The 57671-nt window shown below is 70.7% G+C and carries 48 protein-coding genes, 1 tRNA gene and 1 riboswitch (2 of these 50 cut by a window edge); of the genes, 22 read left to right on the top strand and 27 right to left on the bottom strand.

What is annotated here, in order from left to right; genetic code table 11:
* Positions 1–574, top strand: partial view of a sulfurtransferase gene (locus Ate02nite_RS34290; RefSeq protein ID WP_203812038.1) — the 3' portion only. It extends 275 nt beyond the left edge of the window; 574 of the gene's 849 nt are visible here — the last part of the coding sequence; its start codon lies off the left edge, out of view; the stop codon is at positions 572–574.
* Positions 575–576: 2 nt separating this feature from the next.
* A complete protein-coding gene (locus Ate02nite_RS34285) occupies positions 577–906 on the top strand; it encodes a DUF1416 domain-containing protein (RefSeq protein ID WP_203812037.1) in 330 nt (109 codons plus the stop codon).
* 19 nt (positions 907–925) lie between these two features.
* Here the strand turns inward: Ate02nite_RS34285 and Ate02nite_RS34280 are convergent, their stop codons facing one another.
* On the bottom strand, positions 926–2191 hold the full coding sequence (locus Ate02nite_RS34280) for an AI-2E family transporter (RefSeq protein WP_203812052.1): 1266 nt from the start codon (positions 2189–2191) through the stop codon (positions 926–928).
* 201 nt (positions 2192–2392) lie between these two features.
* On the opposite strand from Ate02nite_RS34280, the gene Ate02nite_RS34275 reads away from it, so the two are divergent.
* Positions 2393–2689 (top strand): GroES family chaperonin, encoded by a 297-nt coding sequence (locus tag Ate02nite_RS34275; protein WP_203812051.1) that lies wholly within the window; start codon positions 2393–2395, stop codon positions 2687–2689.
* Here the strand turns inward: Ate02nite_RS34275 and Ate02nite_RS34270 are convergent.
* Both Ate02nite_RS34270 and Ate02nite_RS34265 read right to left on the bottom strand, forming a co-directional pair.
* Positions 2680–4095 carry a PrsW family intramembrane metalloprotease gene (locus Ate02nite_RS34270; RefSeq protein WP_203812036.1) on the bottom strand — a complete coding sequence of 472 codons (1416 nt, stop codon included), beginning with the start codon at positions 4093–4095 and terminating at the stop codon, positions 2680–2682. The genes Ate02nite_RS34275 and Ate02nite_RS34270 overlap by 10 nt on opposite strands.
* A 29-nt stretch (positions 4096–4124) precedes the next feature.
* The gene (locus Ate02nite_RS34265) at positions 4125–5291 is read right to left on the bottom strand and encodes an FUSC family protein (RefSeq protein ID WP_203812035.1); all 1167 of its coding nucleotides are present in this window, start codon (positions 5289–5291) and stop codon (positions 4125–4127) included.
* A 27-nt stretch (positions 5292–5318) separates the two neighbouring features.
* Between Ate02nite_RS34265 and Ate02nite_RS34260 the strand changes: the two genes are divergently transcribed.
* A complete protein-coding gene (locus Ate02nite_RS34260) occupies positions 5319–5951 on the top strand; it encodes an HD domain-containing protein (protein WP_203812034.1) in 633 nt (210 codons plus the stop codon).
* On the opposite strand, the gene Ate02nite_RS34255 is transcribed toward Ate02nite_RS34260, so the two are convergent.
* On the bottom strand, positions 5848–6204 hold the full coding sequence (locus tag Ate02nite_RS34255) for a DUF4031 domain-containing protein (protein WP_239147924.1): 357 nt from the start codon (positions 6202–6204) through the stop codon (positions 5848–5850). The genes Ate02nite_RS34260 and Ate02nite_RS34255 overlap by 104 nt on opposite strands.
* Complete coding sequence (locus tag Ate02nite_RS34250) at positions 6201–8000, bottom strand: glycerol-3-phosphate dehydrogenase/oxidase (protein WP_203812033.1); 1800 nt, start codon at positions 7998–8000, stop codon at positions 6201–6203. Before Ate02nite_RS34250 ends, Ate02nite_RS34255 begins: the two co-directional genes overlap by 4 nt.
* 45 nt (positions 8001–8045) lie before the next feature.
* Here Ate02nite_RS34250 and Ate02nite_RS34245 point away from each other — a divergent pair, with 45 nt between their 5' ends.
* The 3 genes from Ate02nite_RS34245 to Ate02nite_RS34235 are packed head-to-tail and all read left to right on the top strand — an operon-like array spanning position 8046 to position 19531.
* A complete protein-coding gene (locus Ate02nite_RS34245; RefSeq protein WP_203812032.1) occupies positions 8046–8951 on the top strand; it encodes a GNAT family N-acetyltransferase in 906 nt (301 codons plus the stop codon).
* 23 nt (positions 8952–8974) lie between these two features.
* Positions 8975–14203 (top strand): Ig-like domain-containing protein, encoded by a 5229-nt coding sequence (locus tag Ate02nite_RS34240; RefSeq protein ID WP_203812031.1) that lies wholly within the window; start codon positions 8975–8977, stop codon positions 14201–14203.
* 18 nt (positions 14204–14221) lie between these two features.
* Positions 14222–19531: a beta strand repeat-containing protein gene (locus tag Ate02nite_RS34235; protein ID WP_203812030.1), complete on the top strand. Its 5310-nt coding sequence runs from the start codon at positions 14222–14224 to the stop codon at positions 19529–19531.
* 72 nt (positions 19532–19603) lie between these two features.
* Here Ate02nite_RS34235 and groL read toward each other — a convergent pair whose 3' ends face one another.
* Positions 19604–21226: a chaperonin GroEL gene (gene groL / locus Ate02nite_RS34230; RefSeq protein ID WP_203812029.1), complete on the bottom strand. Its 1623-nt coding sequence runs from the start codon at positions 21224–21226 to the stop codon at positions 19604–19606.
* A gap of 288 nt (positions 21227–21514) precedes the next feature.
* Positions 21515–22438: a hypothetical protein gene (locus Ate02nite_RS34225; RefSeq protein WP_203812028.1), complete on the bottom strand. Its 924-nt coding sequence runs from the start codon at positions 22436–22438 to the stop codon at positions 21515–21517.
* 146 nt (positions 22439–22584) lie between these two features.
* On the opposite strand from Ate02nite_RS34225, the gene Ate02nite_RS34220 reads away from it, so the two are divergent.
* Positions 22585–23046, top strand: a complete 462-nt coding sequence (locus Ate02nite_RS34220; RefSeq protein ID WP_203812050.1) for a GNAT family N-acetyltransferase — start codon at positions 22585–22587, stop codon at positions 23044–23046.
* Complete coding sequence (locus tag Ate02nite_RS34215) at positions 23046–23531, top strand: hypothetical protein (protein ID WP_203812027.1); 486 nt, start codon at positions 23046–23048, stop codon at positions 23529–23531. The genes Ate02nite_RS34220 and Ate02nite_RS34215 overlap by 1 nt, the downstream gene beginning before the upstream one ends.
* Here the strand turns inward: Ate02nite_RS34215 and Ate02nite_RS34210 are convergent.
* The 4 genes from Ate02nite_RS34210 to Ate02nite_RS34195 form a co-directional block, all read right to left on the bottom strand.
* Positions 23470–24441, bottom strand: a complete 972-nt coding sequence (locus Ate02nite_RS34210; protein WP_203812026.1) for a GNAT family N-acetyltransferase — start codon at positions 24439–24441, stop codon at positions 23470–23472. The genes Ate02nite_RS34215 and Ate02nite_RS34210 overlap by 62 nt on opposite strands.
* 243 nt (positions 24442–24684) lie before the next feature.
* A complete protein-coding gene (thrC, locus tag Ate02nite_RS34205) occupies positions 24685–25965 on the bottom strand; it encodes a threonine synthase (RefSeq protein ID WP_203812025.1) in 1281 nt (426 codons plus the stop codon).
* An 11-nt stretch (positions 25966–25976) separates the two neighbouring features.
* Positions 25977–26110: riboswitch (SAM riboswitch) on the bottom strand.
* Between the two features lie 81 nt (positions 26111–26191).
* Positions 26192–27046 carry an ABC transporter permease gene (locus Ate02nite_RS34200; protein WP_203812024.1) on the bottom strand — a complete coding sequence of 285 codons (855 nt, stop codon included), beginning with the start codon at positions 27044–27046 and terminating at the stop codon, positions 26192–26194.
* Positions 27043–29781, bottom strand: a complete 2739-nt coding sequence (locus Ate02nite_RS34195; RefSeq protein ID WP_203812023.1) for an alpha/beta fold hydrolase — start codon at positions 29779–29781, stop codon at positions 27043–27045. Before Ate02nite_RS34195 ends, Ate02nite_RS34200 begins: the two co-directional genes overlap by 4 nt.
* Before the next feature lie 108 nt (positions 29782–29889).
* On the opposite strand from Ate02nite_RS34195, the gene Ate02nite_RS34190 reads away from it, so the two are divergent.
* Positions 29890–32100: an AAA family ATPase gene (locus Ate02nite_RS34190; protein ID WP_203812022.1), complete on the top strand. Its 2211-nt coding sequence runs from the start codon at positions 29890–29892 to the stop codon at positions 32098–32100.
* A gap of 4 nt (positions 32101–32104) precedes the next feature.
* Here the strand turns inward: Ate02nite_RS34190 and Ate02nite_RS34185 are convergent, their stop codons facing one another.
* The 3 genes from Ate02nite_RS34185 to Ate02nite_RS34175 all read right to left on the bottom strand — a co-directional run bounded on the left by Ate02nite_RS34185 (position 32105) and on the right by Ate02nite_RS34175 (position 34464).
* The gene (locus tag Ate02nite_RS34185; protein WP_203812021.1) at positions 32105–32407 is read right to left on the bottom strand and encodes a DUF3263 domain-containing protein; all 303 of its coding nucleotides are present in this window, start codon (positions 32405–32407) and stop codon (positions 32105–32107) included.
* An 81-nt stretch (positions 32408–32488) separates the two neighbouring features.
* Positions 32489–33496 (bottom strand): ABC transporter permease subunit, encoded by a 1008-nt coding sequence (locus tag Ate02nite_RS34180; protein ID WP_203812020.1) that lies wholly within the window; start codon positions 33494–33496, stop codon positions 32489–32491.
* Positions 33493–34464, bottom strand: coding sequence for an ABC transporter ATP-binding protein (locus Ate02nite_RS34175; protein ID WP_203812019.1), 972 nt, complete (start codon positions 34462–34464; stop codon positions 33493–33495). Before Ate02nite_RS34175 ends, Ate02nite_RS34180 begins: the two co-directional genes overlap by 4 nt.
* Before the next feature lie 148 nt (positions 34465–34612).
* On the opposite strand from Ate02nite_RS34175, the gene Ate02nite_RS34170 reads away from it, so the two are divergent.
* Positions 34613–35413, top strand: a complete 801-nt coding sequence (locus Ate02nite_RS34170) for a calcium-binding protein (protein WP_203812018.1) — start codon at positions 34613–34615, stop codon at positions 35411–35413.
* Here the strand turns inward: Ate02nite_RS34170 and Ate02nite_RS34165 are convergent.
* Positions 35410–36195 (bottom strand): DeoR/GlpR family DNA-binding transcription regulator, encoded by a 786-nt coding sequence (locus Ate02nite_RS34165; protein ID WP_203812017.1) that lies wholly within the window; start codon positions 36193–36195, stop codon positions 35410–35412. The two genes, Ate02nite_RS34170 and Ate02nite_RS34165, sit on opposite strands and share 4 nt — an antisense overlap.
* Positions 36196–36404: 209 nt before the next feature.
* Between Ate02nite_RS34165 and Ate02nite_RS34160 the strand changes: the two genes are divergently transcribed.
* From Ate02nite_RS34160 to nagA, 3 genes are read left to right on the top strand one after another with little or no spacing between them, the layout of a single operon-like run.
* A complete protein-coding gene (locus Ate02nite_RS34160; RefSeq protein ID WP_203812016.1) occupies positions 36405–37319 on the top strand; it encodes an SIS domain-containing protein in 915 nt (304 codons plus the stop codon).
* Entirely contained in the window at positions 37316–38224 is a 909-nt protein-coding gene (locus Ate02nite_RS34155; RefSeq protein ID WP_203812015.1) for an ROK family protein, read from the top strand. Before Ate02nite_RS34160 ends, Ate02nite_RS34155 begins: the two co-directional genes overlap by 4 nt.
* Positions 38224–39321: an N-acetylglucosamine-6-phosphate deacetylase gene (gene nagA, locus Ate02nite_RS34150; protein ID WP_438871284.1), complete on the top strand. Its 1098-nt coding sequence runs from the start codon at positions 38224–38226 to the stop codon at positions 39319–39321. Before Ate02nite_RS34155 ends, nagA begins: the two co-directional genes overlap by 1 nt.
* On the opposite strand, the gene Ate02nite_RS34145 is transcribed toward nagA, so the two are convergent.
* Positions 39272–39955 carry a phosphatase PAP2 family protein gene (locus Ate02nite_RS34145; protein WP_203812013.1) on the bottom strand — a complete coding sequence of 228 codons (684 nt, stop codon included), beginning with the start codon at positions 39953–39955 and terminating at the stop codon, positions 39272–39274. The two genes, nagA and Ate02nite_RS34145, sit on opposite strands and share 50 nt — an antisense overlap.
* Positions 39956–39965: 10 nt before the next feature.
* A complete protein-coding gene (locus tag Ate02nite_RS34140; RefSeq protein WP_203812012.1) occupies positions 39966–41384 on the bottom strand; it encodes a S1 family peptidase in 1419 nt (472 codons plus the stop codon).
* 115 nt (positions 41385–41499) lie between these two features.
* Between Ate02nite_RS34140 and Ate02nite_RS34135 the strand changes: the two genes are divergently transcribed.
* The gene (locus Ate02nite_RS34135) at positions 41500–42720 is read left to right on the top strand and encodes a DUF4032 domain-containing protein (protein WP_203812011.1); all 1221 of its coding nucleotides are present in this window, start codon (positions 41500–41502) and stop codon (positions 42718–42720) included.
* Here the strand turns inward: Ate02nite_RS34135 and Ate02nite_RS34130 are convergent.
* Positions 42703–44445, bottom strand: coding sequence for a potassium channel family protein (locus Ate02nite_RS34130; protein WP_239147923.1), 1743 nt, complete (start codon positions 44443–44445; stop codon positions 42703–42705). The genes Ate02nite_RS34135 and Ate02nite_RS34130 overlap by 18 nt on opposite strands.
* Before the next feature lie 96 nt (positions 44446–44541).
* Here Ate02nite_RS34130 and Ate02nite_RS34125 point away from each other — a divergent pair, with 96 nt between their 5' ends.
* Positions 44542–45402, top strand: coding sequence for a hypothetical protein (locus tag Ate02nite_RS34125; RefSeq protein ID WP_203812010.1), 861 nt, complete (start codon positions 44542–44544; stop codon positions 45400–45402).
* 14 nt (positions 45403–45416) lie between these two features.
* Here the strand turns inward: Ate02nite_RS34125 and Ate02nite_RS34120 are convergent, their stop codons facing one another.
* Positions 45417–45968 (bottom strand): peroxiredoxin-like family protein, encoded by a 552-nt coding sequence (locus Ate02nite_RS34120; RefSeq protein ID WP_239147922.1) that lies wholly within the window; start codon positions 45966–45968, stop codon positions 45417–45419.
* A 69-nt stretch (positions 45969–46037) separates the two neighbouring features.
* Between Ate02nite_RS34120 and Ate02nite_RS34115 the strand changes: the two genes are divergently transcribed.
* Complete coding sequence (locus tag Ate02nite_RS34115; RefSeq protein WP_203812008.1) at positions 46038–46658, top strand: TetR/AcrR family transcriptional regulator; 621 nt, start codon at positions 46038–46040, stop codon at positions 46656–46658.
* Here Ate02nite_RS34115 and Ate02nite_RS34110 read toward each other — a convergent pair.
* From Ate02nite_RS34110 to Ate02nite_RS34100, 3 genes are read right to left on the bottom strand one after another with little or no spacing between them, the layout of a single operon-like run.
* Positions 46651–47829, bottom strand: coding sequence for a low temperature requirement protein A (locus Ate02nite_RS34110; protein ID WP_203812007.1), 1179 nt, complete (start codon positions 47827–47829; stop codon positions 46651–46653). The genes Ate02nite_RS34115 and Ate02nite_RS34110 overlap by 8 nt on opposite strands.
* The gene (locus Ate02nite_RS34105; RefSeq protein ID WP_203812006.1) at positions 47826–48254 is read right to left on the bottom strand and encodes a GNAT family N-acetyltransferase; all 429 of its coding nucleotides are present in this window, start codon (positions 48252–48254) and stop codon (positions 47826–47828) included. Before Ate02nite_RS34105 ends, Ate02nite_RS34110 begins: the two co-directional genes overlap by 4 nt.
* Before the next feature lie 23 nt (positions 48255–48277).
* The gene (locus tag Ate02nite_RS34100; RefSeq protein ID WP_203812005.1) at positions 48278–48664 is read right to left on the bottom strand and encodes a nuclear transport factor 2 family protein; all 387 of its coding nucleotides are present in this window, start codon (positions 48662–48664) and stop codon (positions 48278–48280) included.
* Positions 48665–48742: 78 nt separating this feature from the next.
* Between Ate02nite_RS34100 and Ate02nite_RS34095 the strand changes: the two genes are divergently transcribed.
* Positions 48743–49282 carry an SbtR family transcriptional regulator gene (locus Ate02nite_RS34095; RefSeq protein ID WP_203812004.1) on the top strand — a complete coding sequence of 180 codons (540 nt, stop codon included), beginning with the start codon at positions 48743–48745 and terminating at the stop codon, positions 49280–49282.
* Between the two features lie 29 nt (positions 49283–49311).
* Positions 49312–52281 (top strand): Hsp70 family protein, encoded by a 2970-nt coding sequence (locus tag Ate02nite_RS34090; protein WP_203812003.1) that lies wholly within the window; start codon positions 49312–49314, stop codon positions 52279–52281.
* Between the two features lie 48 nt (positions 52282–52329).
* Here Ate02nite_RS34090 and Ate02nite_RS34085 read toward each other — a convergent pair whose 3' ends face one another.
* Positions 52330–53415, bottom strand: coding sequence for an ABC transporter ATP-binding protein (locus tag Ate02nite_RS34085; RefSeq protein WP_203812048.1), 1086 nt, complete (start codon positions 53413–53415; stop codon positions 52330–52332).
* Positions 53416–53552: 137 nt separating this feature from the next.
* On the opposite strand from Ate02nite_RS34085, the gene Ate02nite_RS34080 reads away from it, so the two are divergent.
* Positions 53553–53629 (top strand) — tRNA-Thr (locus Ate02nite_RS34080).
* Positions 53630–53703: 74 nt separating this feature from the next.
* Here Ate02nite_RS34080 and Ate02nite_RS34075 read toward each other — a convergent pair.
* The 4 genes from Ate02nite_RS34075 to Ate02nite_RS34060 all read right to left on the bottom strand — a co-directional run bounded on the left by Ate02nite_RS34075 (position 53704) and on the right by Ate02nite_RS34060 (position 55763).
* The gene (locus tag Ate02nite_RS34075; protein ID WP_203812002.1) at positions 53704–54132 is read right to left on the bottom strand and encodes a hypothetical protein; all 429 of its coding nucleotides are present in this window, start codon (positions 54130–54132) and stop codon (positions 53704–53706) included.
* Between the two features lie 200 nt (positions 54133–54332).
* Positions 54333–54581 carry a hypothetical protein gene (locus tag Ate02nite_RS34070; protein WP_203812001.1) on the bottom strand — a complete coding sequence of 83 codons (249 nt, stop codon included), beginning with the start codon at positions 54579–54581 and terminating at the stop codon, positions 54333–54335.
* A gap of 156 nt (positions 54582–54737) precedes the next feature.
* Positions 54738–55046, bottom strand: a complete 309-nt coding sequence (locus Ate02nite_RS34065; RefSeq protein WP_203812000.1) for a hypothetical protein — start codon at positions 55044–55046, stop codon at positions 54738–54740.
* A 282-nt stretch (positions 55047–55328) separates the two neighbouring features.
* A complete protein-coding gene (locus Ate02nite_RS34060) occupies positions 55329–55763 on the bottom strand; it encodes a hypothetical protein (RefSeq protein ID WP_203811999.1) in 435 nt (144 codons plus the stop codon).
* 470 nt (positions 55764–56233) lie between these two features.
* Here Ate02nite_RS34060 and Ate02nite_RS34055 point away from each other — a divergent pair, with 470 nt between their 5' ends.
* Positions 56234–57592 carry a glycosyltransferase family 2 protein gene (locus tag Ate02nite_RS34055; protein ID WP_203811998.1) on the top strand — a complete coding sequence of 453 codons (1359 nt, stop codon included), beginning with the start codon at positions 56234–56236 and terminating at the stop codon, positions 57590–57592.
* Positions 57592–57671, top strand: partial view of a hypothetical protein gene (locus Ate02nite_RS34050; RefSeq protein ID WP_203811997.1) — the 5' portion only. It continues 637 nt past the right edge of the window; the window shows 80 of its 717 coding nt (coding positions 1–80); it begins with the start codon at positions 57592–57594; its stop codon lies off the right edge, out of view. The genes Ate02nite_RS34055 and Ate02nite_RS34050 overlap by 1 nt, the downstream gene beginning before the upstream one ends.

Raw genomic sequence — 57671 nt, 5'->3', positions numbered from 1 at the left:
GTACGCGTACTGGTACTTCAAGCTGTACGGCCACGAGCAGGTCAAGCTGATCGACGGCGGCCGCAAGAAGTGGGAACTCGACGCCCGTCCGTACTCGAAGGACGTGCCGAGCCGCGCCGCCACCAGCTACACGGCCAAGGCGCCCGACCTGTCGATCCGCGCGTTCCGCGACGAGGTCGTCGAGGCCATCGGCGTGAAGAACCTGGTCGACGTGCGCAGCCCCGACGAGTTCGCGGGTCGCCTGCTCGCCCCGGCGCACCTGCCGCAGGAGCAGTCGCAGCGGGCCGGCCACATCCCCACGGCGCTCAGCGTGCCGTGGAGCAAGGCCGCCAACGAGGACGGCACGTTCAAGTCGGACGACGAGCTCGCCAAGATCTACGGTGAGGCCGGCCTGGACGGCAGCAAGGACACCATCGCGTACTGCCGGATCGGCGAGCGCTCCTCGCACACCTGGTTCGTGCTCAAGGAGCTGCTCGGCCAGCAGAACGTGAAGAACTACGACGGCTCGTGGACCGAGTACGGCTCGCTCATCGGTGTGCCGATCGCCCTCGGCGACGAACCCGGAAAGGCGTGACCATGACGTCTCCCAACATCGCGGCCGGTTGCGCCGCCCCCGACCAGTCGGCGCCCCTCCCCGCGAGCGTCGACCTGGAGAAGGAAACCGTCATCACCGGCTTCGTGAACAACGCCGACGGCGAGGCGGTGGGCGGCGCGTACGTCCGCCTGCTCGACTCGTCCGGCGAGTTCACCGCCGAGGTCGTCACCTCGCCCGAGGGCGTGTTCCGCTTCTTCGCCGCGCCGGGTTCGTGGACCCTGCGGGCGCTGAGCCGGGCCGGCAACGGTGAGCTGACGGTCGACGTCACCCGTGGCGTCAACGAGGTCGCGCTCAGCGTGGCCGCTGCCTGACCCACGCTCTGTTGCAGTTTCAGGAGGCGGGATCCGTTCGGGTCCCGCCTCCTACTACGACCGCGGTCAGCGGCACCTCGGGGCGGGTGCGGGACAACCGCCGGATGCCGGTGTTGAGCACCGCGATCAGCGGCACCGCCACCAGCGCGCCGATGATGCCGGCCAGGGTGGCGCCGCAGGCGATGCCGATGATCACCACGAGCGGATGGATGGCCACCGCCCGGCCCATGATCAGCGGCTGGAGCAGGTGTCCCTCGACCTGCTGCACCAGGATCACCGCGCCCAGCACCACCAGCGAGATCACCCAGCCCTGATCGACCAGCGCGACAAGCACCGCTACCGCGCCGGACACGCCCGCGCCGACGATCGGGATGAACGCGCCCAGGAAGACCAGCGCGGCCAGTGGGAACGGGAACGGCACCTTGAGGATCACCAGGGCGATGCCGACGCCGAGTGCGTCTATGAACGCGACGAGCACCGTGGCCCGCACGTAGGAGCTCAGCGTCGCCCAGGACGCGTCCCCGGCGTCGGCCAGCGACCAGCGGGCGTTCAGCGGGAACAGCCGGACGATGAACCGCCAGATCTTCCGGCCGTCGCGCAGGAAGAAGAACGTCGAGAACAGCACCAGCAGCATCCCGGTGACCACCTCGAACAGGGTCGCCGCGGTGGCGATGCCGGTCGAGGTCAACTGCGAGGTGTGCGAGTTGACCCATTCCTGGGCGTTGTTGATCGCCTGGTTCACCTGCTCGTCGGAGAGGTGCAGCGGGCCGGTCCGGGCCCAGTCCTGGATCTGCCGCACCCCGGCGCTGGTCTTGTCGGTCAGCTCCGGCACGCCGTCGATGAACTGGCTGATCACCAGGGTGAGGGTGCCGGCCACCGCACCCATGCCGCAGATCAGCACCAGGAAGGTGGCCAGTGACCGGGGCAGCCGCAACCGCAGCAACCAGCCCACCGCCGGGGCCAGCAACGCGGACAGCAGCAGGGCGATCGCCAGCGGGACCACCACGATGCTGACGATGCCGATCAGGTGCAGCAGCGCCCAGCCGATCACGCCGACCACGATCAGGCGCCAGCTCCAGGCCGCGGCGAGGCGCAGCGAATGCGGCACCTCCGCGTCGTCCCGGCTGTTCGTCGAGTCGTGCACCTGCTCGGGCTCGCGTGGCGGCGGCACGTAATCGTCGTCGATGGTGGGCCCCTCAGCTGCCAACTCGTCGGCTCTGGACGAGCGCACCGACTGCCGACCGGAGTCGTAAGCCCTGCGCAAGTTGTCCCGGACACGCTGCAAGCGGCTCAACCGGCCGACCCCCTCGCGGTAGCGGCACCATCACGGCACGCGGTAACCACCGTAGTGGCCGGGCACCCCGGCAGCCCCTCCGGCACCACGGGCAAAACCATCCGGACCGGAGCGCAAGGGTCTCGGATCACCGGCGTACCGTCTGCAATCGTGAGCGCGGACACCCGTACCGAGGCCGGACTGCCGATCCGGATGTTGCATGATCGAGTGTTGGTTCGCCAGGACGGCGCCGAGGGCGAGAGGCGATCCATGTCCGGCATCGTCATCCCGGCGACCGCGTCCGTCGGTCGCCGGCTCTCCTGGGCCACCGCCGTGGGCATCGGGCCCAACGTGCGGTCGATAGTGGTCGGCGACCGGGTCCTGTTCGACCCGGAGGAGCGTTCCGAGGTGGAACTGCACGGCCGCGAATATGTTCTGCTGCGCGAGCGGGACGTGCACGCGGTGGCGGCGAGTCGCGTCGAGTCGGACGGCACCGGCCTCTACCTCTGAGGCCAGTTCCCCCAGGGGCCGTACGGCGGGGGCGGCGGCGGGTAGTAGGGATGGGCCGGGGCCAGCCGGACCGGGACCGGCACCACCGGGCTCTCCGGCGCGCTGACCGTGCGGGCCACGCCGTCCGGGAACAGCAGCTGGTAGTTGACGCCGTCCCAGAAGGCCTGCGGAGCCGTCGGGTCTTTCCCGTTGAACGCGACGCGGTGATTCTGCAGCTCGACGAGCAGGCGGTGTTCCTCGGCCGTGTCGACCTGCTGCTCGAACGGCCGCGCGCGCAGGCCACGCTGCATACCGTCGCGGAGCAGGGCCAGCTGGGTGGCGGCGAACTGGAAGTCCCGCATGGCCTTGGCGCCCACCGGGCCGGCCACCCGCTTGGCCCACTGCCGGGCCGAGTGCCGGCGGCCCAGGCTGCCCAGCGCCGCCACCTCGGGCGGCGAGAACCAGCCGGTGCGCACGTAGAGCGGCAGGACCCGCTCGGTCAGCCGGCCCTCCCAGGCGCGTAGCGCGATCGCGAAACCGACCACGGCGAAGAAGAACGGGACCATGAAGCCGAGATAGCCGTACAGCATGATCAGGGGTTGGGCGAAGGTCACCGAGAGCGTCGGCAGCAGGTTGAACGTGCCGTGCAGGATCATCGCGAGCAGCAGGCCGGCCAGCGGCGCGAGCCAGCGGACCCGGCGGTCGCCGGAGCGGGCGGCGATGCCCAGGCCGATGCCGGTCATCGAGGTGAACAGCGGGTGCGCGAAGCCGGTGAACAGGATGCGCACGATGAAGATCAGGAAGACGTTCTGCAGGCCGGTGGCCGGGCCGTATTCCTCGACACCCGACCGGTAGCCGTGCCCACCCAGGTAGAGCACGTTCTCCACCATGGCGAAGCCGAGCGCGGACATGCCGCAGTAGACGATGCCGTCGGTGATGCCGGACCACTCGCTGCGGCGGCGCCAGCTCAGCAGGACCGGGCCCAGGGCTTTCATCGACTCCTCGATGAACGGCGCCACCAGCACCGCGACCAGGGCGTCCGGCAGGCCCCATTTCTCGAACCAGATCGACGTGACGGTGTTGACCAGCAGCGCCACCGCGGTCGCGACCGCCGCGCCCCAGACAAAGCAGAAAGCCAGGTAGCGAACCGGCTCGGGTTCGTAGCGGTCGAGCCACAGGAAGCTGGCCACCAGCAGCGGGACCGGCAGGAAGGCGGCCACCAGGCCGATGATCAGGCCGGTGATGCCGATGTTGAAGCCCAGGTAGAACAGCATGCCGACCGCGGCCAGCGCGAGGCCACTGATCACCAGGGCCATCGGCAGCCAGCGACGCCAGCCGGTCTTGCGACCGACGGGGTCGGGCTGGAAGATGCCGACCGGTGCCACGGCGTAGGAGTCGGGCGGCCCGCCCGGCGAAACGTCGGCCATGACCGCCAGCGTAGTCACCCGGACGGGGATCAGGCGTGCCCCGGGGCGGGTGGACGTCGGCCGGGGCGCCGGTTGGCCCGTGGGCGGTTGTGCCAGCCGGCCGCGCGCCGGACCAGACGCGGCGCCTCGGCGAAGTCCACCCCGGCGGCCCGCAGCAGGTCGGTGGCGGTGCTGCGGATCTGGGCCACGACCACCCCACCGGAAAAGCCGACCCCTTCGTCGTACGCCTTGGCGGCCTCGGTGACCGCGCGCAGGGCCCGTTCCCGGGCGGCGATCGGCTCGGCGCCCTTGGCCCACTCGGCGCGCAGCAGATCGACGGCGTCGCCGAGCAGGCCCACCGCGGTGGCCAGCACCGCGGGCAGGTTTTCCTCGTCGCTGAGCGCGGTGCCGACCCGCCGGATCAGCACCCGGACGTTGCGCAGCGCGTAGGTGACCTCCTTGGCGCCGTCGACGTACTGGGCCAGGGCGCCGCGGGCCCGCCACCGGGCCGGCGCGAACGCCACGTTTTCGCTCGCCGCGGTCCCGGCCGCGGTGAACGCCGCGAAGGCGGTCTCGGCGGCACGCAGCCGGGCCAGCGCCAGCACGATCGCCTCCGGATCCCGATCGGCCAGGGCCGCGGCGACCTCGTGCAGGCCGTCGGCGAGCGCCCGCAGCGCCGGGTCGGCGGCTCGTTTCACGACGCTGAGCGGGTTGAGCGGCAGCAGCACGGTCATCACGACCAGCCCCACGCCGCCGCCCACCAGCGCGTCGAAGAAGCGCGTCCAGGGCAGGCCGGTGGTGCTGGTCAGGGTCGCGACCAGGACGGCCGAGGAGGCCGACTGCACGACCAGCGGGGTGCCGCCGCCGACCGCGGTGGCGACCAGGATGGCCAGCAGCACGACCAGGCCGATCTGCCACGGCCCGGTGCCGATCAGCAGGATCAGCGCGTCGCCGATGCCGATGCCGATCGCGACGCCGACCACCAGCTCGGCGGTGCGGCGGGCGCGCTGGCCGACCGAGGAGGCCAGGGTGATCACGGCGGCGATCGGGGCGAAGAACGGCACCGGGCGGCCGATCACGTCGTGCGCGACGAACCAGGCCAGCGCGGCGGCGACGCCGGCCTGCACGGCCAGCATCAGGCCGCCCCGCACCCGGTGCAGGCCGGCCGCGAGCCCGGTGCGGGACCGGGCGGCGAGCCTGGTCGCTGCGGACGTCATGGTCATTGACCCTACTAAGGTGGTCCGGTGACATCACTCGTGGACGAGTTCCGATCCGCGGCCCGTGCGGCCGGGGCGACCGCCGCCGACGCCGATCTGGACGCGGCCGGCGAATATTTGCTTTCCCGCTGGTCAGAGCCGCAACGGCACTACCACACCGTGGCGCATCTGTCCGCCGTACTGGATGTGGTTGAAGAATTTGAAGGTCTTGCCCCGCATCCGGAACGGGTGCGGCTGGCCGCCTGGATGCACGACGCGGTCTACGACCCGCGGGCCCTCGGCGACGCGAACGAGCGGGACAGCGCCGAGTTCGCGGCCGGGCTGCTGGCCACCCTCGGGGTTCCGGCCCAGGTGGGCGACGAGGTGGCCCGGCTGGTCGGGCTGACCGCGGGGCACGCCACCGGCGAGGACGACCGGGACGGCGAACTGCTCTGCGACGCCGATCTGGCCATTCTGGCCGGCGACGACGAGGCGTACGCGGCGTACACCGCGGCCATCCGGCAGGAGTACGCGCACGTGCCGGACGACGCGTTCAAGGACGGCCGGGCGCAGGTCCTCAAGGCGTTGCTGGAGTTACCGACGATCTATCGTCTCGAGCCGCTGCGCGCGCAGTGGGAAGAGCGGGCGCGGGCGAACCTTGAGCGGGAACTCGCGGGCTGAGATGTTTCGGGCGGCGCAGCCCTGCCGCCCGCAGCCGGAAGGCCAGCTCGCGGGACGGCAGCAGGGTCGCGCCGAGCCAGATCGCGCTGTGGAACCGCTGCTCCGGGATGTCGTAGTGGTCCCGGTCGAAGGCCCGCCGCGGCGCGCCAAGCATCTCCGCGAACGCGTGCAGCTCGGCGTAGGACAGGTCGCTGACCAGGTGCGACCACAGCCGCCCGCGGGTCGGCCAGAGCGGCTCGTCGACGAGGATCAAAGATCGACTTCTAAGAGGTCGACTCCCCGGTCGGCCGCGAACCCGCGGACGTCCGGCACGCCGATCCGGGCCGCGTCGGCGGTCAGGTCGTCGGGCATGGTCTGCGACTGCCGTTCGGCGGCCACCCGGGCCAGGTAGTGCTCGACCTCGCGCTCGCGGACCGCCTTGTCCCAGCCCAGCGCGTCGCCCATGATCGCGGCGGCGTGCACGGCCGTCTCGGAGCCGCGGTGCGGGGTCTCGATCGAGATGCGGGTGCGCCGGGTCAGCACGTCGTCGAGGTGTAGCGCGCCCTCGGCCAGCGCCGCGTAGGCCACCTCGGCGGCCAGGTATTCCGGCGCGCCGGTGAGCGGGGTGGCCAGGGTGGGGTCGGCCTCCATCATCGCGAGCAGGTGGACCGTCAACGTGCCGTACCGCTCCAGGAGGTGCTCGACCACCCCGGCGGTGACGCCGTGCCGCCTGGCCGTGTCCTGCCGGTCCCGCCAGGCTGCGGCGTAGCCGTCCGCGCCGAGCAGCGGCAGCTGATCGGTGCGCGACGGGCGGGCCGCCCCACCCAGCCGGCGCACCGCCCGGTCGATGACGTCGGCGGCCATCACCCGGTAGGTCGTGTATTTGCCGCCGGCCACCAGCATCAGCCCGAGCATCGGCTCGAAGACGGCGTGCTCGCGGGACAGCTTGGAGGTGGAGTCGGCCTCGCCGGACAGCAGCGGCCGCAGGCCGGCGTAGACACCCTCGATGTCGTCGGTGGTCAGCGGCCGGTCCAGCACGGTGTTGACCTGGTCGAGCAGGTAGCGGATGTCGCGCGCCGACGCGGCCGGGTGGGAGCGGTCGAGCTTCCAGTCGGTGTCGGTGGTGCCGATGATCCAGTGCCCGCCCCACGGGATGACGAAGAGCACCGAGGTGGGGGTGCGCAGGATCAGGCCGGCCTCGCCGGTGATCGCCGAGCGGGGCACCACCAGGTGCACCCCCTTGGAGGCGCGCACCCGCAGGCCGGGGCGGACGCCGACGTCGCTGAGCATGCGCGACATGTCGTCGCTCCACACGCCGGTGGCGGCCACCACCGTGCGGGCCCGCACCTCGAACTCCGGTGAGTCGGGCGACTCCAGGTCACGGACCCGGACGCCGACCACCTCGCGCGCCTCGCGCACGAAACCGACCACCCGGGCGCTGGTCACCACGGTCGCGCCCAGGCTCGCCGCGGTGCGCGCCAGGTTGACCACCAGGCGGGCGTCGTCGACCTGGCCGTCGAAGTAGCGGATCGCGCCGGTGATGGCGTCGGCCCGCAGGCTCGGGAACAGGTGTCGAGCGCCGTCGCGGGACAGGTGGCGGTGCAGCGGCATGCCCCGGCCGGTGCCGAAGACGCCGGCGAAGACGTCGTAGGCCGCCACGCCGAGGCCGTAGTAGGCGCGGTGCCAGACCCGGGCCGCCGGCTTCGCGGGCGGCAGCGGCACCAGGATCGGCACCGGGCGCACCAGGTGCGGCGCGAGCCGGGTGGAGAGCAGGCCGCGCTCGGTGAGTGCCTCGTGCACCAGGTGCAACTCGAGTTGCTCCAGGTAACGCAGGCCACCGTGGATCAGCTTGCTGGACCGGCTGGACGTGCCGGCGGCCAGGTCACGCGCCTCGACCAGGGCCACCTTGAGCCCACGGGAGGCGGCGTCGAGGGCGGCACCGGCACCGGTGACCCCGCCACCGACGACGAGCACGTCGAACTGTTCGTCGCGGAGACGCCTCAGGTCGGCGACCCGGCGGATCGGAGAGAGTCGGCCGGCGGCGTATCGAGAGACTGCGGGATCGCGCACCCGTCTTACGTTAGCTCTCGCGAGCGTCGGATAGGTTCGGCGGTTGTGGACCGCGAGTTCTGGATCTCCGAGCTGACCGACAACGACCTACCTGCTGTGATCGACCTGTGCCGGAACGCGCTGGATCTGCCCGAGGACGCCGCCGAGGCCGAGGAGATCGTCCATCGCCTGCGGGAGACCCCGCGCTGCACCGGCTTCCTGGCCGTCGCCCCCGGCGAGCGGGTGATCGGGGTGGTGCTCGGCTCGGTGTCGCATCGGGACGCCTCGATCGGGCACGTCGACCTGATCGCGGTCGATCCGGGCGAGCGGCGCTGCGGGGTCGGCCGGGCGCTGATGACCCGGATCGAGGGCGCGCTGGCCGGGCTGGGCGCCGGGGACGTGGTGCTGGCCGGCAACGCGCCCCACTACGCCTGGCCGGGCATCGACGTGCGCTACACGCCGGCCGTCTGCGCGGCCATGGCGCTCGGCTTCGCCCAGGACCAACCGGCCTGGAACATGACCGCCGACCTGCGCCATCTCCGGCCGACCGCGGCCGCGGAGAAGCGCCTGGCCGACGAGGGCGTGACGATCCGCCGGGCCGAGCCGGCCGACTCGGCCGAGCTGGCCGAGTTCGCGCTGGCCAACTGGGGTTCCGGCTGGGCCGGCGAGATCGTCGACTCGATCGGGCGGGACCGGGCCGGGTGCCACATCGCGGTGGAGAACGACGGCACGCTGCTGGGCTTCGCGGCGTACGGGTCGTCCCGGCCCAGCTGGTTCGGCCCGATGGGCACCACGGCGGCGGCCCGGGGCCGTGGGATCGGCTCGATCCTGCTCCGCCGCTGCCTGGCCGACCAGCGCGACAGCGGGCTCGACTCGGCTCAGATCGGCTGGGTGGGCCCGGTCCCGTTCTACTCGTCGGCGGTCGGCGCCCGGGTCGAGCGAGTGTTTTTCCTTTATCGCAAACAACTCTGACAAACCCTCCCTAACCTCAAAGGGTGCGTCGAGCGGCTGCGGCCCTGGCGGTAGCCGTCGCGCTCCTGCTGGCGGCAACGACATTTGCCACCCAACCGGCTGTGGCGGCCATCACCACGCCGTTCACCTCGCGCTTCGAAACCAACGCGAACGGCTCGATCCTGCTGCGCGGCAACAGCAACATGACCTGCACGCTCAGCGTGGCCTGCGCGGCCGCCCAGAACGGGTCCGGCAGCTCGCTGAACAACAACAACTTCGCGATGGTCTACACCGACGCGGACGGCAGCCTGGCCACCTTCAACGACAGCACCGCGACGATCACCATGCCGGCCGGCAGCACCGTGCTCTTCGCCGGCCTGTACTGGGGTGCCGACTCGACCCTCGCGCTCACCCCGGGCAGCCGCAATCAGGTCAAGTTCCGGACGCCCGCCGCGACCTGGGCCACGGTCACCGCCTCCACCGTGCACGCGCTGCCGGCCAGCGGCGTGTACCAGGGCTTCGCCGACGTGACCGGGCTGGTCGCCGGGGCCGGCAACGGGGTGTACGGCGTGGCGAACATCCAGGCCACCCTGGCCACCGGCCAGTACGCCGGGTGGGGGCTGGCCATCGCGTACACGAATCCGGCCGAAGACATGCGCAGCCTGCGGATCTACGACGGCTTCGGGTCGATCTCCTCGGGCAGCGTGAACATCCCGATCAGCGGCTTCGAGACCCCGCACTCCGGCACCGTGCACGCCAAGGTCGGCGCGATCGCCTACGAGGGCGACCTCGGGAATGTCGGCGACAGCCTGCAGGTCGACGGGCAGGCACTGCACGACGCGAACAACCTCAATCCCGCCAACAACTTCTTCAACAGCACGGTCAGCGACTCCGGCATGGCGGTGACCACCCGCGACCCGCCCTACCCCAACCTGCTCGGCGTCGACATCGACCAGGTCGACGCGACCGGCATGTTCACCAACGGCCAGCTGTCGACCACGCTGACGCTGACCACGGTCGGCGACACGTACTACCCGGGCGTGGTCACGTTCAGCATCGACCTGTACGCCCCGAAGATCACCACCACCGTGACCGGCACCGACCTGGACGGCGGCGACCTGCTGCCGGGCGACGTCCTGGAGTACCGGATCGCGGTACGCAACGACGGCAGCGACACCGCCGACAACCTGCTGCTGTCCGACGCGGTGCCACCGCACACCACTTACGTGCCCGGCTCGCTCACCGTGCAGGGCGCCCCGGTCACCGATGCGAACGGCGACGACGACGGCTGGTTCACCGGGGGAACCGCCAATTGGAATCTGGGGAGCATCCCCTACCTGGCCACGAAGTACGTCACTTTCCGGGTGACCGTGGACGTGTCCACCCCGGCCGGTTACGCGATCACCAACCTGGTGAACGTCGCCTACTCCGGCCACACCACAAGCGTCAGCGTCGCGGCCCTGGGCGGATCGGTGGCCACCCCGGTGCTGCAGCCGCACGTCGACCGGTCCGCCGCCCTGACCCTGAGCCCGTCGTTCGTGCAGCGCGCGGCCACCCCGACCACAGCCACCTACACCGCGACGGTCAGCAACGCCCCCGGCAGCGACCTCGAACCGGCCGCCCGAGCCCTGCTCACCCTGCCCACCGGCGTCACCCCGGGCACCCTGACCGGCGGCTGCACCGCAGCCGGCGCGGTGGTGACCTGCCCGCTCGGCCCGCTGGCCGGCGGCACCTCGGCGAGCGTGCCGATCCCGGTGATCGTGGACAGCACCGCCGCCGACAGCGCGGTCGCCTCGCTGGTGGCCGCCGGCAGCGGCGCCGACCCCACTGCCGGCAACGACACCGCGATCGTGGCCCTCGCGGTCAACTCGCCGCCGGTCGCCGTCGCGGACACCGGCGCCACCACCAACGGCAGCCAGGTGACCGTCCCGGTGCTGGCCAACGACTCCGACCCGGACGACGCGACCGGCACCCTGACCGTCTCGATCGTCAGTGGGCCGGCGCACGGCGCGGCCGTGGTCAACGCCGACATGACCGTGACCTACACGCCGGCCGGCGGCTGGGCCGGGGCCGACCCGTTCGTCTACCGGGTGACCGACCCGCACGGCGGGACGGACACCGCCACCGCCACGGTGACCACCGCGAACGCGGCCCCGACGGCCAACGACGACATGATCAACACGCCGTCGAACACGCCGGTCACGATCACCGTGCTGGACAACGACTCGGACCCGAACCCGCCCGACACCCTCACCGTGGTCGCGGTGACCCAGCCGCCGGCCGCAGCCGGCACGGTCACCTTCACCCCGACCACGGTCACCTTCACGCCGACGTCGAGCTACGCCGGGACGGCCCTGTTCGGCTACACCGTCGACGACGGGCACGGCGCCACCGCGAGCGCGGACGTGCACGTCGACGTGGAGAACGCGGACCCGACGGCGGCCGACGACACGCTGTCCGCGCCGGCCGGAGCCAGCGGGACGTCGCTGCCGGTGCTGGCCAACGACACCGACCCCAACGGCAACAACACCCTCACCGTCACCGCGGCCGGGCCGGCCGCGCACGGCACCGTCACGCCCGCGGCGGACGGGCTGAGCGTCCTCTACACGGCGGTGCCGGCCGGCTTCTCCGGGACCGATACCTTCACTTACACGATCGACGACGGCAGTGGTGGCACCGACACCGCGACCGTCACGGTCACCGTGGCGAACACACCGCCGACCGCCGCGGACTTCCCGGTGAACACGCCCTACCGCACCGCGGTAACGCTCGATCCGGTGCACTGGGCGACCGACCCGAACCCGGACACCATCCAGGTCACCGGCGTGACCGACCCGGCACACGGGGTGGTGACCCTGGAGACCACCGGGAAGATCACCTATCTGCCGGACGTCGCGTACTCCGGGACCGACACGTTCACCTACACGATCGACGACGGCAGCGGCGGCACCGACACCGGAACCGTCACGGTCACCGTGGCCAACGGTGTCCCGGTGGCCCGCCCCGACGCCGCGACCGCCGCCGGCGGCCATCCGGTGGTGATCGCCGTGCTCGCCAACGACGACGAGCCGAGCGACCACGCCATGACGTTCGCGGTCGACGCGCCGCCGTCGAACGGGAGCTACTCGATCGGCCCGGATCGGCGGATCACCTACACACCTGCGGCCGGCTTCGCCGGCACCGACAGCTTCCACTACCTGCTCGACGGCGTGAGCGGCGCAACGGTCACGATCACCATGGTCAACACCGCGCCGACCGCCCGGCCCGACTCGGTCAGCACCGACACGAACACCGCCGTGGTCATCCCGGCGCTGGCCAACGACGACGACCCGAACGGCGACCTGGTCACGCTGGACGTGGTCGGCACCGGCGGGCACGGCACGGTCACCGACAACGGCGACCGCACCTTCACCTACACCCCGGCGACCGGGTTCTTCGGCACCGACGCGTTCCTCTACTCGATCCGCGACCCGCTGGGACTCACCGACTCGGCCATCGTCACGGTCACCGTGCGCAACGCGCCGCCGGTCGCGGTCGACGACGCCTTCCGGGTCCGGCCGAACGTGTCCACCCGGCTCGACCTGCTCGCCAACGACACCGACCCGAACACCGGTCAGCACCTGCGGATCGCCTCGGTCGGCACGGTCGCCAAGGGCACGCTGACGCTCGCCACCGACGGCACGGTCACCTATCGGGCCACGGTCGGCCAGATCGGGCCGGACGGCTTCAGCTACCTGCTCATCGACGACCGGGGCAGCACCGACAGCGGCGATGTCACGATCACCATCGACGGCGGGCCCACCGCCGTCGACGACACCGCCACCACGCCGTACGCGACCCCGGTCGACATCCCGGTCCTGGCCAACGACTCCGACCCCGAGGCGCGGCCGCTCCGGATCACCGCGGTCAGCGCCGGCATCCGGATCAACCCGGACGGAACGGTCCGCTACACCCCGCCGACCGGCTACTCCGGCGTCGCCTACTTCGGCTACACCATCAGCGACCCGATCGGGAACACCGCGTCCGCGCAGGTCAGCGTGGTGGTCGCGAACGCCGCGCCGCGGGCCCGGCCGGATCAGGGGGCCGGGCTCGCCGACCGGCCGGTGACGGTGGACGTGCTCGCCAACGACGACGACCCGAACCTCGGGCAGACGCTGACCATCGACGCCGTCGGCACGCCCGCGAACGGCACGGCCGGCGTCGTGGCGGGCCAGGTCCGGTTCGTCCCGAAAACCGGATGGATCGGGCAGGATGTCTTCTCCTACCGGATCAACGACGGCCACGGCGGGACGGCCACCTCGACGATCACGGTCACGATCAGCGACGGCTCGCCGGTGGCCGTGGCCGACCGGGCCGACACGCCGTACCGCAAGCCGGTCACCGTCGACGTGCTCGGCAACGACTTCGACCCGGCCGGCAGCCTGGCCCTCAGCTCGGTCACCCAGCCGGCCAGCGGCACGGCCTCGATCGCCGGGGACAACGTCACCTACACGCCGCCGGAAGGCTTCGGCGGGGTCGCCTCGTTCGCCTACACCGCTGCCGACGACGCCGGTCACCGCACCAGCGCCGCGGTCACCGTGACGGTCGGCGCGCCGCCCACGGTGCCGGACAAGTCCGCGGTGGCCAAGCCGGGCGGTTCGGTCAGCGTTCCGCTGCCGCAGACCGACGAGGGCGGCCGGTCGGTCATCGTCCGCTGGGTCGGCAAACCCCCGCACGGTACGGCGGTGCTCAACCCGGACGGCACCGTCACCTACACGCCCGACCCGGGCTTCGTCGGCGTGGACACCTTCACCTACGAGGTGGTCGACGCGGACGGCAACGTGGCCACCGCCTCGGTCATCGTGACCGTCACCGACCCACCCGTCGCCAACCAGCCACCGGTCGCGGCGGCCGACACGGTCACCATGGCAGCCGGGGAGAGCGTGGAGCTACGGCCCACGATCAACGACCGGGACCCGGACGGCGACCCGGTCACCATCGTCAAGCTGGGCAAGCCCACCGGCGGCACGGTCGCGGCCGGTCCGGGCGACACCGTGCTCTACCACGCCGCCGGAGCCGGCCGGGCCCGGTTCTCGTACACCATCGCCGACGGGCGCGGCGGGCTCGCCACCGCGACGGTGACCGTCAACGTCCGGACGCTGGACACCCTGCCGATCACCGGCAGCGACGCGCTCGTCCTGGCGCGGGCCGGTTTGATCGCGGTTGCGACCGGCGGGTTTATCTACTGGGCCGGGTTGCCACGACCGAAGGGGGCGCAACAGGTCGACAACTAGCCCCCGACGAGGACGACAATGCCCTTCGCCATCCTGCGCAGCAAGCCGCGCCGCTCGCTGATTCTGTTCATGGTTCTCGTGGTCGCCATGGCCGGGACCATGGTGCTGCTCGGCCGGCAGGCGGAGGCGGCGATCACCGACCCGTTCACCAGCCGGTTCCAGGCCAACACCAACGGCGCGATCCTGCTGCGGGGCAACGCCAACCTGGTCTGCTCGACAAGTGACTCGGGCTGCACCACCGCGCTGAACGGCACGGCGACCGGGGACGCGCTGGACAACAACGCGTACGTGATGGGCGACAACGACCCGGACAACGACTCGGCGACGTTCAACGAGAGCGCGGCGACCGTCACGCTGCCGGCCGGCAGCACGGTGCTCTTCGCCGGTCTCTACTGGAGTGCCGACCCGACCAAGGGCACCGGTGGCGCCGTGGCACGCACCGCGGCCGACAAGAACAAGGTCCTCTTCCGGACCCCGGCCGGGCCGGCCACTTGGAACAACGTCACCGCGGACAAGGTCTTCACCAATACCGGGGTGAACGCCTACCAGGGCTTCAAGGACGTCACGCCGCTCGTCTCGGGCGCCGGCAGCGGCGTCTACAGCGTCGCGAACATCCAGGCCGGCACCGGCAAGGACCGCTACGCCGGCTGGTCGCTGGTGATCGCGTACCAGAACTCCGCCCTGCCGATGCACAGCCTGCGGGTGTACGACGGCTTCGGCGTGGTCAAGGACGGCGACACCAAGGTCGACATCGCCGTCTCCGGCTTCCAGACCCCGCACACCGGCACCGTGGGCGCCACCGTCGGCACCGTCGTCTACGAGGGCGACCGCGGCAAGACCGGCGACTCGCTGCAGATCGGCACCGCGTCGAAGGCGCTCACCGCGATGTCCGACGCCCAGAACCAGGCCGACAACTTCTTCAACAGCACCGAGAGCGAGGACGGCGCGGCCGTCGGCAGTCGTACCCCCAACAACAGCAACCTGATGGGCGTCGACATCGACCGGTTCAACGCGGCCGGCAAGCTCGGCAACGACGAGACCACCGCCACCCTGCGGCTGACCACTGGCGGCGAGACCTTCTACCCCGGCGTGGTCACCTTCACCACCGACCTGTACGCCCCGAACGTCATCGTCACCCCGACCGGTGTCGACCTCAACGGCGGCGACCTGCTGCCCGGCGACACCATCGAGTACCGCGTCGTGGTGCGCAACGACGGCACCGACACCGCCAACGGGGTCACCCTCCGGGACGTCATCCCGACCGGGACGTCGTACATCGGCGGCTCGCTGACGGTGGCCGGCGCCTCGGTGACCGACGCGGCCGACAGCGACGCCGGCAAGATCACCGGCGGCACCACCAACTTCACCGTGGGCACGCTCGCCCCCGGGGCCAGCAAGCAGGTCACCTTCCGGGTCCGGGTGGACACCGGGGCCACGCCCGGCAGCACGATCGTCGACACCGCCAACGCCGACTACACCGCGGCGTTCACCGGCGGCGCCGCCACCAGCACCGGAACCTCGTCGATGACCGTGCAGCGGCCGAAGGCCAACCTGGCCGCCGCGCTGACCGTCACGCCCACCGTCGTGCAGCGCGCCACCTCGCCGAACACGGTCACCTATACCGCGACCGTCCAGAACAACGGCACCGACCTGGAGCCGGCCCCGCAGCTGCAGCTCACCCTGCCGGCCGGGGTCACCCCGGGCACCCTGCCGACCGGCTGCACCGCCGCCGGTCAGGTCGTCAGCTGCACCCGCCCGGCCCTGGCCGCGAACACCAGCGACAGCGTGCAGATCCCGGCCAGTGCGGCCGGCACCGCCGCCGCGCACCCGATCGCCTCGCTGCAGGTGAGCGGCACCGGCCTGGACCCGGACTCGTCCGACAACACCGCCACCGCCACCCTGGCGGTCAACTCGGCCCCGGTGGCTACCAACGACACCGTCGCCACGCCGACCCCGAACGCCGCCCCGGTCACCATCAACGTGCTGGCCAACGACAGCGACGCGGACGACGCCAACTCCACCCTGGTCGTGCAGATCGACCAGGCCCCGGCGCACGGCCGGGTCGTGGTCAACGCGGACAGCACCGTCACCTACACCCCGCGGTCCAGCTGGGCCGGCACCGAGACCTTCACCTACAAGCTGCTCGACGGGCACGGCGGCAGCTCGACCGCGACCGTCACGGTGACCACCGCGAACGCCCCGCCGGTCGCGGTCACCGACAACTACAGCACCACCGCCAACGGCGGCCCGATCACGTTCTCGCCGGCGCTCAACGACACCGACATCAACGGCCAGACGCTGAGCATGGTCTCGGTCGACCAGCCGAACTCGGGTGAGGGCACCACCTCGCTCACCGGCAACGTGGTCACCTACACCCCGAACCCGGCCTTCCACGGGACCGCGACCTTCCACTACGTCGTCTCCGACGGCGCCGGCGGCCAGGACATCGGGACGATCAACGTCACCCTGCCGAACGGCGTGCTGGTGGCGGCGGACGACTCCGCCACCGTCGCCTACCTCGGCACGGTGCCGATCGACGTGCTTGCGAATGACACCGGCAGCCCGCTTTCGGTCAGCTCTGTCACCACATCGGCCCAGGGCGTCACTCCGGTGTTCCAGAACGGCAAGATCGATTACCAGGCGCCGGCCGGCTTCTCCGGCACCGACACCTTCACCTACCAGCTCTACGACGGCAACACCCACGCGACCGGGACGGTCACCGTGACCGTCGGCAACGCCCGCCCGGTCGCCGGCGCGGTGACGGTGTCGACCGGCACCAACACCGCCAAGCAGATCAACGTGCTGGCCCAGGCGAGCGACGCGAACGCCGGCGACACACTGACCGTCACCGGCGTCACCACTCCCGCGCACGGGAGCGTGGAACGCAACTCGGACGGCACGCTCACCTACACCCCGAACACCGGTTACTCCGGCGCGGACACCTTCACCTACACGGTCAGTGACGGGCACCCCGGCGGTAGCGCGAGCAACACGGTCACCCTGACCGTCACCAACGCGGCGCCGGTCGCCGGGGCCGACGCGGTCACCGTGCCGGCCGACCAGGCCTCCACCGTGGCGGTGCTGGCCAACGACACCGACGCGAACACCGCCGACACGCTGACCGTCACGATCGACCAGCAGCCGACGCACGGCACCGCCACGGTCAACCCGGACGGCACCGTGAAGTACACCCCGGTCGCCGGCTTCACCGGCACCGACACCTTCCACTACCTGGTCGGTGACGGCCACGGCGGCCAGGACGGCGCGTCCGTCACGCTCAGCGTGGTCAACTCGGCGCCGACCGCCCAGCCCGACTCGGACGCCACCGACACCAACACCGCGGTGACTCTGAACGTGCTGGCCAACGACACCGACCCGAACAACGACGTCCTGACCGTCACCGCGGTCACCACGCCGGGCAACGGCAAGGCCGTCATCGGCACCAACAACACCGTCACCTACACCCCGAACACCGGCTTCTGCGGCACCGACACCTTCACCTACACCGCCTCGGACCCGTCCGGCACGACCTCCACCGCCGTCGTCACAATCACCGTCCGCAACGCGGCGCCGATCGCGGTCAACGACAGCTTCGTGGCCCGGCCGGGCGTCCTGACCACCCTGGACGTGCTGGCCAACGACACCGACCCGAACACCAGCCAGGGCCGCAGCGTCGCCTCGGTGCTCGCCGCGTCGCGTGGCACGGTCACCCTGAACTCGGACGGCACGGTCACCTACCGGACGACCGCGACCAGCGGCACCGACACCTTCGACTACGTGCTCACCGACGACCTGGGCCTGACCGACACGGCCACGGTCACCATCACGATCGACGCCGCGCCGATCGCGGCGGCCGACACCGTGCCGGCCGCCTACGGCACCGCGGTGACCATCCCGGTGCTGGCCAACGACAGCGACCCCGAGTCGGAGGCGCTGACCCTGGTGTCGGCGACGACCCCGGGCCACGGCACCGCCGCGATCGTCAACGACAAGATCCGGTATACCCCGGCGGCCGACTTCTTCGGCACCGACACCTTCAGCTACACGATCAAGGACACGGCCGGTAACACCGCCACCGCGACGGTCACCGTCAACGTGGCGCCGCCGGCCGCCGACACTGCGGTCGCGGTGCTGTCCGGCCACTCGGTCGACGTCTCGGTGGTGACCGACAGCCGGCTGACCATCAGCCACGTCGGCACGCCGTCGCACGGCACCGCCACGGTGGTGGACGGCAAGATCCGGTACACCCCGGCGACCGGCTTCACCGGCACCGACACGTTCACCTACGCGGTCTCCGACGGGAACGGCAACACCGCCACCGCGACCGTGACGGTCACCGTCACCGACGGCACGCCGGCCGCGCTGCCGGACTCCGCGACCACGCCGTACGAGAAGGCGGTCACCATCGGAGTCCTCGACAACGACCTGGACCCGAACGGCGGGCTCGCGATCACCTCGGTGACCACGCCCGGCCACGGCACCGCGACCTTCAGCGGCGGCAACGTCGTCTACACCCCGGCGACCGGTTACTCCGGCACCGACACCTTCGACTACACCGCGACCGACGCCGACGGCCGCACGGTCACCGCCACCGTGACGGTCACCGTGGGCACCCCGCCGGTGGTACCGGACAAGACCGCGACCGCCAAGCCCGGCACCGCGGTGCGGATCACGCTGCCGACCGTGGACAAGAACGGCACCCCGGTGACGGTCACCGCGGTGGGCAAGGCGAAGCACGGCACGGTCAAGCTGAACACCGACGGCACGGTCACCTACACCCCGGCCAAGGGCTTCGCGGGCGTCGACACCTTCACCTACCGGGCGGTCGACGCGGACGGCAACGTCGCGTCGGCATCCATCGCGGTCACCGTGACCGGCACGAACAAGGCGCCGGTGGCCAAGAACGACAAGGTCTCGGTGGCGGCCGGCGGCTCGGTCACGATCAAGCCGAAGGCCAACGACTCGGACCCGGACAACGACAAGATCACCATCACCAAAATCGGCAAGCCCAAGCACGGTACGGCGGTGCTGAACGCCAACGGCACGATCACCTACGCGCCCACCGACGGCTACTCCGGCAAGGACACGGTCAGCTACACGATCAGCGACGGCAACGGCCACACCGCCACTGCCACCGTGACGATCACCGTGGCCGCGGCGAGCAGCGGCGACACCGACGGCGGGAACCTGGCCCTGACCGGCGGGAACCTGATCCCGGTCGCGGTGACCGGCCTGCTGGCGCTGATGCTCGGTGGGGCGATGGTCCTCTTCGGCGGCCAGCTCGTGCCGGCCCCCGGCCGGCACCGGCCCGGGCGGCACCGGGGCTGAGCCACCGCGGTGGAGACGCAGTAAGGGCGGGTCGCCGAAGCGACCCGCCCTTACCGGTTGTTACGACTGGACTCAGAAGTCCATGTCACCGCCGCCCGGGGCGCCGGCCGGAGCCGGGTTCTTCTCGGGCTTGTCGGCCACGACGGCCTCGGTGGTGAGGAACAGCGCAGCGATCGACGCGGCGTTCTGCAGCGCCGAGCGGGTGACCTTGGCCGGGTCGATGATGCCCGCGGCCAGCAGGTCGACGTACTCGCCGGTCGCGGCGTTGAGGCCGTGACCCGGCTCGAGGTTGCGCACCTTCTCGACCACGACGCCACCCTCGAGGCCGGCGTTCACGGCGATCTGACGCAGCGGGGCGTCAAGCGCGAGCTTCACGATCTGCGCGCCGGTCGCCTCGTCGCCGACCAGGTCCAGCTTCTCGAACGCGGTCTTGCCGGCCTGAACCAGCGCGACGCCACCACCGGGGACGATGCCCTCCTCGACGGCCGCCTTCGCGTTGCGAACGGCGTCCTCGATGCGGTGCTTGCGCTCCTTGAGCTCGACCTCGGTGGCCGCGCCGACCTTGATGACCGCAACGCCGCCGGCCAGCTTGGCCAGGCGCTCCTGCAGCTTCTCGCGGTCGTAGTCGGAGTCCGACTTCTCGATCTCGGCGCGGATCTGGTTGACCCGGCCCTGGATCTGCTCGGCGTCACCGCCACCGTCGACGACCGTGGTCTCGTCCTTGGTGATGACGATCTTGCGGGCCGAGCCGAGCAGGCTCAGGTCAGCGTTGTCGAGCTTGAGGCCGACCTCTTCGCTGATGACGGCGCCACCGGTCAGGATGGCGATGTCCTCCAGCATGGCCTTGCGGCGGTCACCGAAGCCCGGGGCCTTGACGGCGACGGACTTGAAGGTGCCACGGACCTTGTTGACCACCAGGGTCGCCAGGGCCTCGCCCTCGACGTCCTCAGCGATGATGACCAGCGGCTTGCCGCCCTGCATGACCTTCTCGAGGACGGGCAGGAGGTCCTTGACCGCGGAGATCTTGCTGTTGGCGATCAGGATGTAGGGGTCGTCGAAGACGGCCTCCATACGCTCGGCGTCGGTCATGAAGTACGCCGAGATGTAGCCCTTGTCGAAGCGCATGCCCTCGGTGAGCTCGAGCTCGAGACCGAAGGTGTTGCTCTCCTCGACGGTGATGACGCCTTCCTTGCCGACCTTGTCCATGGCCTCGGCGATGATCTCGCCGACCGTGGAGTCACCGGCGGAGATGGAGGCGGTGGAGGCGATCTGCTCCTTGGTCTCCACGTCCTTGGCGAGCTGCTGCAGCGCCTCGGAGACGCTCGCGACGGCCGCCTCGATGCCCCGCTTCAGGGCCATCGGGTTGGCGCCGGCGGCAACGTTCCGGAGGCCCTCACGGACCAGAGCCTGGGCGAGGACGGTCGCCGTCGTCGTGCCGTCGCCGGCCACGTCGTCGGTCTTCTTGGCGACCTCCTTGACCAGCTCGGCGCCGATCTTCTCGAAGGTGCCCTCGAGCTCGATCTCCTTGGCGATGGATACACCATCGTTGGTGATCGTGGGAGCGCCCCACTTCTTCTCGAGCACGACGTTGCGGCCCCTGGGGCCGAGCGTCACCTTGACGGCGTCGGCGAGCTGGTTCATACCACTCTCGAGGCCGCGACGAGCTTCCTCGTCGAATGCGATGATCTTGGCCATTCGGCTGTGTCCTCCTGGACATTCGCGGTGCCGGGCCGCGAGGCCCCGCATAACCCGCACGTTGCGGAGATCTGCGGACGTCACCACCTGGCGATGTGACGTCCTCAGGTCGAGCCGGATAAGCCCGCGACGACCGGCCCCGTGCCGCGGCGTCGATGGCGACGCCGTGACCGAGACCCCACCGTCCCGACCTGCTGGCACTCACCTGTCAGGAGTGCCAAGCACCTGTTTAGCACTCCCACGGGTCGAGTGCAAGAAAACGCCACCTTGCGCGCACCCGTCAGAAGGTCAGTCCGGCTCCGGCGCGGACAGCGCGGCGTAGAGAGACTTGCTGGTCACCGGGCCCTCCGCCCGGCGGCCCTGGCAGTAGGTCACCAGCGCGGCCATCGCCCAGAGCAGAACAGTGGGCACCGACACCGCGGTCGAGGCGAGGCCACCCCAGGCGGCCTCGGCGAGCCGGGGCAGCACGGTGAGCGCGAGCGAGGCGGCCACCAGCCCGCTCAGCGGCATCATCGAGGCCAGGTGGGCGGCTCGGCGTCGGCCGTTGCCCCGCTCGAGCAGCACCACGCAGCCGAGCAGCCCGGTGAAGGTGAGCACCGCGGTGGAGAGCACGGTCAGGCCGACGGCCAGCGGCGCGGCCACCGCCGGGCCGAGCCGGTCGGTGGTGAGCACCAGCGGCAGCGCCTGGGTGATCACGCCGAAGGCGGCGAACCACAGCCAGAGGGCCCGCAGCCGGTAGGCCACCAGGCGCCACACCGCGGCGGGCCGGGGCGGGGCGCCGAGGGTGGCCCGATAGACCGTCACGGCGACGGTGCCGGCCAGGCCGATCACCAGGGGCAGGGCGGAGACCGTGAAGTAGGCCAGCCACATCAGCGGGAGCAGCAGCAGGGCGAAGCCGCCGAGCAGGTCGGACAGAGCGGGCGCGGCCACCACCGTGTCGTCCACCCGGCCGACGAAGAAGTGCGTCGGGATCGCCGCCAGCAGGCCGACCGGCAACAGCGGCACCCCGCAGCGCAGTAACACGCCACTGAACCGCTCGACCCAGCCGCGCAGCCCGGAGCCGGACGACGGGACCAGCGGATCTTCCGCCTCGACCGCCTCGGCCGGCAGGCCGGGGCGCGGCAACTCGACCGTCCGCGACTCCGGGTCGAACGGGTCGGCCCGCTCGACCACCACGTCACCGACGAGGTGCAGCGCGTCGTTGCGGTCCATCGACACACTTTGCCTCGGCGAGGTAAGGATCCGCCACTCAGGTCGGCTTCCCGGCAACAAAGTTGCCCAGGTGCCCCCGGCAGGGTAGGCAGGACCACGTGGAGAGCTGGCGGGTGCACCGGGTGACGGCCGACGACGCGGCGCGCATGCGGGCGCTGCGCCTGGAGATGCTCGCCGACACCCCGCTCGCGTTCCTGGAGACCATCGCGGCCGCCGCGGCCCGCCCGCACGAGGCCTACCGGCAACGCATCGCGCATGCCGCGCGCGGCTCTCAGCTGGCCCAGTTCGTGGCCGACCCGGGCGGCCGGTCCCGGCTGGTCGGGCACGCCGGCGGCACGGTCCTGCCGGAGGACCCGGACGAGACGGTCATCTTCGCGGTCTACGTGACCCCGGCCAGCCGGGGAGGAAAGGTGCTCGCCGAGCTGGTCGAGGCGGTCGCCGCGTGGTCGCGCGACTGCGGGCGGGAGCGGCTGATGCTCGAGGTGGTGACCGGCAACGACCGGGCCGTCCGGGCCTACGAGAAGCTCGGGTTCGAGGACACCGGCGAGCGGGTGCCGCACCCGGTCCACCCGGTCCTCACCGAGCTGCGCATGCGCCGGCGGATCTGATGGGGCCCCGGGCGCGCACCCTGCTCACCGCGGTCAACGGCACCACCGTGGTGGGGCTGGTGGTCGCCCTGGCGGGCGGGGCCAAGATCCGGCGCGGCCGGGACGGCGTGCTGATCGGCGAGAACTATCGCCGCCGGGTGCCGCCCGCGACCTGCTTCACGGTCGGCTCGGTGATCATGTGCCGGCGCAGCGCCGAGTGGCTGCTCGCCGAGGAACGGTCCGCTCTGTTCGGCCACGAGTGCCATCACCGCGGTCAGTACGCGGTGCTCGGCCCGCTGTTCTGGCCGGCTTACTGGGCCGCCTGCGGCTGGTCGTACACCGCCACCGGCTCGTGGGGCACCCGGAACTTCTTCGAGAAGCGGGCCGGCCTGCACGCCGGCGGCTACCCGACCGACCTGCCGCTCCGGCCGTGGGTGCAGAAGGTCAGAGGTCGCGCTGCCAGTGGACCACCGACTCCACCACCCGGAAGCCCATCTGCCGATTGATCCGCAGCATGTGCTCGTTCGACGCGGCGTTGAACGTGTCGATCACCCGCAGGCCGGGCTGGTACGTGCGGGCGTGCGCCAGGTTGGCCAGCTTCACCAGCAGCCCGAGCCGGTGGCCGCGATGGTCCGGGGCGACCAGGGTGGCGTTCTGCCAGGCGTGCTCGCCGCCCGCGATCGCACAGTTCAGCGTGGTCCAGGCGACCAGCCGGTCGCCGTGCAGGGCTCCGGTGTGGAAGGTGATCCGGCCACGTGCCGTCCGGCTCTGTTCGGTGGCCCGCACCCGGTCGGCGTCGACCTTCTCCGGCTCCCAGTCCAGGTCACCGGTCGGCGCCTCGGCCAAGAAGCTCGAATCGAGGGCTGCGACGTCCTCGATGACCTCCTCGGGCGGCACCCCGCTCCACTGGATCAGGTGGTAACCGGCGGCTCGCTCCCACGCGGCGGTCAGCATTTCGTCGTACCGGAGGTGGACCGCGCCCAGGTCGAGCCGGCTGCGCAGTTCCTCGAGCGCGGCGTCGGCCCCGACCGAGGCCGCGAAGGCCACACTCGCCGGGCTCTGGATCGACTCGAACAGCATGCGCAGCCGGCCGGCAGCCCGGGTGCGCTCGGCGGCCACCCGGTAGAGCGCGCGGCCCACACCGCGGCGCCGGGCGGATGGCGTCACCAGCAGGTCGACGTGCACGTTGCCGAGGTTGTCGGCCTGTGGGTACATCAGCTCGAGGTAACCGGCCGGCTCGCCGTCGAGGCGGGCCAGGAAGTATTCGGTGGTGTGTTCGGCCGGCGGCGTCGCCAGCCGGGCCGCGAACACCTCGCGGGTGTGGACCGGGGCGTCCGGCCGGTCGTGCTCGGTGCAGGCCCGGTCGATTGGATAGGCGTCGTCGGGCGACGCGAGCGGACCGGTAGAGACGGACATGGCCGCCACCCTGCCGGGCGGCGGCCACAAACGCGAATGATTTTGGTCGGGAGGACGAACGCACAGCGCCTCCGGCGCTGGGTCGTTGGGCACCTCGAGAGATTGTCGCCAAGCTCGTAAAGGTGAGGGGCCGCGTACGGCGTCGGCCCTCCCGCAGAGAGCATCCTGCCGACACTGAGATCGGTGCGCAAGTCCTCTGCGGATGGAATCTTCAACTTAAGGCAGAGGACTGGTTACCGACGGTTATCCCAGCAGGCCGGCCTCGCGGGCCCCGCGCAGCGACGGCTTGATCCGGTGAGTGGGTCCGACCAGCTCGGCCACCGCGTCCAGCGTCTTGAGACCCTCGCCGGTGTTGTAGACGACGGTTTCCTTCTCCGGGTCGAGCTTGCCGCTGGCGACCAGCTTCTTGAGCACGGCCACGGTGGTGCCGCCGGCCGTCTCGGCGAAGATGCCGGTGGTCTCGGCGAGCAGCCGGATGCCGTCCCGGATCTCGTCGTCGTCGGCGAAGTCCATCCAGCCACCGGTGCGGCGGACCGCCTCGATCGCGTACGCCCCGGCGGCCGGGTCGCCGATGTTCAGCGACTTGGCGATGCCGGTCGGCTTGACCGGGATGATCTCGTCGGTGCCCTTCTGCAGCGCCGTCGCGATCGGGTTGCAGCCGGCCGACTGGGCGCCGAACACGGCCCAGCCGCCCTCGGGCGCGGTGGCCAGGCCGATCTCGACCAGCTCGGAGAACGCCTTGTCCACCTTGGTGAGCAGCTCGCCGGAGGCCATCGGGATGACCACCTGGGCCGGGATGCGCCAGCCGAGCTGCTCGGCGACCTCGTAGCCGAGCGTCTTGGAGCCCTCGGCGTAGAACGGGCGCACGTTCACGTTGACGAACGCGGTGTCCTCGAACTCGTCGGTCTCGACCAGTTCGCCGCAGAGCCGGTTCACGTCGTCGTAGGAGCCCTCGATGGCGACCAGCTCACCGCCGTACACCGCGGTGGTGATGATTTTGCCTTGTTCTAGGTCGGACGGGATGAAGACGATGCTGGGGGCGCCGACCCGGGCCGCGTGGGCGGCCACCGAGTTGGCCAGGTTGCCGGTCGAGGCGCAGGCGAAGCGGGTGAAGCCGAGGCCGCGGGCGGCGGTGAGAGCCACCGAGACGACCCGGTCCTTGAACGAGTGGGTCGGGTTGGCCGAGTCGTCCTTGACGTAGAGCGGGGCGCGCAGGCCGACCGCGGCGGCCAGGGCCGGCGCCTCGACCAGCGGGGTCAGGCCGGGGTCGAGGGTGACCCGGGTGGTCGGGTCCTGCCCGGCCGGAAGCAGACCGGCGTAGCGCCAGATGTTGTTCGGGCCGGCCTCGATCTGCTCACGGGTTACCCGCGCGAGGGCGTCCTGGTCGTAGGCCACCTCGAGCGGGCCGAAACACTCGTAACACGCATGCTGCGCGACCAGCGGATATTCGGCGCCACAGGCACGGCAGACGAGGCCGCGGGCGGGCGAAGTGGTAGCACTGGGTGAACTGACGGCAGACGTCATCGAGGCCTTCCCTCTCATCTTTCCCCTCGGCAACCTGCCGACGAGGACGGAATTAGCACCTGCCGCGCGCGGCCTCTTCTTCGAGACGAATGCGGTGGTTGCCGGGGCTTCACAGGGCCGTTCCCTCTGCCCCTCTGGATGAGGTATTCAGTTGTGTTTCCAACACCTTACGTTGGCCTTAGGGACTTTCCGCCAGCAGAATCCCGAGGTGTGAGCCGAACAACGCCTACGACGTGATGTCCTTCCGGGTGAACCGCCAGAAAGCCAGCGACCAGAACAGGGTGGCGTAACAGATCGCCGCGATCGCGCCCTTGACCAGGTCGTCGACCTGCGGCGGGGTGGACAGCAGGCCCAGCCAGGCGTCGCTGAAGTGGGTCGGCAGCAGGTACCGCACGCTGCCCAGCGCGGTGATCTGGTCGAGGATGCTGGACAGGATCCAGAGCAGCACGGCGCCGCCGACCGCGCCTAGCGCCGCGTCGGTCAGCACCGAGAGCAGGAAGGCCAGACCGGCCACGACCAGCATGATGACGGCCAGGTAGGCGACGATGCCGAGCAGCCGCAGCAGGCCCTGACCGGGCGGGACGGCGGCCGCGATGGTGCTGCCCAGCGGGTGCCAGCCGTAGCGCAGGGTGCCGACCAGCAGCCCGGTCGTGGCCAGGGTCAGCAGCGCCACCAGCGAATAGCCGAGCGCCACCACCAGCTTCACGGCGAGCAGCCGGACCCGGGGCACCGGGATCGCCAGCAGATAGCGCAGGCTCCCCCAGCTGGCCTCGCTGGCCACCGGGTCGCCGCAGAACAGCGCCACCACCACGACCAGCAGGAAGCCGGCCGAGACGGCCAGGCAGAACAGCGCGAAGTTCAGGCCGCCCGAGGTGGCCAGGTCGACCAGGCTGCCGAACGCACCGCCGCCGTTGCCGTCGTCGTCGTTGTTCCCGCCGAACTCGAAGGCGACCAGGATGATCAGCGGCAGCAGCACCATGAAGCCGAGTGCCAGCTGGGTGCGCCGCCGCGACGCCTGCCGCCGCACCTCGGCCCAGATCGGCAGCGTCGCCGACGGCCGGTAACCCGTGACCGCGCTCATCGGTCCCCACTCCCCCGCGAGTTGTCGCCCACCAGGGCCAGGAAGGCATCTTCGAGTCGCCTGCGCGGCACCACCCGGTCCACGTCCACGCCGGCCCGCACCAGCGAGGCCACCGCCTCGGACCGCGAGGTGCCGTTCATGTCCACGATCAGGCCGGACGCACCATCGGGGGTCACCGACCGCACGCCCAGTTTTTCCAAGATCAAAGAAGCCGCCGGTACGTCGGAGACCTCGATCTGCACCGACGGCGACTCGCCAACGATGTCCTCGACCGGCCCCGAAGCCACGATCCGGCCCTTGTTCACCACCACCGCGTGCGTGCAGGTCTGCTCCACCTCGGCGAGCAGGTGGCTGGAGACCAGCACGGCCCGGCCGTCGGTGGCATACCGCTTGAGCACCCGGCGCATCTCGGCGATCTGTGGCGGGTCGAGACCGTCGGTCGGCTCGTCCAGCACCAGCAGCTCGGGCAGGCCGAGCATGGCCTGGGCGATGGCCAGCCGCTGCCGCATGCCGTGGCTGTACTTCTTGGTCTTGCGATGCACCGAGTCGCCCAGGCCGGCGATCTCCAGCGCGTCGTCGAAGTGCGCGTCGGCCTCCGGCCGCCCGGTCGCCCGCCAGTACGCCTTCAGGTTCTCCAGGCCGCTCAGGTGCGGCAGGAAGCCCGGCCCCTCGACCAGGGCGCCCACCCGGGACAGGATCGGCGCGCCCGGCATCAGGCGGTGCCCGAAGACCAGGGCATCGCCGGAGGTCGGCATGGTCAGGCCCATCAGCACCCGCAGCGTGGTGGTCTTGCCGGCACCGTTCGGCCCGAGCAGGCCGACGACCTGGCCACGCTGCACGCTGAAGCTGATTTCTTCAACGGCGACAAACCCATCCGCGTACGCCTTGCGCAGTCCCCGAACAACGAGGGGCGTCTCGGCGTACTCCTCGATGGTCTCGTCATGTCGACGACGCCGCAGGCGGCGGCGGATCAGCAGGACCACCGCCAGGCCCAGCGCGATCACCAGCAACAGGCCGCCCAGCACCCAGCGCCAGATGGTCTGCGGGTTGGCGATCGGCGTGCCCACCACGGTCGGCAGGGTGAGCGTCGACTCGACCTGCACGGTGTAGACGGCCGGTTTAGCCGGGGTGAGAAACGCCTGGTCACTGGTGGCGACGACGACCCGCACGAGGTGCCCGGTGTCGATCCGCCGGACGATCGCCGGCAGCGTCACGGTGACCGGCTGGGCCTGCTCGATCGAGGCCGGCAGGCCGGTGAGCCGCACCGGCGCGATAAGCCCGGCGCTCAGCGTCTCGGCGCCATCCTGATCGACGTCGTAGAGCTTGACGAACAGCGTGGCCTCGCCGGTCGGCGACGCCGCGCGCAAGCGCACCGTGGGCGAGCCGGCCACCTCGATCGCGCCGGTCACCGGAGTCGATTCGAAGGTGGCGTACTGGCCGGGAATGTCGGCGGCGACGCCGCCGAGCAGTTCACTCAGCCGGCTGCCGGCGCCGGGCAGCGAGGACAGCGCCGCCGGGTTGCCGTTGGGCGGGTTGGCGACCGGCTGCGCCGGCCCGGCGAGGGAGACCTGGGTGCTTCCGGTTCCACCCAGGCCGGGGTACGCCTCCGTCGAGTAACCGTTGGTCACCAGGCCGCGGTCGAGCGCGCTGAAACCGGCCACTCGCGAGTAGGTGAAGTCGTCCGACGGGGCATCACCCTCGCCCTTCACGTAGTGGTCGAGCCACTGGACGGTGAGGTATTTGACCCGGTCCTGGTCGGTCTGCGGGCCGGCCCCGCCGTCGTGGCCGCCGGTGAACCAGGCGACCTTCACCGGGGTGCCGGTCGCCGCGATGCCCTTGGCGTTGGCGTCCCCCTCGGAGAGCGGGAAGAGGGTGTCCACCGCGCCCTGGATCAGCAGGGTCGGCGCCTTGATCTTGTCGAGCACGGTGGCCGGGCTCGACTTGCGGAGCACCTCGAGCGTGGTGGCGTCGGCCGTGCCGGTGGTGGCGAGCTGCAGGTAGGCCGCGCAGACGTCGGCCGCGAACCGCCCGCAGGCCGGGTCGCTGCCGGCCGGCTCGGGCGCGTCGGGGAGCAGGGTCGCCGCGCCGTTGCCGAAGTAGAGGCCGGCCCAGCCCTTCTTGAAGACGCCGGTCGCGGTGGTGTCGGCCGACTGCTGCAGGAAGACCTTGGACAGGTCGTTCCAGGTGATGGACGGGACGATCGCGTCGACCCGGCTGTCCTGCCCGGCCAGCAGCAGGGCCAGCGCACCGCCGTAGGAACCGCCGACCACGCCCACCCGCGGGTCGCCGGCCGCGTCCAGCTGGATCTCGGGGCGGGCGGCCAGCCAGTCGAGCAGGCCCTGCGCGTCCCGCACCTCGTAGTCGGGGCTGTCCAGGTGGATCTGGCCGCCGCTGCGGCCGAAGCCCTGCGCGGTCCAGGTCAGCACCGCGTAGCCGCGGTCGGCCAGCTCCTCGGCGTTGTCGCTCACCGACTCCTTGGTGCCGCCGAAACCGTGCGCGAGCAGCACCGCCGGCACCTTGCCGTCCCGGTCCCGGGGCAGGTAAAGGCGGGCGTCCAGGTCGACGCTCTCGGTCCCGGCCGGTCCGGTCTTGACGGTGATCTGCTCGTCGGCGCTGGTCCAGCCGGTGCGGTCCGGCCACGCCGCCCAGCCGACCAGTGCGGCCACCAGGACGAGAACCACCGAGCCGGCGACGACGCGACGGCGGGTGAAGCGGAGCGACCGCAGGGATGGCATGCGGCAAAGCTATCCGGGAACTTCTGAGCCGCTGCTGTGAGACCTCTCAGCGGGCGTGTCAGCGATAGCGTGGACCCACAACATCCAGACGATGGAGGGCATCCCGCGGTGGCCGAAGAACTGACGCTGACCGTCACCACGCAGTCGGCGCCCCTGGACGCCCGCCGTGGCGTCGTGCGGCTCCACCCCGAGGTGATGGCAGCCCTCGAGATCAACCCCGGCGATCCGGTACGCCTGGTCGGCCGGCTCACCACCGCCTGCCGCGCGATACCGACCAAGACGGCCGACGCCAGCCGCGGCCTGCTCTACGCCGACGACCTGATCATCGGCAACCTCGGCCTGCGCGACGGCGGCCAGGTCACCATCACGAAGGTGCCGATCGTGCACGCCCGCCGGGTCACCCTGGGCGGACCGGCCGAGATCGTCGCCCTGGTTTCACCCGAGATGCTGCGACTCGCCCTGCTCGGCAAGGTGGTCAGCGCCGGTGACGACGTCTCGCTGCTCCCACAGGACGTGCTTCCCGGCGACCACCGGGCGCTGGTCGAGGCGGTCACCCCCAGTCTGAAGAACCGGCTCGGCTACAGCTTCACCAGCGCCCTGCTCAACGTCACCGCGGTCGACGACGCCGACGCCGTGCTGGTCAGCCCCGACACGGTGGTCGGCTGGGTGGGCGGCCACTACACGGCCGGCGGCCCGACCGGCTCGGTCGCGGTGGCCGCGAGCTCGCCGGCCGCCACCGACCCGGAGGTACCGCCGCCCAGCCTGGACGACCTGCCCGGGCTGCGCGCCCAGGCCAAGGAGCTGGAGGAACTGCTCGACCTCGGCTTCCACCACGGCGAGGTGCTGGCCCGGCTCGGCACCAAGGTGTCGCTCGGCGTACTCATCTCGGGTCCGTCCGGGTCGGGGAAGTCCGCGCTGGTCCGGGCGGTGGCCACCCGGGTCGGCGCGCGGGTGCTGCCGGTCTGGGCGCCCGAGTTGGCGGCGCTGACCAACGACTCGGCGGCGGCCCGGCTGCGCGGCCTGGCTCGGGACGCCCGCGGGGACGGGCCGGCCGTGCTTCTCGTCGCCGACGTCGAGGCGCTCGCCCCGCGGGAGGAGCCGGGGCCGATCTCCACCGTCTTCCACCAGGTGCTCGAGGAGATCGTCCGGGCCGGGGTGGCGGTGGTCTGCACGACCAGCCGGCCGGAGTCGGTCGATCCGTCGCTGCGCGCGCCCGACCTGCTCGCCGTGCAGCTCGCGGTGCCGCTGCCGGACGCGGCGATGCGCCGGGAACAGCTGAGCGTGCTCACTCGCGGGATGCCGCTGGCGGAGGACGTACGGCTGGATGACGTCTCCGGCCGTACCCCCGGATTTGTCGCCGCTGACCTTGGTGCCCTCGCCCGCGAAGCGGGGGTTCGGGCGGCCCTTCGCCAGAAGGACGCCGAATCACCCACCGTGACCATGGCCGATTTCGAGGCCGCACTCGACGTGGTGCGACCGACCTCGATGGCCGAGTCGACGCTCGAGGTCGCGGCGGTGACCCTGGACGACGTCGGCGACCTGGTGGACGTCAAGCAGATGCTCACCGAGTCGGTGCTGTGGCCGCTCACCTATCCCGACACGTTCGCCCGGCTCGGGGTGTCGCCGCCGCGCGGTGTGCTGCTCTACGGTCCGCCCGGTTGCGGCAAGACCTACCTGGTCAAGGCGCTCGCCGGGACCGGGAAGGCCAACGTGCTCTCGGTCAAGGGCGCGGAACTGCTCAGCAAGTGGGTGGGCGACAGCGAGCGGGCCGTGCGGGAACTGTTCCGGCGGGCCCGGGAGGCGGCGCCCACCCTGGTCTTCCTGGACGAGGTGGACGCGCTGGCGCCGACCCGGGGGCAGGCCACCGACGGCGGCACCACCGACCGGGTGGTGGCGGCCCTGCTCACCGAGCTCGACGGGGTGGAAGACCTGCGCAACGTGGTGGTGATCGGAGCTACCAACCGGCCCGACCTGATCGACCCGGCGCTGCTGCGGCCCGGCCGGCTGGAACGGCTGGTCTACGTGCCGCCGCCGGACGCGTCGGCGCGGGCGGCGATCCTGCGGGCGTCGTCGAAGGCGGTGCCGCTGGACGAATCGGTCGATCTCGACGAGTTGGGGGCCGCGCTGGAGGGCTTCTCCGCGGCCGACTGCGCGGCGCTGATCCGGGAGTCGGCGCTCGCGGCGATGCGGGACTCGCTGGAGGCGTCGACGGTGACGGCGGCCAACGTGGCTACCGCCCGTAAGCGGGTGCGGGCCTCGCTCGATCCGACCCAGGTGGCCTGGCTCGAGGCGTACGCCTCAACTCACCAGCCTGGCTGATCTTTCAGCGGCGGCGGGTGCGGGCCCGGGTGGCCCGCAGCCGGCGCAGGCGGCCGACCAGCACCGGGTCGTGCTCGGTGGCCTCGGGCTTGTCCAGCAGCGCGTTGAGCACCTGGTAGTAGCGGGTCGAGGAGAGGCTGAAGGTGTCCCGGATGGCCTGCTCCTTGGCGCCCGCGTGCTTCCACCACCGCGCCTCGAAAGCGAGGATCTCTCGCTCACGCTCGGTGAGGCCGGCCGGCTCCGCTGTCCGTGGCGCCGGAATGTGCTGGGTGGACTCTTCGGACGGGTCCGCGGCGGCGGGCTGCATGGTGCTCCAAATGCGAAGGCGAGGGGCCGCCAGCAGCATATGTTGCCGACGACCCCGCCGCATGACCCGCCCGACGTTACCTCACGTTATGTCCCGCTTACGCATTGTCCACATAGCGGCACCCACCACGAGCACCAGAATGATGGCGAGCGCGCTGCCCGCCATCTGCCAGGTGATCGTCAACGTGTCCGGCTGACAGGTGCCGGTGCCGTCGAGGTTGCACGCGTTGTAGTCCTGCGCGGTGTACTCCTTGCTCATCCAGGCGATGACCCAGAACGGCGCGAGGTACAGCTCCGGGAACTTCACCTGGGCGACGGCCAGCACCGCGGCCACCCCGAACTGGAAGACCACGATCACGCCGATCGCGACGCCGAGCGCCATCGCGGTGTGCCGGCCCAGCGACGCCAGCCCGAACCCGAGCGCGCCCGCCACCAGCACCAGAACCAGCGCCCGCAACTCCATCAGCCCGAACGACTGCCACACCCCGGAGGTCATCCCGATGGTGTTGCCCCGGGTCTTCGCGACGCCCCAGAAGGCCGCCGTCCAGAGCGCCGCCGTCACCACGGTCAGCCCGGTCACCCCGACCAGCAGCGCGGCCAGCTTGGTGGACAGCACCTGCAACCGGCGCGGCCGCCAGAGCAGCAGGTTCATCATGCCGCCGCTGCTCCACTCGGCCCCCACGAAGGACGCCCCGATCACGAACGCGGCCAGCGCCAGCACCGCCGCGAACGTGGTGATCATGTCAGGCAGGTTGTCCTTCAGCCCGAAGGTGGCCGGCATGTACCACTCCGCCTGGAAGTCCGACTCGGACGGCGCGATGATCTCGCAGTTCGGCGGGAACTGACTGGCCTTCGCGGTGCCCTGCGCCGCCTGGCAGTCCGTCTTCATCTGCTCGGTGCTGGCCACCGACTGCCGGTAGTCGGCCTGGGCCTTCGCGGTCGCCACGGCGATCTGGTCCGGCCCCACCTTCTGATTGGTGAGGAACACACCCACCACCACGGCGGCCAGAATCAGCAGCGCCCCGATCGCGAACAGCTTGGTGAACCGGCGCTTGACCAGCCGGCGCGTCTCCGCTCGATACAGGCTCACTGACCCCACCCCGCCGACACCTGATCCACCTGACGGTTCTGCCCGTCGACCGGCGCGGTGCCGGTCAACTCCAGGAACACGCTCTCCAAGTCGGCCGCGACCGGCGTCAACTCGCTGACGTAGATCTGCCGCTCGGCCAGAATCCGGGTGATCTGCGCCGGATTGCCGGCGTTGCCGACCGTGAAGAAGTCGGTGCCCAGCTCCACCTGGGCACCGGCGGTGCGCAGGATCTCGGCCGCCCCGAGCAGGTCGATCCCGGGTTCCAGCCGCACCTTCACCGACGACGACGTGTGCGTCGCCAGCACCTCGGCCACCGACCCGGCGGCCACCCGCCGCCCGGCCGAGATGATCGTCACCGAGTCACAGATCAGCTGGATCTCACCGAGAATGTGACTGGACAGCACCACCGTCATGCCCGACTCGGACAGCGTCCGCATCAGCGTGCGCATCTCCCGGATGCCGCCCGGGTCGAGCCCGTTGGCCGGCTCGTCCAGAATCAGCAGCCTGGGCTCCTTGAGCAGCGCCGACGCCACCGCGAGCCGCTGCTTCATGCCGAGCGAGTAGGTGCGTACCCGGTCCTTGGCCCGATCCCGCAGCCCGACCAGCTCCAGCACTTCCTCAACCCGCACCCGCCGCACCCCGCCCGCGTCGGCGAGCAGCGACAGCGTGTCCCACGCGGTGAAGTTCCCGAAGAACTGCGGGCTCTCCACGATCGCGCCGACCTGCCCCGCCACGGCCGGCAGGTGCCGCGGCACCTCCTGGCCCAAAATCGACATCCGGCCACCGTTGGCCCGGATCAACCCCAGGAGGGTACGCAACGTGGTCGTCTTACCCGAGCCGTTAGGCCCGAGGAACCCGTGCACCTGCCCGGCCTCGACCACCATGTCGAACCCATCAAGAGCCCGGCGCACGCCTTTCCGGCTGCGATAGGTCTTCTGCAGCCCAGCTATCTCGAGTACGGCGTCCATGCCGCGAGACTCTAGGCAGCTCCGTCAATATCCGGAATCCGCCGCCCCGAAATGCCGAAATTTCATGCGGAAGTGGGCCATGTTCGGCGGGGCCTTCCGAGGTCAGTGCGGCGTTTACGCTCCGTACACCTCCTCGAAAGGATCCACAGTGCAGCGCTTCGCCTGGCCGGCCCGTGTCGGTCTCGCACTGATCACCACTGCCTCGCTTGGTGTGCTTACTTCGGCGCCCGCGCAGGCCGCTTCGGCTGGGGTTGCGTCGGTGGTGGAGAGCACCAAGGTCAACTACAAGGCGGCCAAGGGCAAGCAGAACAAGGTGGTTGTCACGCTTGCCGGGCGCACCGTCACGATCGACGACGTGGTGGCGATCAAGGCCGGGGCCGGGTGCAAGGCGGTCGCGGGGGACAAGACCAAGGTTCGCTGTACGACGAAGGCGGCGCCCACCCGGGTGCGGGTCTACACGTACGACCGGAACGACTCGATCGTCAACCAGGCCAACCTGCCGTCGACCCTGAACGGTGGCAGCGGCAACGACAGCATCGGCGGCGGGCCGCGCGGTGACCTCATCACCGGGGACATCGGCAACGACAAGCTCTGGGGCAACGGCGGCAACGACACCATCTACCCCGACATCGGCAACGACATCGTCCATGGTGGCGCCGGCAACGACGGGATCATGGACACCGGTGGCACCTTCGTCAGCAACGACTGGCTGTACGGCGATGACGGCAACGACACCCTCTGGGGTTACGTCGGCAGCGACCACCTGTACGGCGGCTACGGCGAGGACTGGCTGTACGGCGGTCAGAACTCCGACTACCTCGACGGCGGCTACGGCGACGACTACCTGATGGGCAACGACTACTGCACCTGGCCGGAGGCCGGCGGCTGCAACGCCAAGGACACCCTGATCGGCGGCCCGGGCAACAACCAGATCGTGACCGGCCTCTAGGCGCTGATCACCTGGACGCCTGCCTCGCGGAAGGCGGCCAGCGTGGCCGGTGGGGCGCCGGAGTCGGTCACCAGGGTTTCCACCTTGGTGATCGGGCAGATTCGGGCGAACGCGTGGCCGCCCAGCTTGGACGAGTCGGCGATCACCACCACGCGCTTCGCTCGGGCGACCATCAGGCTGTTCATCGCGGCCTCGCCCTCGTGGTGGGAGGCCGCGCCCAGCTCCACGTCCAGGGCGTCCACGCCGAGCAGGACGATGTCCAGGGTTACCTCGTTGAGCAGCGCGCCGCCGAGCGGGCCGACCACCTCGAAGGACTGGGGGCGGACCACCCCGCCGGCCACCACGATCTTCATGCGGGAGCGGACCAGCAGCTCGTTCGCGATGTTCAGGGCATTGGTGACCACCGTCAGCTGGGAGCCCTCGCCGCCGGTGTTCAGGTCGGGGCGGACCGCCAGGGCCCGGGCCACCTCGGTGATCGTGGTGCCGCCGTTCAGGCCGACCACCGTGCCGGGAATCACCAGGCCGGCCGCGGCCTCGCCGATGCGCTGCTTCTCGGCCGAGTGCTTGGCGCTCTTGTAGCGCAGCGGCAGGTCGTAGGAGACGCCGTTGGCGACCGCGCCGCCCCGGGTCCTGGTGATCATCTGCTGCTGGGCCAGCTGGTCGAAGTCACGCCGAATGGTGGCCTGGGAGACATCAAGGCGCGCCGAGGCGTCCTCGACGCTGACCCGGCCGGTCTCCGTGAGTAACTCGAGCAGGGCATTCCACCGCGCGTACCGGTCCACCAACCACTCCCGATGCACGTTTCGTGATAAGTGTGTGCACATTAGTGCGCGAAAGGCCGGGATGCAAAGCTCGCCCCTTGCGCGGTCGGGGGATGACTGTTGCGTCCACGCCTACCCTCCGCGCAGAATAACGCTCGAAAGTGCCGGGAACCGCGCGCTTATGCGCAGCCGCGACGATGCGACCTGCCTTTGAGACCGAAGGGTGGCCCATGACGTACGTCAAGGCGGAGATCGCAAGCCAGCCGGACTGCTGGCGGCTCGCCGCGAAGCTGGCCGACTCCCCGGGCCTGCCGGTCCGTGGTGAGCGGGTCGCGGTGGTCGGTTGTGGCACGTCGTGGTTCATGGCCAAGGCCTACGCGGCACTCCGCGAGCAGGCCGGGCACGGCGAGACCGACGCGTTCCAGGCTTCCGAGTTCCCGCACACCCGCAAGTACGACCGGGTTGTCGCGATCACCCGCTCGGGCACCACGACCGAGGTCGTCGAGCTGCTCAGCACCCTGCCGAAGACCACGGTGATCACCGCCGACGGTGGCCAGCCGGCCGCCGCCCTCGCCACCGAGGCGATCGTGCTGGACTTCGCCGACGAGCAGGCGGTGGTGCAGACCCGCTTCGCGACCAGCGCCCTGGCCCTGCTCCGCGCCCACCTGGGCGCGGACATCGAGTCGGTGGCCGCCGACGCCGAGGTGGCCGTGCGGATGCCACTGCCGGTGCACCCGGCGCTGGCCGAGCAGATCACCTTCCTGGGCCGGGGCTGGACGGTCGGCCTGGCCGAGGAGGCGGCGCTGAAGTGCCGCGAGGCCGCCATGTTCTGGGCCGAGGCCTACCCGGCGATGGACTACCGGCACGGCCCGATCTCGATCGCCGCGCCGCGCCGGGTGGTGTGGGCGTTCGGCGAGATCCCGGTCGGGCTGGCCGACGACGTGGAGGCGACCGGCGCTCTGTTCGTGCACAGCCGCCACCACGGCGGTTACGCAGCGCTGGGCAACTGGTGCGGCGGCCGGGCGCCCCTCGACCCGATGGCCGACCTGGTGCTGGCCCAGCGAGTGGCCGTGCTGCTGGCCACCAGCCAGGGCCTCGACCCGGACCACCCGCGAAACCTGACGAGATCAGTGGTTCTGGCGTGAGCGGGCCCGTCGTCGTAGCACTGGACGTCGGCGGAACAGGCATGAAATGCGCGTTGGTCCGCCCGGACGGCACCGTTCTGCATGAGGAACGGCATCCCACCCTGGCCGCCCGCGGGCCCGAGGCGGTCACCGCGAACATCCTGGAGATCGCGGCCGGCCTGGCGAACCGGGCCGAGAACCCGATCGCGGTCGGCATCGCCGTCCCGGGCGTGATCGACGAGGAGAACGGCGTCGCGGTCTGGTCGTCGAACGTGGGCTTCCGCGACGTACCCCTGCGGAAGTTGCTCACCGACCGGCTCGGGCTGCCCGCGGCGCTCGGCCACGACGTCCGCGTCGGCGGCCTCGCCGAGGCCCGCCTCGGCGCCGGCCGAGGCCAGCGCTACGTCCTTTTTGTCGCCATCGGTACGGGCATCGCCGCCGCCCTGGTGGTGGATGGCTCGACCTACGGCGGCGCCCACGGAGCGGCCGGCGAACTGGGCCACATCGTGGTGCGGCCCGGCGGCACTCCCTGTGGCTGCGGCGCGCGTGGCTGCCTGGAGGCGGAGACCTCGGCCCGGTCAATCGGCCGACGATATGCCGAAATATCGGGCAAGAGCGGCGCGACAGCCTTCGACGTCGTCGCGCGGCTCGATCAAGATCCAGCAGCAAGACAGGTCTGGCACGAGGCCATCGACGCCCTGGCCGACGGCCTACTGACCGCCCAGGCGCTCTACGACGTAGATGTCCTGGTCCTGGGCGGCGGCCTGGCCGAGGCGGGCGAGGCCCTTCTCGAACCACTGCGGAACGAGCTGAAGAAGCGGCTCACCTTCCACCGGATGCCCCGGATCGTCAAAGCCGAACTGGGCGACACCGCCGGATGCAAGGGCGCGGCCCTGCTGGCCCTCGACCACCTGGAGAAAGCTTGATCAGCGGCCAGATCGTCCGTCCCGGCGCCGTGCTCCGCGGCCACCTGCACCTCGACGGCCCGCTGATCGGCGAGATCATCGAGGACGACCGAGTCGGCGACGACATCATCGTGCCGGGCTTCGTCGACCTGCACTGCCACGGCGGCGGGGGCCACACCTTCACCGAGGGTGACCCGGACGACGCCCGCGCGGCCGCCGCCTTCCACCTCGCGCACGGCACCACCACCATGCTGGCCAGCCTGGTCAGCTCCCCGTTCGACCTGATGCGCGACGCCACCGCCGCCTACCTGCCCCTGGTGCGGGCCGGCGTGCTCGCGGGCGTGCACTTCGAGGGGCCGTACCTCTCGGCCGCGCGCTGCGGCGCGCAGAACCCGGAGTTCCTCCGGGACCCGTCGGTCGAGGAACTGTCCGCGCTGGTCAAGCTGGGCGAGGGCACGGTACGGATGGTGACCGTCGCGCCCGAGCTGCCGGGCGCCCTGGACGCCATCGCCTTCCTGAGGGACCACGGCGTGATCGCGGCGGTCGGGCACACCGATGCCTCGTACGCCGATGTGCTGGCCGGTGTCGCGGCCGGCGCGACCGTCGGCACCCACCTGTTCAACGGCATGCGCCCGCCGCACCACCGCGAGCCCGGCCCGGTGATCGGCCTGCTCTCCTCGATCGCGGTCTGCGAGCTGATCGCCGACAACATCCACCTGCACCCGGGCATGCTGGCGTTCGCCGCGAAGACCGCCGGACCGGGCCGAGCTGCCCTGATCACCGACGCGATGGACGCCACCGGCATGCCGGACGGACGCTACGACCTGGGCGGCCAGGAGGTGATCGTGGCGGACCGGGTGGCCCGGCTGGCCCGCAACGGCTCGATCGCCGGCAGCACGCTGACCATGGACGAGGCGCTGCGCAACGCGGTCGCGGCCGGGATCCCGCTGCCGGACGCGGTGGCGATGGCCACCGCCACCCCGGCGAAGGTGCTGGGGCTCGCCGACCGCGGCGAGATCACCACGGGTAAACGAGCCGACCTGGTGGTGCTCGACCCCGAGCTGCGGGTCAGACGCGTGCTGCGGGCCGGGACGGAGATTCCGCCCACCATCGGGTAGGGATCCGCTCGATCAGCCGGGCCAGGAACAGCCCGAGCAGGGCGCCGGCCACCGAGTCGGTGACCCAGTGGAACCCGGTGTAGACCGTGGTGCAGAACAGGATCGTCACCGGCACCACCCGGACCCCGGTCCACTCCCACCGGCGCAGCGGCCGCCGCAGCAACGCGGCCAGCAGCAGGGCCATCACGGCGTACCAAACCATGCTGTTGCCCATGTGGCCGGAGGGATAGCTCATCGCCTCGACGCCGGAGGCGGCGGGGTTGAACATGATCGCCTTGTCCGGACCGTCGAAGCGCGGCGCGGCCCGGTCGGCCCAGATCTTCAGCGGGCCGATGGTGACGTAGGTCAGCACGAACGCGGCCACGAACGGAATTACCGCCCGCCACGACCGGGTGCGCCAGAACAGCAGCCCGGTCAGGATCAGGCCGATCGGCATCAGCACCTGACCGCCCTGGCCCAGGTAGTTGAAGACCCGGGCGGTCCAGTAGATCGGGGCCGGCTGGTGGGCCAAGGACCAGTCGGCCACCCGCTGGTCGAACCGCAGCAGGTGGCCGTTGATCAGGGCGACGGTAAGCGCCACGAACGCCGCCACCAGGGCCGCGTCGATCCACCAGCGTCGGAGGGACGAGATCACGCCCTCAAAACTAGAGGAGGGTACGCAACTTGGCGGCCAGCAGGTCGCCGCGTACCCCCGAGTTGGGGCAGCCGCCGAAGTGATGCAGCGCCACCACCTTGTTGGTCTTTCTCGACAGCACCGGCGAACCGGACGAACCGCCCTCGGTGTCGCAGTAGTAGGCGACGTCCGAGGCCGCCGTGTACCCGGTGTAGCCGGGGTCGGTCACCGAGCAGTTCCCGGCCTTGTCGCCGAGCGAACCGGCGATCCGGGTGGGCTCACCGGCCGGGTGCTGCGGAACGTACAGCTCCTGGTTCTTGGCCGGCCGGGCCGTGTCGAGCTGGAGGAAGCCGAACTTCTTGATGGCGTCGAAGTTGTCGACCGTGAAGAGCGTGTAGTCGTACGTGTGGTCGGTCGACAGCACCTCCTTGCCCCACACCTTGGTGGGTTGGAAGACGTCGTACCCACCGCAGGTCGCGCACTGGTAGTTGAACCAGACCTCGGTCTCGTAGGCCGCGCTCGAGGTGGTGAAGCAGTGGTTGTTGGTGAGCATGCGGTTCTTGATGCCGACCCGCCAGCCGGTGCACAGCTCGGTGCCGTTGATCAGCAACCGGGCGATGGCCTTGGATTTGGTGTAAGCGACCGGGTCGGCCGAGCGGTAACAGACCGCGTCCTTCGACGTGTCGGCGCCGCACACCGACTCCTCCCGGCCGGTGCGACCAGGCGGGATGAGCTGCGACTCCGGCTGCCGCGACTGTTCGTCCCGGCTGAAACCGCGGGCGACCCGGTCGACCCCGACGCCGAGGGCCCCGAGCAGATTGCCGGCCCCCATCGGGTTGGCCGCGCGGTGCATCTCCAGCACGGCGGTGTCCCCGGTGACCGACATCGCCCACTTGTTGACCGACCCGGTCTCGAGGACCTTGGGCGCGTCGTAGCGGTAGGACTCGGTGCCGTCCGCGTTGGCGACGGTCAGGTAGTCACCGGGCAGCATCGCCATCCGCTTGAAGTGCAGCTTGACGTAGGACGCGCCCGGGTAGCGGAACGTCTCCTTCTGCGGGCCGCGCCCCAGGTAACCGAGCAGGCGATCGACCCGCACGAGCTCGCCGACCCGCTGCCGGCCGTCGACCGTGGCCGACTCCAGCGGGCGGTCCGCGGCCGACCGCTCGGGCGCGGGGGCGACGACATCGCCCTGGCCCTCGGCCTCCTCCGGGGTCAGCACCCGGCCGGTCTGGGCCGGGTCCGCCGGGTCTGCTGGGCCTGCCGGGCCCGCCGGGTCCGCTGGTTGCGCTTGATCCGCCGAGACAGGCGTACGGGCGACGCCGGGTGCCTCGTGCCAGGTGCCAACCGGGCGGCCGTCGTCACCGGCGTACCGCCACGCCGTGACGCCCGTCGCACCGGCCAGCACCAGGGCCGCGCACGCCCCGGCGGCCATGCCAGCCTTACGTCGCATCTCAACCGCCATTCACGTCATATCACGGGAAATTTGAACTGATCCAGCGTTCTCGAACCTGTGTAACGAGCCACCTGCGGCCGCGACGCGCCGCAGCGACGGGCACACTGGTGGGGTGCGCATCACGTCCGCTCTCATCGACCCGGCGCTCCTCGAGCTGCCCTGGAGCATCCCGCTGGAGGAATGGCCGGCCGACCATCTGGTCGCGCTGCCGCAGGGCATCTCCCGGCACATCGTGCGGTTCGTCAAGCTCAACGACGTCGTTTACGCCCTCAAGGAGACCCGCGAGCGGATCGCCGAGAAGGAGTACGACCTTCTGCGCGCCCTCGAGCGCATCGACTTCCCGTCCGTCGAGGCGATAGCCACCGTCACCGACCGGTTCGACGTCAACGGCGAGCCGCTGGAGACCATCCTGGTCACCCGGCACCTGCAGTTCTCGCTGCCCTACCGGGCGCTCTTCTCGCACGTGCTGCGGCCCAACACGCTCAACCGGCTGCTCGACGCGATGGTCGCCCTGTTCGTCCGGATGCACCTGACCGGCTTCTTCTGGGGTGACTGCTCGCTGTCCAACACCCTGTTCCGGCGGGACGCGGGCTCCTTCGCGGCCTACCTGGTGGACGCCGAGACCGGCAACCTCTACCCGAAGCTGTCCGAGGGCCAGCGCAGCGAAGACATCGAGATCATGCGGGTGAACGTCTTCGGCGAGTGCCTCGACCTGCAGGCGGCCGAGCTGCTGCACGAGTCGATCGACCCGGAGCAGGTGGTCGACGACATCGTGTCCCGCTACGAACGGCTGTGGCACGAGGTCACCTACGAGCAGGAAATCGCCCAGCGGGACACCCGGCACGATCTCGAGGGCCGCATCCGCCGGCTCAATGAGCTCGGCTTCGACGTGGCCGAGGTGGCGATGTCCACGGTGGACGGCGGCATCCGGGTGCGTCCCAAGGTCGTCGACGCCGGTTACCACACCCGCCGCCTGCTGCGCCTGACCGGCCTGGACGCCGAGGAGAACCAGGCCCGGCAGCTGCTCAACGACCTGGACACCTACCGGGCCGAGAGCGCGCTCACCGACGAGCAGCAGGCCGCGCACCGATGGCTCACCGAGGTGTTCGAGCCGGTGGTCCGGGCCGTCCCGCAGGGCATGCGCCGCAAGCTGGAACCGCAGGAGATCTTCACCCAGATCATCCAGCACAAGTGGCTGCTGTCCGAGAAAGCCGGGCGCGACGTCGGCATGGCCCCGGCCGTGCAGTCCTACCTCACCGACGTGCTCGCCAAGAAGCCGGACGAGCAGGCCGTGCTCGGCGTCGAGGTCAGCGAACTACCCGCCGAGGTCTGACCGGGGCGCGGCCGCCTGCTGGCGGAGTGCCCGCAGGCCGGCCCGGCGGGCGACCACCACGACCTCGTCGCCGGGGGCGAGCACCCGGCGCGGGTCGGGCCGCCAGTCGACCCACTGCTCGCCGGCCGCGCGCATGGCGATCACCCGGGCGCTCCGCGGCCGGTCGACCCGGCTGAGCGGCGCACCGTCCAGATCGGAGCGGGCTGTCACCTCGACCGCGGCCACCAGCAGCGCATGCCGCTCGACCGGGATGGTGGCGAGCACCTCACGTTCGAGCAGCGCGGCTGCGAACGCCGGCGCGCACAGCCGGGGCACGCTGCGCGAGATGTTGATGTCGAAGACGTCCTGGACCCGGGTGGCGAAGTCGTCGTCGAACAGCCGCAGAACCACCCGCAGATCGCTGCGCGCCGCCCGGGCGTGCAGCGCGGCCTGCAGGTTGACGGCGTCGTCGGTGGAGACCACGACAAGCGCCCGGCAGGTGTCGATCGAGGCGGCCCGCAGCGTCTCGGCCTGCGACGCGTCCCCGACGATCACCGGTAGGCCGAGCTCCTCGGCGACCCGCACACCACGCGCGTCCGGTGCCACGTCGATCGAGACCACGTCCACGCCGAAGTCGTTCAGCTGGCGCAGGATCCGGGTGCCGACGTTGCCGAGCCCGACCAGCACGACATGGTCGGCGTGCTCGCCGAACACCTCGCCCCGGTCCCGGGCCAGCCGGGTCTTCACCACCCCGTCGACCACCGCCGCGGTGATCAGCGGCAGCAGCGCGACCCCGGCGACGGTCAGCACGAGCTGCGCGGCCTGGGCGATCGGCCGCCGGTCGGGCTCCACATCGGAGGAACCGACCACGGTCAGCATGGTCAGGTAGATCGACTCCCAGAAGCCGTGCACCCCGGTGTACCGGGTGAGCACCGCGCCGGCCGCGACGGTCAGCGCGACCGCCACCCCCACCGCGACCGCGAGCTTGCGGGTCATGCCCACCCGCAGTGCCCGCCGATAGGAGAGGCGGCGACGGGTGCGGCCGCGCCGGCGCCGGGCCACCGCCGGGCCGGCCGACCGGCCGACGGCCTCGGCCAGCACGAGATCACTCGGGCCGGCCTCGTCGTCGCCCGGCAGCACCGCGATCTGTCCACCCTCGACCGACGCGGTCAGCGGCAGCACCACGGTGCCGTCCGCCGCCTCCGTCCGCCGGGTCACGTAGAGGGTGCGGCCGGCATAGCGGAAGTGAACCGGCGCGACCTCGCCGAGGGCCGCCGCGACGAACGCCGGGGTAGCCATCGCGGCGTCGGACAGGACCGCGCAATCGGCGAAGAGACGACGCACATTCTGTGCGAGACCGGTAGTGAACATCCGCAGGACCAACCGCAGATCGCCCTCCACCGAACGGGCACAAAGCGCCGCGTGCAGGTTCACCATGTCGTCCGGCATGGCCAGCGCGAGGCCCGCCGCACCGGCCAGCCCGGCCTCCCGGAAGGCTCGTTCGTCGAGCCGGGCGGCGGTGATCACCCGAACCCCGCGAGCCTTCAGATCATCGAAGTTCGGCACGTCCGGGCGCAGGTCAGGCGGGGTGATGACGGTGATCCGCAGCGGCCGGTCGGCGCCGATCAGCTCCTCGGCAAGGGTGTAGACCAAGGCATCCGAGCCGCACACCACCACATGTGGACGGTCGTCGGAGTTGCGATCACGCAGGCGCGACATCAGCTCCTTGATCGGTTCACCGGGCACACCCGCGATCGTAGCGAGCCGGAACCCCTCGGCGTGGCAAGTCGTTGCCCCTTCCGACGCTATTCGTCCGAGTTTGCACAGTCCTGGAGGAATTCAGTGCGCAAGTTCTGGTATGCCGGTGCGGTCTTCGCCGGCGGGATCTTCCTGTTCGGTGCCGCCGCTCCCGCGCAGGCCGACCTGGTGCCCGGAACCGGCACGGCGGAACAGCAGGCCGACGAACAACTCGCCAGCCTGCTCGGCCGCTCCAACGGGGCCACTGTGGAGAATCCGCTCCGCCACAGCACGCTGGGCAAAACGCCGCTGGGTGCGCCGCCGCTGGTGGACTACGCGGCCGGCCACAACGGCACCGACCTCAAGCCGGCCCTGACCGGCGAGCCCACCACGAAGGCGGGCCCCGTCACGTCGGGCCTGCTTCCGGACGGCGACACACCGGGCGCGGTGCGGCCCACCACCCCGCGTCAGGCCGAGTCGTTCGAGGGTGGCCTGCCGCTGCTCGGCGGCCTGGGTGGCCGGCTTCCGGCGAACGCGACGCCGACGAGCCGGCCGGCCGACGACGAAGACATCCCCGACGCGTTCGGCCTCCCGGCCGGCGGCATGGACCTCCTCCCGGGCGACCTGGAGCCGGACTCGGACCTCGACCTGGACCCGGACTCGGACTTCGACCTGGACGCCGACTCGGACCTTGACTCGGACCTGGACTCGGACCTCGACCCGTACCTGGACTCGGACGTGGACCCGGATCTGGACCTGGACGCCGACTCGGCCGCGGACCCGTCCGACGTCGCCCCGGCGCCGGCGAAGAGCACCCCCGCCAAGGCCAAGAAGGTCAAGAAGGCCCCGAAGCCGACCGCCACCGTCGACGACCCGCGCCTGCTCGAGGAGCCGATCGACGGCGAGGCCCGCCGCGGCTTCTCCCCCGGCCGCCCGGTGGCCGGCGTGGACGCGCAGTACAGCTAACACCAACCCCCTTTTCAGATGCCCGTCCGGCCCCGCCGGGCGGGCATCGCCGTCTCGGCGGCCAGGCCCAGCAGCTCATCGACCGGCCACTGGTCATAGGCGTGCCGGCCGTACTTCCGGGCCACCGTGCGGCCGTCCGGGGCGATCAGGAAATCGGCGGGCAGACCCAGGCGGCCGTTGGCCTGATGCGACGCCGGCGCCTTCTCCCGGCCGCGCAGGACGGCGATCGTGCCGCGGGTCACAGCGCGCAGCAGCGGCAGGTAGACCCGCGGATGCAGCAGGGCTCGCCGGGAGGCGCCGACCCCGAACTCCGCGTACAGCAGCTTCTGCGGATCGGCGATGACGGCGAACGGCAGGTCATATTCCGCCAGCTCGGACGCCGGCGAGTGGAAGACGACCACCTCGCGCAGGCCAGCCGCCGCGATCTCGTCGTGCCGGCGGACGATCTCGCGAAGATGCAGGTTGCAGATCGGGCAGCCGGCGAATCGCCGGAACTGCAGGTGGACGAGGCGATCGGGATCGGGGATCGGCACGGTAGTGCCGTCCACCGCGGTCAGGTTGCGCACGGTACCTGCCCCTCGTAGGCGTACAACGTACATTTAACAGCGTAGGCGTACCGCGTACGCTGTCAAGCCGTGCCCCGCCCTCGCTCGCTGCAACCGGACCGCCTGGCCGCGGCGGCCGTCGCGATCATCGATCGCGATGGCCTGGCCGGCCTCACCATGCGCGCCGCCGCCCAGGAACTCGGCCTGAGCACGATGGCCCTCTACCGCTACGTCGCCGACCGCGACGAGCTGGAGCTGCTGGTCTGCGAGTGGGTCCTGCGTGACCTCGACGCCACCGTGCCCGACGGTCCGATCTGGACCGAAAACCTGAAAATCCTCAGCCAACGCGTACGGGCATCGCTCGCCGCCCACCAGCGGGTGGTGCCGTTGCTGATCGCGAACCGTCAGCGGTGCCACGCCGTGCTGCGCTGGACCGAGTCGGCGCTGGCCGTGCTCACCGCGGCCGGATTCGACGACGCCGACCGGGTGGTGGCGCTGCGTGGCCTGGTCGCCTACCTGAACGGCGCGCTCCTGCAGGAGAGCCTCGGCGCGCTGGCCGGCCCGGGCACGCTGGTCATGGCCGCCCTGCCGGCCGCCGACTTCCCACTGCTGCGCGACACCGCCCGCCGCGCCGGCACCGTCAGTGCCGACGACGAGTTCGACGGCGGCCTGTCCATCGTCCTGCGCGGCCTGGCCGCGATGGTCAGCTGATCCGGTCGGGCACCCGGCGCCCCAGGGTCACGTTCACCGCGACCAGCCCGACCAGCACCGCGGCCAGCAACTCCAGCGACGCGTGGGTGAGCGGGGTCAGCAGCGCCAGGACGACGGCGACCGGGAAGGCCAGCAGCATCGGCCCGCTCTGGTGCGGGCGGATGTGCAACAACCAGACAAAGAACAAATAGACCGCGACGGGTACGGCGATCGCGTAACCGGCGAGGGTCGAGGAGATCTCGGCGTGGTGGGTGGCGTGGTCGACCGCGACCCCCAGGCCGGCCCCGACCGCGGCCGCGGCGGCGAAGATGAAGTAGTGGCCGTAACCCCACAGGAACGACGTGCGCAGCGTCGTGACCAGGGCGTGCGCCGAGCGGTCGAAGTACAGCCACCACAGCGCGAAGACGATCACCAGGCCCGCCACGGCCAGCCGGAGCAGCACCGTGTTGTAGTCACTGCCCTCGTCGAGAGCCCCGCGGAAGGCGAGCGTCGCGGCCGAGACCGACTCACCCAGCACGATGATGGTGAACAGGCCGTAGCGCTCGGAGATGTGGTGCGGGTGATAGGTGGTCGGGCCACCGCTGGCTCGCTCGGCCCAGACCGGCACCGCCACGTCGGCCAGCACGAGCACCAGGAACAGGGGCAGCACCGGCCAGGACTCCGGGGTCCACAGGCGCAGGATCCAGAACAGCTGCACCACCGCGACACCGATGGCGTACCGCTGGGCGACGTTGCGGCGTTCCGGGTCGGAGCGGGACGCGCGCAGCCACTGTGCCACCAGGGCCAGCCGCATGATCACGTAACCGATGGTGATGATCCGGAAGTCGGCGTCCTCGAACGCCGGGCCGACCCCGGCCGCCAGCACCAGACAGCCGGCGATCTGTACGAACGTGGTGAGCCGGTAGACGTCGTCGTCGGTGTCGTAGGCCGAGGCGAACCAGGTGAAGTTCATCCACGCCCACCAGATGGCGAAGAAGACCATCAGGTAGCCACGCAGGCCGGACAGCACGTGGTGCTCGGCGATGCTGTGGTGCAGCGGCGCGGCCGCCTGCGCCACCGCGACCACGAAACAGAGGTCGAAGAACAGCTCGAGCGGGGTGGAGACGCGATGCGGCTCGTCGGTGCTGCGGGCCCGCATCGGGACCAGCCAGTTGCGGGTCGGGCCGGTCATTCGCCAACTCCCTCGAGCAGGTCCCAGTTGAGCAGCGTGAACGACGTCTCGTCGGTAGCGCCGGCGCGGCGGTAGGTGGCCAGCGCGGCTTCGTTGTCGACCTCGGTGCCGACCCACATGCCGTAGCAGCCGTTCTCCCGGGCGATGCCGGCCAGCTCGGCCACCAGCCGGGTGCCGATGCCCTGCAGACGAGCCACCGGGGCGACCCCGAGCTCGTAGATGAACATCTCGGTGCCCTTGTCCGGGTGGGTCATCTCGACGCCGGAGATCATCCCGACGGCGCGACCGCCCTCCTCGTACGCGAAAAGCAGGTGGTGGCCCGGTGTCGCGAGGAAACGCTCGGTCGCCGCCGCGATCGGCGGCGCATCGAAGAGGTCCGCCGCGGCCAGGACCGCGGCGGCGTCCTTGATCCGTTCGACGCGCATGCGGCCACCTTAGGGGCCGTTGGTCACGAGCCGGTCATAGCCTGGGCGATGGCCAGCGTGTCCTGATATTCGCGCCAGTGCGTGATGCGGTCGCCGGCGACGCGGATCACCGCGATCAGCGCGCTGGACCGGCGTTCGCCGGTCGCCGAGTGGGTGCCGCCGAGGTGGTACTCCACCACGATCACGGCCGGGTCGGCGGTCTCGTGGACGACGTCGATCACCATCTCGTCGAGCCGGAACGGCAGCGCGGCCCGGGCCGGGCCGGCCATCGCGGCGAACGCCGCGCGGCCCTCGATCCGGCGCGGGCCACCGGCCGCGAACGGCCACTCGATCACCACGTCGTCGGCCAGGTAATCGGTGCGGACCTCGCCGGCGTTGATCGCCCGCTCGAAAACCTCCCGTGTGTTCATCGCGCACCCCTCCAGTAAAGTGAGTCTCGACTCAGGTAAATTATGAGTCACGACTCACTTTGTCAATCGGGAGCGCCCATGCCGCCACGCGCCGACGCCGTCCGCAATCGCGCCAAGATCCTCGAGGTTGCCGCCCGGGTCTTCGCCGAACAGGGCGCCGCGGCCTCGACCGAGCAGGTGGCGGCCGAGGCCGGGGTCGCGATCGGCACGATCTTCCGGCACTTCCCGACCAAGGCCGACCTGCTCGCCGCGATCATGAAGGACACCCTGGCCGGCCTGGCCGCCCGAGTCGCCGCACCGGACGCGACCCTGTTCGGCGTCTTCACCGACCTGGTCGCCTCGGCCGCCGCCCGGCGCTCGGTCATCGACCTGCTGCCGCAACTCGAGGTGGCCGAGTCGATCGCCCAGTTCCACGCGGTGGTGGCCGGGCTGCTCACGCGCGCCCAGCGGGCCGGCGAGGTGCGCGCCGAGATCGGACCGGACGAGGTGATGGCATTGCTCGTCGCGGTCTGCCAGGGTGCGTTGCGTGGTGGATGGTCTCCGTCGTTGCAGCGCGACACGCTCGCCATCGTCTTCGCGGGCCTGCGCCCCGGCGAATCCGTCGTACCCGCGTCGTAGCATGACGGCCGAGGGTGAGGGGGCACAGTGTGACCGACGGCGATGGCTTCGTGCTCGGGGTTGACCTGGGCACCTCGCACACGGTGGCGATGCTGCGCCATCCCGACGGGCGCACCCGGCCGCTGCTCTTCGACGGCCAGCCGCTGATGCCGTCGGCGGTCTATCTGGACACTTCCGGCCGGCTGCACGTCGGGGCCGACGCCCTGCGGCTCGGGCACGCCGATCCGGCCCGGCTCGAGCCCAACCCGAAACGACACGTCGACGACGGCACCGTGCTGCTCGGCTCCGACCAGGGCATTCCGGTCGCCGACCTGCTCGCGGCGCTGCTCGGCGCCGTCGCCCGGGAAGCGGTGGCCACCACCGGGTTCCTGCCGCCGGCCATCCTGACCTTTCCGGCCGCCTGGGGCCCGCCGCGCCGGGCGGTGCTGAGCGAGGCGCTCGGCCGGGCCGGCTGGCCGGCCTCGACCCGGCTGGTGCCGGAACCGGTCGCGGCCGCGCGCTACTTCGCCGAGGTGCTGCGCCGGCCGGTCCCGACCGGTTCCTCGCTCGCCGTCTTCGACTTCGGCGGCGGCACCCTCGACGTGGCCGTGGTGCACGCCGACAAACCGGGCATCTTCTCGGTGACTGCCTCGGGCGGGGCCGACGACCTGGGCGGGCTCGACATCGACGCGGCGCTCGTCGAGCACCTGGGCAAATCCCTGGCCGGCGGCGAACCGGCCGCATGGCAGCGACTGACCGAGCCCACCACGCTGGCCGAGTGGCGAGCGCGGCGCCGGTTCTGGGACGACGTGCGCGGCGCCAAGGAGATGCTGTCCCGCAGCTCGTTCGCGCCGGTCCCGGTGCCCGGCGTCGAGCACGCGGTGCACCTCACCCGCGACGAGCTGGAGGCGGCGGCCGACCCGCTGGTGCGGCGCGGGGTGTCCGAGACGGCCGCGGTGATCGCGGCGGCCGGCCTGAAACCGGCCGATCTGGCCGGGTTGTTCCTGGTCGGCGGCTCGTCCCGGATCCCGCTGGTGGCCCGCCTGCTGCACAGTGAGCTGGGCATCGCCCCGACCGTGCTGGAGCAGCCGGAGCTACCGGTTGCCGAGGGCGCGATCATCGCCGCCGCCCAGGCCAACTCGGCACCCGCGCAAGCGAGCCCGGCGCCCGCACCGGCGAAATTCGCCACCGGGGTGGCCACCTCCGCTACGCCGACGCCGACGTCGGCCACCCGGCACGACTCGCCGCCGCCGATCACCGACACGCGCGCCGAAGCGGCCGCGCCCACCTCGGCGCCGCCGGTGTCGGGGCCGCCAGTGTCCGGGCCGCCGCTGCCGCGCCCGGTGTCCGGGCCGCCGACGCAGGCCGCGCCGCCCGAGGAGGAGACCGACGAACGGCTGCGGGCCGCGCCGGTCGACCCGTGGGCCACCGGCGAGGTCGCCGCGATGCCCACCACGGCCGATCCGATCCTCGGACCCTCGTCCCCCGCGCCGACGACGCCGCCCTACCCCGGATCGCCCGCGCCGCCCTACCCCGGATCGCCCGCGACGGGCCACCCGCAATACGCCGGATGGCCGGGGACGGCGCCGGCGCAACCCCGCACGCCGCCCGGCGGCGGGCCGGTGAGCGCGACCAAACCGGAAGCTCCCGCCCGAACCACGGGACGCCGACGTAGGGCGTACGTCTTCATTGCCTCGGCCTTGACCGTCGTTCTTGCCGCAGGGGCCGCCCTGGCCTGGGTTTTCTGGCCCGACTATCGGGCCCTCGACTATCACCCGCTCAGCGAGCCGCGCCGGATCACGCCGGTCGTGCCGGTCACCTCGGACTGGTCCGATGCCGAGATCTATCGCGATCGAGCCTATTTCGCCAGCTCCGACGCCGACAGCAACGGCCTTGCGGGCGTGGTCGCGATCGGGCTGAACGGCACCGAACCGATCTGGACCAGCCGGGAAGCCGGCACCGCGACCCGCTGGAAATCGATGGTGCCGCTGCCGGTGGGGGTGGCGCTGTTCACCGATCTCGACTCGGCCAACGACTACCGGCGGCGGATGGTCGTCCTCGGCGCCGACCACGGCAACCTGCTCTGGCAGCGGACTCTCGACCAGGACGACGAGGTGTTCTTCGCCGGCGACTCCGCGGTGATCGCCGATCGGCCCGGCAAACGGCTGATCGGCGTCAAGCTCACCGACGGCACCGAGCGCTGGTCGCAGCCCGACCCGACCAGCACCCTGTCCACCGCTACCAAGGTCCTGCTGGCCACCACGCCCAAGGATCTCGGCGGGCCGGCCACCGTGTTCGGCCGGGCCTTCGAGCCCGACCTCAGCGACGATCCGCGGGTGGTGCAGATCGCCGCCGACAAGTCGGCCCGGGTGATCGACGCGAACACCGGCAAGATCCTCACCTCCCGGCAGAACGTGGCCGAGCCGAAGGACGAGGTGGTCGCGCACAACGGCCGGCTCATCGTGCTGCAGCCCGATGACCAGCGCATTCTCTCCTACCGGCTGGACAAGCTCGGCGAGCCGAAGGTCGTCTACACGACCCAGGCGGCCGACAGCCAGATGAAAGACGTCACCCCCTGCGGCGACGACCGGGTCTGCTTCGACGAGGAGATCTCCTACGACGCGAAGACCACCACCGTGGTCGCGCTGGACGTGGCGGCCGAGGACGACACCGTGGTCTGGCGCTACAAGCTGGCCAACGTCAGCACGATCGTCCCGGTCGGCGAGGCCGTCCTGGTCACCACCACGGTGCCGGAGACGACCCTGATCGACGGGACCGGCAAGCGGGTCTGGACGCACACCGGGGAGGCGGCCCGGCTCGACGGCGGCAACCTGCTCGAGTTCTCCAAGGCCCTGAGCCTCTCGCCGAGCGACCCGGCCCTGACCGGGCGGCACCTGGGCGACGCGGCGGTGCCGCTCGGCTCGCTCAGCGACATCCGCTCCGACACCTGCGCCTGGAGCACGTCGATGCTGGCCTGCGCGGCCGAGAAAGACTTCGTCCTGCAGCAGTTCGCGGGATAGCAAAAACCGGGCGGCCCCGTCAGGGACCGCCCGGTTTCTAACGCTGCGTCAGATGCGAATGCCGGTCTCCGCGTTGAACACGTGGAGGCTGTTGGTCTGCGGCTTGACGTAAACGGTGTCGCCCATGCTGGGCATGTGCCGCCGGTCGGTGCGGACCGTGAAGCGCTCCGGGCCGCCCTCGAGATCGGCGTGGCCGTAGACGTTGGCGTCCGAACCGAGGTCCTCGACCAGGTCGACGACGATCGGGAAGCCGCCCTCGGTCTCGGTCACCAGGTCAGCGGCCTCGGGACGGAAGCCGATGGTGACCTTGCCGCCACCGCTCTGCGCGCCGGCGATCTGCTCGCGGGACAGCGGAACAGCAAGCGAACCGAAGTGGCCGCCGGCCTCGGTCAGCGGAACGGTCTTGATGTTCATGGCCGGGGAGCCCATGAAGCCGGCCACGAAGACGTTGCCGGGGGTGTCGTAGAGCGCCCGCGGGGTGTCCACCTGCTGGAGCACACCGTCCAGCATGACCGCGACCCGGTGACCCATGGTCATGGCCTCGACCTGGTCGTGGGTGACGTAGACGGTGGTGACGCCCAGCTTGGCCTGCAGCGTGGCGATCTGCGAACGGGTCTGGACCCGGAGCTTGGCGTCGAGGTTCGACAGCGGCTCATCCATGAGGAACACCTGCGGCTCACGCACGATCGCGCGGCCCATGGCGACACGCTGGCGCTGGCCACCGGAGAGGGCCTTCGGCTTGCGCGACAGGTACTCGTCGAGCTGGAGGAGCGCGGCGGCTTCCTTGACCCGGCGGTCGATCTCAGCCTTGCTGGTCTTGCGCAGCTTCAGCGCGAACGCCATGTTCTCGTACACCGACATGTGCGGGTACAGCGCGTAGTTCTGGAAGACCATCGCGATGTCGCGCGACTTCGGCGGGAGGTTCGTGACGTCCTTGCCCTCGATCAGGATGCGGCCCTTGTCGACGTCCTCGAGGCCGGCGAGCATGCGCAGGCTGGTGGACTTACCGCAACCGGAGGGGCCGACCAGGACGAGGAACTCCCCGTCGCCGATCTCGAGGTTCAGCTCGTTCACCGCGGGGCGCTCAGAGCCCGGGTAGATACGAGAGGCCTTGTCATAGGTGACCGTAGCCATGGTGAAACCAACTTCCTTATCCACCGGCAGGAACGTGCCGGACGATCCGAGTGGAAACAGCTGTGTAAACGTAAACCGTTTTACGTGACCTGCCAAGGCGCCCGGGAAGAAACAGGACGTTATGCTGGGCCCCGCGTGCCCCTGTAGCTCAGATGGCCAGAGCACCCGTCTTGTAAACGGGAGGTCGTCGGTTCGATCCCGACCGGGGGCTCCAGCTCACCCAGACGCACCGGCGGGGCCGGCCGTCTGGCCGGCCCCCGCTGGTTACCGAGCGTAAACCTGAGTTCGTCAGGCGCCCTTGCGGTAGCTGTCGTTGTCGGCCGGCTCCTCGTCGGCCGGCTCGTCGGCCGGCTTGTAACCGTCGTCGGCACCGTTGTCGGAAGCGGCCGGCTTCGGCTTGTGGTGGTGCGGCTTGGCCGGGACCTGGACGACGACGACCGTGGTCTGCTGCTGCGGACCGTCGAAGAAGTCGTCGTCGTCGTCGAAGAGAAGGTCGTCGTCGTCATCGAGGAAGCCGGCGTCCCCGAAGAACGCGTCGTCGTCGAAGCGGGGGCCACCGAAGCCGTGGCCGAACCCGTGGCCGAAGCCGTGGCCGAACCCGTGGCCGAAGCCGTTGCCGAAGCACGGGCGGCAGTGGCTCTCGGCCGCCTGGGCCGCCGAGGCCGGCAGAAGGAGCGCACCGGCGGTAACGGTGGCGGCGATAACGACCTTGGACAAGATTGACATGCTGCAACTCATCTCATCTTGGCGAATTGACGATCACGCCTGATCGTCCAGCCACCAAACGATCATGAGTGGCCCGAGGTTCGCCAAGAAATCCCGTCGTCACGCCAACGATAAAGCGACGGTAATCCGTTTGGCGTCAATCAAGCGATTCGCCCACGGACCGCGATCCCGAAGGATAGAAGCGCCCCGGCTCAGTCCCGAAGCGGCCCGTTCGGGTCACGCTGCTCGCTCGGTTTCGGCAAAGCGGCCTTCGGCCGGGCGCGCCGGGCGGCGAGGGCGAAGAGGGCCCGGTAGCCGTGGTTGTAGCCGTCCCGGAATGATTGATCGCGATCCATCGTGTGCTTGTACCACTGATGGACCCGTCCGCCGCCGTAGGCGCACAGCATCATTACCAGTATGTAGGCGATGATCTGAATGGCATTGTTTCCAACGGTCAGCACCCGACCATTTTAAAACACTGAAACGCTACAAGGTAATGCCCGTGGAGCCTTTTCAACTAAACGAGGGTGGCCCATCCCGGTTCGCGGAGGATGGGCCACCCCTTGCGTCCGATTCCGCGAGGGAGGCATCGCATTATCGGACGATTCAGAAAAGTCTCAGATGCCGGCGCGGACCCGTTCCGCACGCCGCGGGTAGACCATCGGCCGATCAGCCGAGGTCGCCATGGTCACCGTGCCGCGCACGGGCCGCGACCGGTGCCGAAGGCTGCTCTGGGTGCCCGGATTTTCGCTGCTCATCGTGCTGAAGATGGACACCGAGGCCGCTTCGTATCCGCGGCGATAGGCATCATCGCGTTCCTGGCCGTCCTTGTGCCACTGATGGATTCGCCCGACGGCATAGCCGCTGGAAATGAGAATGCCCAACGCAAGAGCGAGAAGTAGGTGGTAGTTTCCGGGCGCGGTCATCGGTCACCTGCTATGCCGTTCCAACTTGCCGGTCCATGATTGAACCGGGGGTTCCCACGATTCACAAAACCGGAGAACCCCCGGCTGGTTCGCGTTGCGATGCAAGCCCCGCCGGCACTGCTGCCGGTTAAGGGATTATCGGCCCGATCACTTTTCGCTAACCGCTTGTTGCATGATGAGGAACTCGCAGCGGGCCACGCGGGATCTCGGTCGCTGGTCCGCCGTTGACGACAATTGGGACGTTCGCGGCTGACCGATCGGCCGAGAGCGACCGTCGGGGCGTCATCCGACCGACCATCCGGTCTCCAGCCCGACGATGATCTGGCATTCGGCCACGTCCAAATAGTTCGCGACCTCACCCACCGTGGGTGACCGCCGAAGGCGCACACACAACTCGCTCTCGGCGTTCGCGATCGCCATCTGAAGCAACGGGAACGGCGGCACCGACTCCGGCCACGCCCGGAACCGTTCCCGGCGCAGACGCCGTAGCGCCCGGATGACCAGCGGCACGGCCACCGAGATGAGCTGGGGTCCGCCCGAACCGACCCGGCGCTCGACGGCGAGGATCACCCCGATGGCCGCCTGGACCATCCCTTCGTCGCTGTCGCCGGCCGCCACGAAGCGGGCGGCCAGCTGCTGGGCGAGCGGTCGCCATCGCTCGCCGGCATGGCCCGGCTGTGCACTGCGCCGATCATCGGTGAGGTCGACTTCTCGCATCGCTCGACTCCCTCGGTTGGATCCTCACCCGGAACAACCGCGAGTTATATACGTGGGCATTCAGCGGTACGCATCGTTGACTTGCACCGATCCTTCAGCCAGATCCGCCCATAAGCATTATTCCCAACCGGGTGAATACCTGCGGTGCGGCCCATCGAAAGATCGAAATTTGATCGCCGGCATCCCGGCCGACGAGCCCGGTGGCCCGTTCGGAATTCAGCCGTGCCGGTTCGGCCGAGGGCACCCGTAGGCGGTCGAATTCGAACCGGCGGAATTTGCTACTGAAAGGCTGAATTAAATATGAACCGGTTGATCGACTTTGCCAAATTTGGGCGTTTTTGCCAGCATTCGCGCCGGGAGCGGACGTCTCCCACCACTTCCAGCCGAAAGGTCCACGCGCATGTACCCCGACGCCGGTACGGCCGGTTCACTGCAAGTTCTCCACTCAGTGACCGGACGGAGGTCCGTCCGTGTCGCCTGAGAGCCTTCTCGTCCGGCGCGGCTGGATGTTCCTCGCGCCGGCCCTGGGAATCCTGGTCCTCGTACTGGCGGTCGCGACCCGATACCTGCACCACTCGATCTCCGGCCCGGCCTTCCTGATCGCCTGGTGGTTCGGCAACACGACGCTGCTGTTCTTCATCCTCACCTTCCTCAAGGCCGGCCGCGTTCGCCACCAGCCGATGGTGACCGGCCGCATCGTCGCGATCGTCCCGGCGTACGAGCAGACCTCCGAGGACCTGGCGGCCTGCGTCTGGTCGATCCTCGACCAGCGCGGCATCGCGGTGGACGAGGTGCACGTCGTCGACGACGGCTCGGTTCGTCATCCGGTGGAACCGTTCGCACATCCCCAGGTCCGCTGGCACCGCACGAAGAACGCCGGTGGGCACGCCGCCGCGGGCTACGTACTCGACCGGCTCCAGCCGGAGGACTGGGACTTCGTGCTGGTCGTCGACGCCGGCTGCGTACTCGAGGAGCACTCGGTCTCGCGCCAGCTCCGGGCGTTCTCCCAGCCCCGGGTGATGGCGACGGTCGGCAAGATGATCGCCCGCGGCTCCCGGCCGAAGCTGCTCACCCGGATCGCCGACCTGAGCCTCGGCGCCTCCGCCGCCGTCCCGGCGGCGCGGCGGTCACCGGCGCGCCTGTTCAAAATCATCGCCGGGATGCCGGTTCTGTATCGCGCCCGCGTCCCCTTTGCGCATCGGCGCCGCCATCTCGCCGCCGGCGGCAACGACGACAGCTGTCAGCTGGCCGTCTTCGCCCTCGGCGAGGGTGAGGTCGTGGGCGTGAGCGACGCGCTCGCCTGGTCCCCGGCCGCCACCGACGCGGGCACCGCCTACCGTCAACGGCTGGCCTGGTCGACCTCGTGGTGGCGGATGATCCGGCTCGCGTCGACCGGTGCGAGCTGGCGCCACGGCGGGATCTCCCGCCTGTTCGCGCTGACTCACCTGTTCGTCATTCCGCCGGCCGTCGCCGGCTCGGTCATCGCGATCGTGACGAGCATCTGGCGAGACGGCCCGCAGTGGCCGGCGATCATCCTCGGTGCGGCGTACTACCTGCTTCTGCGGTACGCCGCCGGGGCACTGCACCTGATCGACATGCCCGCGACCAGCCGCCGGCAAAAGGTTCGGACCTGGCTTCTGCTCACCCCGGTCGAGGCGGCGGTCAACCTGGTGCTCGTCCTCCCGATCCGGTACTTCGCCCTGATCGCCCTCTGCGTACGCGGCTGGCGAGCCCGGCCCGGCCACCGCTCGCTGCCCTCCGCCGTATCGGTGACGCAGCTTGGATCGGTGTACTACAGCGGATACCTGCCCGATGGCAACGGATCATGATGGAGGCTGTCGTGAGTGACAATCAGACGGTGGAGCGCGTCAAGATCGCGCGCCAGCACAGCGCCATCGGCAGTGCGAC

This window comes from Paractinoplanes tereljensis, from assembly GCF_016862435.1.
Classification (GTDB): domain Bacteria; phylum Actinomycetota; class Actinomycetes; order Mycobacteriales; family Micromonosporaceae; genus Actinoplanes; species Actinoplanes tereljensis.
This window is presented reverse-complemented; position numbering and strand designations above follow the sequence as displayed.

Coding starts and splice junctions, on each gene's coding strand:
- Ate02nite_RS34285 (WP_203812037.1), top strand. CDS start 577: ATGACGTCTCCCAACATCGCGGCCGGTTGCGCCGCCCCCGACCAGTCG.
- Ate02nite_RS34275 (WP_203812051.1), top strand. CDS start 2,393: ATGTTGCATGATCGAGTGTTGGTTCGCCAGGACGGCGCCGAGGGCGAG.
- Ate02nite_RS34270 (WP_203812036.1), bottom strand. CDS start 4,095: ATGGCCGACGTTTCGCCGGGCGGGCCGCCCGACTCCTACGCCGTGGCA.
- Ate02nite_RS34265 (WP_203812035.1), bottom strand. CDS start 5,291: ATGACGTCCGCAGCGACCAGGCTCGCCGCCCGGTCCCGCACCGGGCTC.
- Ate02nite_RS34235 (WP_203812030.1), top strand. CDS start 14,222: ATGCCCTTCGCCATCCTGCGCAGCAAGCCGCGCCGCTCGCTGATTCTG.
- groL (WP_203812029.1), bottom strand. CDS start 21,226: ATGGCCAAGATCATCGCATTCGACGAGGAAGCTCGTCGCGGCCTCGAG.
- Ate02nite_RS34225 (WP_203812028.1), bottom strand. CDS start 22,438: ATGGACCGCAACGACGCGCTGCACCTCGTCGGTGACGTGGTGGTCGAG.
- Ate02nite_RS34220 (WP_203812050.1), top strand. CDS start 22,585: ATGCGGGCGCTGCGCCTGGAGATGCTCGCCGACACCCCGCTCGCGTTC.
- Ate02nite_RS34215 (WP_203812027.1), top strand. CDS start 23,046: ATGGGGCCCCGGGCGCGCACCCTGCTCACCGCGGTCAACGGCACCACC.
- Ate02nite_RS34210 (WP_203812026.1), bottom strand. CDS start 24,441: ATGTCCGTCTCTACCGGTCCGCTCGCGTCGCCCGACGACGCCTATCCA.
- thrC (WP_203812025.1), bottom strand. CDS start 25,965: ATGACGTCTGCCGTCAGTTCACCCAGTGCTACCACTTCGCCCGCCCGC.
- Ate02nite_RS34200 (WP_203812024.1), bottom strand. CDS start 27,046: ATGAGCGCGGTCACGGGTTACCGGCCGTCGGCGACGCTGCCGATCTGG.
- Ate02nite_RS34195 (WP_203812023.1), bottom strand. CDS start 29,781: ATGCCATCCCTGCGGTCGCTCCGCTTCACCCGCCGTCGCGTCGTCGCC.
- Ate02nite_RS34185 (WP_203812021.1), bottom strand. CDS start 32,407: ATGCAGCCCGCCGCCGCGGACCCGTCCGAAGAGTCCACCCAGCACATT.
- Ate02nite_RS34175 (WP_203812019.1), bottom strand. CDS start 34,464: ATGGACGCCGTACTCGAGATAGCTGGGCTGCAGAAGACCTATCGCAGC.
- Ate02nite_RS34160 (WP_203812016.1), top strand. CDS start 36,405: ATGACGTACGTCAAGGCGGAGATCGCAAGCCAGCCGGACTGCTGGCGG.
- Ate02nite_RS34140 (WP_203812012.1), bottom strand. CDS start 41,384: ATGCGACGTAAGGCTGGCATGGCCGCCGGGGCGTGCGCGGCCCTGGTG.
- Ate02nite_RS34110 (WP_203812007.1), bottom strand. CDS start 47,829: ATGACCGGCCCGACCCGCAACTGGCTGGTCCCGATGCGGGCCCGCAGC.
- Ate02nite_RS34105 (WP_203812006.1), bottom strand. CDS start 48,254: ATGCGCGTCGAACGGATCAAGGACGCCGCCGCGGTCCTGGCCGCGGCG.
- Ate02nite_RS34100 (WP_203812005.1), bottom strand. CDS start 48,664: ATGAACACACGGGAGGTTTTCGAGCGGGCGATCAACGCCGGCGAGGTC.
- Ate02nite_RS34095 (WP_203812004.1), top strand. CDS start 48,743: ATGCCGCCACGCGCCGACGCCGTCCGCAATCGCGCCAAGATCCTCGAG.
- Ate02nite_RS34085 (WP_203812048.1), bottom strand. CDS start 53,415: ATGGCTACGGTCACCTATGACAAGGCCTCTCGTATCTACCCGGGCTCT.
- Ate02nite_RS34065 (WP_203812000.1), bottom strand. CDS start 55,046: ATGACCGCGCCCGGAAACTACCACCTACTTCTCGCTCTTGCGTTGGGC.
- Ate02nite_RS34060 (WP_203811999.1), bottom strand. CDS start 55,763: ATGCGAGAAGTCGACCTCACCGATGATCGGCGCAGTGCACAGCCGGGC.